General features: G+C 61.0%; 52 protein-coding genes. 27 read left to right on the top strand and 25 right to left on the bottom strand.

Going from position 1 to position 56,097, the window contains the following annotated elements; genetic code table 11:
- Positions 1 to 17 precede the first annotated feature (17 nt).
- Entirely contained in the window at positions 18 to 1,484 is a 1,467-nt protein-coding gene (gene rhlB / locus AC1RAC_RS26165; RefSeq protein ID WP_034128699.1) for an ATP-dependent RNA helicase RhlB, read from the bottom strand.
- Between the two features lie 95 nt (positions 1,485 to 1,579).
- Complete coding sequence (locus AC1RAC_RS26160; RefSeq protein ID WP_054898977.1) at positions 1,580 to 2,236, bottom strand: alpha/beta hydrolase; 657 nt, start codon at positions 2,234 to 2,236, stop codon at positions 1,580 to 1,582.
- 346 nt (positions 2,237 to 2,582) lie between these two features.
- On the opposite strand from AC1RAC_RS26160, the gene AC1RAC_RS26155 reads away from it, so the two are divergent.
- From AC1RAC_RS26155 to AC1RAC_RS26140, 4 genes are all read left to right on the top strand, one after another.
- On the top strand, positions 2,583 to 3,614 hold the full coding sequence (locus tag AC1RAC_RS26155; protein ID WP_034128697.1) for an amino acid ABC transporter substrate-binding protein: 1,032 nt from the start codon (positions 2,583 to 2,585) through the stop codon (positions 3,612 to 3,614).
- Positions 3,615 to 3,686: 72 nt separating this feature from the next.
- A complete protein-coding gene (locus tag AC1RAC_RS26150) occupies positions 3,687 to 4,868 on the top strand; it encodes an amino acid ABC transporter permease (protein ID WP_259038609.1) in 1,182 nt (393 codons plus the stop codon).
- A 10-nt stretch (positions 4,869 to 4,878) separates the two neighbouring features.
- Positions 4,879 to 5,976 (top strand): amino acid ABC transporter permease, encoded by a 1,098-nt coding sequence (locus AC1RAC_RS26145; protein WP_014717022.1) that lies wholly within the window; start codon positions 4,879 to 4,881, stop codon positions 5,974 to 5,976.
- Positions 5,977 to 5,986: 10 nt separating this feature from the next.
- Positions 5,987 to 6,751 (top strand): amino acid ABC transporter ATP-binding protein, encoded by a 765-nt coding sequence (locus AC1RAC_RS26140; protein ID WP_010444394.1) that lies wholly within the window; start codon positions 5,987 to 5,989, stop codon positions 6,749 to 6,751.
- 236 nt (positions 6,752 to 6,987) lie between these two features.
- Here AC1RAC_RS26140 and AC1RAC_RS26135 read toward each other — a convergent pair whose 3' ends face one another.
- Positions 6,988 to 7,476 (bottom strand): type II toxin-antitoxin system MqsA family antitoxin, encoded by a 489-nt coding sequence (locus AC1RAC_RS26135; RefSeq protein WP_034128695.1) that lies wholly within the window; start codon positions 7,474 to 7,476, stop codon positions 6,988 to 6,990.
- A gap of 257 nt (positions 7,477 to 7,733) precedes the next feature.
- Here AC1RAC_RS26135 and AC1RAC_RS26130 point away from each other — a divergent pair, with 257 nt between their 5' ends.
- Both AC1RAC_RS26130 and AC1RAC_RS26125 read left to right on the top strand, forming a co-directional pair.
- On the top strand, positions 7,734 to 8,393 hold the full coding sequence (locus AC1RAC_RS26130; protein WP_127880846.1) for a FadR/GntR family transcriptional regulator: 660 nt from the start codon (positions 7,734 to 7,736) through the stop codon (positions 8,391 to 8,393).
- The gene (locus tag AC1RAC_RS26125) at positions 8,383 to 9,648 is read left to right on the top strand and encodes a CynX/NimT family MFS transporter (protein ID WP_492617110.1); all 1,266 of its coding nucleotides are present in this window, start codon (positions 8,383 to 8,385) and stop codon (positions 9,646 to 9,648) included. Before AC1RAC_RS26130 ends, AC1RAC_RS26125 begins: the two co-directional genes overlap by 11 nt.
- Here AC1RAC_RS26125 and AC1RAC_RS26120 read toward each other — a convergent pair.
- The 8 genes from AC1RAC_RS26120 to AC1RAC_RS26085 form a co-directional block, all read right to left on the bottom strand.
- Positions 9,645 to 10,289, bottom strand: a complete 645-nt coding sequence (locus tag AC1RAC_RS26120; RefSeq protein WP_034128692.1) for a DUF1120 domain-containing protein — start codon at positions 10,287 to 10,289, stop codon at positions 9,645 to 9,647. The two genes, AC1RAC_RS26125 and AC1RAC_RS26120, sit on opposite strands and share 4 nt — an antisense overlap.
- A gap of 11 nt (positions 10,290 to 10,300) precedes the next feature.
- Positions 10,301 to 11,440 (bottom strand): DUF1120 domain-containing protein, encoded by a 1,140-nt coding sequence (locus AC1RAC_RS26115; protein WP_172415462.1) that lies wholly within the window; start codon positions 11,438 to 11,440, stop codon positions 10,301 to 10,303.
- Positions 11,441 to 11,451: 11 nt separating this feature from the next.
- Positions 11,452 to 13,866: a fimbria/pilus outer membrane usher protein gene (locus AC1RAC_RS26110; RefSeq protein WP_089041424.1), complete on the bottom strand. Its 2,415-nt coding sequence runs from the start codon at positions 13,864 to 13,866 to the stop codon at positions 11,452 to 11,454.
- A gap of 138 nt (positions 13,867 to 14,004) precedes the next feature.
- Entirely contained in the window at positions 14,005 to 14,709 is a 705-nt protein-coding gene (locus AC1RAC_RS26105) for a fimbria/pilus chaperone family protein (protein ID WP_034128691.1), read from the bottom strand.
- A gap of 31 nt (positions 14,710 to 14,740) precedes the next feature.
- The gene (locus AC1RAC_RS26100) at positions 14,741 to 15,370 is read right to left on the bottom strand and encodes a DUF1120 domain-containing protein (protein WP_054921061.1); all 630 of its coding nucleotides are present in this window, start codon (positions 15,368 to 15,370) and stop codon (positions 14,741 to 14,743) included.
- A gap of 80 nt (positions 15,371 to 15,450) precedes the next feature.
- Positions 15,451 to 16,074: a DUF1120 domain-containing protein gene (locus AC1RAC_RS26095; protein ID WP_054921063.1), complete on the bottom strand. Its 624-nt coding sequence runs from the start codon at positions 16,072 to 16,074 to the stop codon at positions 15,451 to 15,453.
- Positions 16,075 to 16,086: 12 nt separating this feature from the next.
- On the bottom strand, positions 16,087 to 16,701 hold the full coding sequence (locus AC1RAC_RS26090) for a DUF1120 domain-containing protein (RefSeq protein WP_186527863.1): 615 nt from the start codon (positions 16,699 to 16,701) through the stop codon (positions 16,087 to 16,089).
- 34 nt (positions 16,702 to 16,735) lie between these two features.
- A complete protein-coding gene (locus AC1RAC_RS26085; RefSeq protein ID WP_492617109.1) occupies positions 16,736 to 17,491 on the bottom strand; it encodes a DUF1120 domain-containing protein in 756 nt (251 codons plus the stop codon).
- A gap of 270 nt (positions 17,492 to 17,761) precedes the next feature.
- Here AC1RAC_RS26085 and AC1RAC_RS26080 point away from each other — a divergent pair, with 270 nt between their 5' ends.
- The 6 genes from AC1RAC_RS26080 (at position 17,762) to dacB (ending at position 24,761) form a co-directional block, all read left to right on the top strand.
- On the top strand, positions 17,762 to 18,580 hold the full coding sequence (locus tag AC1RAC_RS26080) for a response regulator (protein ID WP_492617108.1): 819 nt from the start codon (positions 17,762 to 17,764) through the stop codon (positions 18,578 to 18,580).
- A gap of 196 nt (positions 18,581 to 18,776) precedes the next feature.
- Positions 18,777 to 19,412 (top strand): response regulator, encoded by a 636-nt coding sequence (locus AC1RAC_RS26075; protein WP_034128686.1) that lies wholly within the window; start codon positions 18,777 to 18,779, stop codon positions 19,410 to 19,412.
- Between the two features lie 422 nt (positions 19,413 to 19,834).
- Positions 19,835 to 20,305: a nuclear transport factor 2 family protein gene (locus tag AC1RAC_RS26070; protein WP_054897730.1), complete on the top strand. Its 471-nt coding sequence runs from the start codon at positions 19,835 to 19,837 to the stop codon at positions 20,303 to 20,305.
- 37 nt (positions 20,306 to 20,342) lie between these two features.
- A complete protein-coding gene (locus AC1RAC_RS26065) occupies positions 20,343 to 20,648 on the top strand; it encodes a GIY-YIG nuclease family protein (RefSeq protein ID WP_060763558.1) in 306 nt (101 codons plus the stop codon).
- 83 nt (positions 20,649 to 20,731) lie between these two features.
- Positions 20,732 to 23,146, top strand: a complete 2,415-nt coding sequence (locus AC1RAC_RS26060; protein WP_492617107.1) for a TonB-dependent siderophore receptor — start codon at positions 20,732 to 20,734, stop codon at positions 23,144 to 23,146.
- Between the two features lie 157 nt (positions 23,147 to 23,303).
- Entirely contained in the window at positions 23,304 to 24,761 is a 1,458-nt protein-coding gene (gene dacB / locus AC1RAC_RS26055; protein ID WP_492617106.1) for a D-alanyl-D-alanine carboxypeptidase/D-alanyl-D-alanine endopeptidase, read from the top strand.
- Position 24,762: 1 nt separating this feature from the next.
- Here the strand turns inward: dacB and AC1RAC_RS26050 are convergent, their stop codons facing one another.
- Positions 24,763 to 25,542: an IclR family transcriptional regulator gene (locus AC1RAC_RS26050; protein WP_054897733.1), complete on the bottom strand. Its 780-nt coding sequence runs from the start codon at positions 25,540 to 25,542 to the stop codon at positions 24,763 to 24,765.
- A 120-nt stretch (positions 25,543 to 25,662) separates the two neighbouring features.
- Between AC1RAC_RS26050 and hmgA the strand changes: the two genes are divergently transcribed.
- The 4 genes from hmgA to AC1RAC_RS26030 all read left to right on the top strand — a co-directional run bounded on the left by hmgA (position 25,663) and on the right by AC1RAC_RS26030 (position 30,390).
- On the top strand, positions 25,663 to 26,946 hold the full coding sequence (gene hmgA / locus AC1RAC_RS26045; protein WP_054897734.1) for a homogentisate 1,2-dioxygenase: 1,284 nt from the start codon (positions 25,663 to 25,665) through the stop codon (positions 26,944 to 26,946).
- 3 nt (positions 26,947 to 26,949) lie between these two features.
- The gene (gene fahA / locus AC1RAC_RS26040) at positions 26,950 to 28,236 is read left to right on the top strand and encodes a fumarylacetoacetase (RefSeq protein ID WP_492617105.1); all 1,287 of its coding nucleotides are present in this window, start codon (positions 26,950 to 26,952) and stop codon (positions 28,234 to 28,236) included.
- A gap of 12 nt (positions 28,237 to 28,248) precedes the next feature.
- A complete protein-coding gene (gene maiA / locus AC1RAC_RS26035) occupies positions 28,249 to 28,884 on the top strand; it encodes a maleylacetoacetate isomerase (protein WP_259038602.1) in 636 nt (211 codons plus the stop codon).
- Positions 28,885 to 29,031: 147 nt separating this feature from the next.
- Positions 29,032 to 30,390: an MFS transporter gene (locus tag AC1RAC_RS26030; protein ID WP_034128677.1), complete on the top strand. Its 1,359-nt coding sequence runs from the start codon at positions 29,032 to 29,034 to the stop codon at positions 30,388 to 30,390.
- 114 nt (positions 30,391 to 30,504) lie between these two features.
- Here AC1RAC_RS26030 and AC1RAC_RS26025 read toward each other — a convergent pair whose 3' ends face one another.
- Complete coding sequence (locus AC1RAC_RS26025; protein ID WP_492617104.1) at positions 30,505 to 31,308, bottom strand: SirB1 family protein; 804 nt, start codon at positions 31,306 to 31,308, stop codon at positions 30,505 to 30,507.
- Between the two features lie 187 nt (positions 31,309 to 31,495).
- On the opposite strand from AC1RAC_RS26025, the gene AC1RAC_RS26020 reads away from it, so the two are divergent.
- Positions 31,496 to 32,515: a Glu/Leu/Phe/Val dehydrogenase family protein gene (locus AC1RAC_RS26020; protein ID WP_034128675.1), complete on the top strand. Its 1,020-nt coding sequence runs from the start codon at positions 31,496 to 31,498 to the stop codon at positions 32,513 to 32,515.
- Positions 32,516 to 32,570: 55 nt separating this feature from the next.
- Here the strand turns inward: AC1RAC_RS26020 and AC1RAC_RS26015 are convergent, their stop codons facing one another.
- Positions 32,571 to 32,831 carry a YebG family protein gene (locus AC1RAC_RS26015; protein WP_003188807.1) on the bottom strand — a complete coding sequence of 87 codons (261 nt, stop codon included), beginning with the start codon at positions 32,829 to 32,831 and terminating at the stop codon, positions 32,571 to 32,573.
- Between the two features lie 428 nt (positions 32,832 to 33,259).
- Here AC1RAC_RS26015 and AC1RAC_RS26010 point away from each other — a divergent pair, with 428 nt between their 5' ends.
- Positions 33,260 to 33,748 (top strand): phosphate-starvation-inducible protein PsiE, encoded by a 489-nt coding sequence (locus AC1RAC_RS26010; RefSeq protein ID WP_014717052.1) that lies wholly within the window; start codon positions 33,260 to 33,262, stop codon positions 33,746 to 33,748.
- Here the strand turns inward: AC1RAC_RS26010 and AC1RAC_RS26005 are convergent.
- From AC1RAC_RS26005 to AC1RAC_RS25995, 3 genes are all read right to left on the bottom strand, one after another.
- A complete protein-coding gene (locus AC1RAC_RS26005; RefSeq protein ID WP_034128674.1) occupies positions 33,745 to 34,062 on the bottom strand; it encodes a DUF3509 domain-containing protein in 318 nt (105 codons plus the stop codon). The two genes, AC1RAC_RS26010 and AC1RAC_RS26005, sit on opposite strands and share 4 nt — an antisense overlap.
- Before the next feature lie 277 nt (positions 34,063 to 34,339).
- Positions 34,340 to 35,629 (bottom strand): serine/threonine transporter, encoded by a 1,290-nt coding sequence (locus tag AC1RAC_RS26000; protein ID WP_492617103.1) that lies wholly within the window; start codon positions 35,627 to 35,629, stop codon positions 34,340 to 34,342.
- A 61-nt stretch (positions 35,630 to 35,690) separates the two neighbouring features.
- Positions 35,691 to 37,067 (bottom strand): L-serine ammonia-lyase, encoded by a 1,377-nt coding sequence (locus tag AC1RAC_RS25995; RefSeq protein WP_054897739.1) that lies wholly within the window; start codon positions 37,065 to 37,067, stop codon positions 35,691 to 35,693.
- A gap of 137 nt (positions 37,068 to 37,204) precedes the next feature.
- On the opposite strand from AC1RAC_RS25995, the gene AC1RAC_RS25990 reads away from it, so the two are divergent.
- Entirely contained in the window at positions 37,205 to 38,152 is a 948-nt protein-coding gene (locus AC1RAC_RS25990; RefSeq protein ID WP_054897740.1) for a LysR substrate-binding domain-containing protein, read from the top strand.
- Positions 38,153 to 38,365: 213 nt separating this feature from the next.
- The gene (locus AC1RAC_RS25985; RefSeq protein ID WP_198791268.1) at positions 38,366 to 38,776 is read left to right on the top strand and encodes an HPF/RaiA family ribosome-associated protein; all 411 of its coding nucleotides are present in this window, start codon (positions 38,366 to 38,368) and stop codon (positions 38,774 to 38,776) included.
- Positions 38,777 to 38,831: 55 nt separating this feature from the next.
- Here the strand turns inward: AC1RAC_RS25985 and AC1RAC_RS25980 are convergent, their stop codons facing one another.
- Complete coding sequence (locus AC1RAC_RS25980) at positions 38,832 to 40,343, bottom strand: MFS transporter (RefSeq protein WP_259038597.1); 1,512 nt, start codon at positions 40,341 to 40,343, stop codon at positions 38,832 to 38,834.
- A 104-nt stretch (positions 40,344 to 40,447) separates the two neighbouring features.
- Between AC1RAC_RS25980 and AC1RAC_RS25975 the strand changes: the two genes are divergently transcribed.
- Positions 40,448 to 41,320, top strand: coding sequence for a LysR family transcriptional regulator (locus tag AC1RAC_RS25975; protein WP_054897742.1), 873 nt, complete (start codon positions 40,448 to 40,450; stop codon positions 41,318 to 41,320).
- Positions 41,321 to 41,452: 132 nt separating this feature from the next.
- Here AC1RAC_RS25975 and fecA read toward each other — a convergent pair whose 3' ends face one another.
- The 3 genes from fecA to AC1RAC_RS25960 form a co-directional block, all read right to left on the bottom strand.
- On the bottom strand, positions 41,453 to 43,789 hold the full coding sequence (gene fecA / locus AC1RAC_RS25970; protein WP_054897743.1) for a TonB-dependent Fe(3+) dicitrate receptor FecA: 2,337 nt from the start codon (positions 43,787 to 43,789) through the stop codon (positions 41,453 to 41,455).
- Between the two features lie 221 nt (positions 43,790 to 44,010).
- Positions 44,011 to 44,952 carry a FecR domain-containing protein gene (locus AC1RAC_RS25965; protein WP_089041333.1) on the bottom strand — a complete coding sequence of 314 codons (942 nt, stop codon included), beginning with the start codon at positions 44,950 to 44,952 and terminating at the stop codon, positions 44,011 to 44,013.
- Positions 44,949 to 45,437, bottom strand: a complete 489-nt coding sequence (locus AC1RAC_RS25960; protein WP_014717061.1) for a sigma-70 family RNA polymerase sigma factor — start codon at positions 45,435 to 45,437, stop codon at positions 44,949 to 44,951. Before AC1RAC_RS25960 ends, AC1RAC_RS25965 begins: the two co-directional genes overlap by 4 nt.
- Before the next feature lie 171 nt (positions 45,438 to 45,608).
- Here AC1RAC_RS25960 and AC1RAC_RS25955 point away from each other — a divergent pair, with 171 nt between their 5' ends.
- The 5 genes from AC1RAC_RS25955 to AC1RAC_RS25935 are packed head-to-tail and all read left to right on the top strand — an operon-like array spanning position 45,609 to position 49,368.
- Positions 45,609 to 45,911 (top strand): DUF3649 domain-containing protein, encoded by a 303-nt coding sequence (locus AC1RAC_RS25955; RefSeq protein ID WP_014717062.1) that lies wholly within the window; start codon positions 45,609 to 45,611, stop codon positions 45,909 to 45,911.
- Positions 45,908 to 47,482: a PepSY-associated TM helix domain-containing protein gene (locus AC1RAC_RS25950; RefSeq protein ID WP_072447559.1), complete on the top strand. Its 1,575-nt coding sequence runs from the start codon at positions 45,908 to 45,910 to the stop codon at positions 47,480 to 47,482. Before AC1RAC_RS25955 ends, AC1RAC_RS25950 begins: the two co-directional genes overlap by 4 nt.
- The gene (locus tag AC1RAC_RS25945) at positions 47,482 to 47,808 is read left to right on the top strand and encodes a DUF3325 domain-containing protein (RefSeq protein WP_034128665.1); all 327 of its coding nucleotides are present in this window, start codon (positions 47,482 to 47,484) and stop codon (positions 47,806 to 47,808) included. Before AC1RAC_RS25950 ends, AC1RAC_RS25945 begins: the two co-directional genes overlap by 1 nt.
- Positions 47,809 to 47,815: 7 nt before the next feature.
- A complete protein-coding gene (locus AC1RAC_RS25940) occupies positions 47,816 to 48,394 on the top strand; it encodes an RNA polymerase sigma factor (RefSeq protein WP_089041331.1) in 579 nt (192 codons plus the stop codon).
- Positions 48,391 to 49,368 carry a FecR family protein gene (locus tag AC1RAC_RS25935; protein ID WP_054897747.1) on the top strand — a complete coding sequence of 326 codons (978 nt, stop codon included), beginning with the start codon at positions 48,391 to 48,393 and terminating at the stop codon, positions 49,366 to 49,368. The genes AC1RAC_RS25940 and AC1RAC_RS25935 overlap by 4 nt, the downstream gene beginning before the upstream one ends.
- Positions 49,369 to 49,598: 230 nt before the next feature.
- Here the strand turns inward: AC1RAC_RS25935 and AC1RAC_RS25930 are convergent, their stop codons facing one another.
- The gene (locus AC1RAC_RS25930) at positions 49,599 to 49,949 is read right to left on the bottom strand and encodes a glutaredoxin family protein (RefSeq protein WP_127880866.1); all 351 of its coding nucleotides are present in this window, start codon (positions 49,947 to 49,949) and stop codon (positions 49,599 to 49,601) included.
- Positions 49,949 to 50,953 carry a nucleoid-associated protein YejK gene (gene yejK, locus AC1RAC_RS25925; RefSeq protein WP_065885922.1) on the bottom strand — a complete coding sequence of 335 codons (1,005 nt, stop codon included), beginning with the start codon at positions 50,951 to 50,953 and terminating at the stop codon, positions 49,949 to 49,951. The genes AC1RAC_RS25930 and yejK overlap by 1 nt, the downstream gene beginning before the upstream one ends.
- Positions 50,954 to 51,349: 396 nt before the next feature.
- On the opposite strand from yejK, the gene AC1RAC_RS25920 reads away from it, so the two are divergent.
- On the top strand, positions 51,350 to 51,631 hold the full coding sequence (locus tag AC1RAC_RS25920; protein ID WP_003188840.1) for an HU family DNA-binding protein: 282 nt from the start codon (positions 51,350 to 51,352) through the stop codon (positions 51,629 to 51,631).
- Positions 51,632 to 51,813: 182 nt separating this feature from the next.
- Here the strand turns inward: AC1RAC_RS25920 and rlmF are convergent, their stop codons facing one another.
- On the bottom strand, positions 51,814 to 52,830 hold the full coding sequence (rlmF, locus tag AC1RAC_RS25915) for a 23S rRNA (adenine(1618)-N(6))-methyltransferase RlmF (protein ID WP_034128662.1): 1,017 nt from the start codon (positions 52,828 to 52,830) through the stop codon (positions 51,814 to 51,816).
- 239 nt (positions 52,831 to 53,069) lie between these two features.
- Complete coding sequence (locus AC1RAC_RS25910) at positions 53,070 to 55,916, bottom strand: valine--tRNA ligase (RefSeq protein WP_054897749.1); 2,847 nt, start codon at positions 55,914 to 55,916, stop codon at positions 53,070 to 53,072.
- Positions 55,917 to 56,097: the final 181 nt, after the last annotated feature.

Here is a 56,097-nt window from a genome sequence, read left to right as displayed (position 1 = left end):
TTTTACCGCATTTCAGCTCAAGGGCGTTTGCGTTCTACAGCGCGCAACAAATGCGTCGGCGGCGTTTCACAGCTGATCTTGCGCCCCAGCAACGCCTCGATGGACGGCAACTGGTACGAGTCATCCTCGCCCGCAAAGCTGATGGACACACCCGCAGCCCCAGCACGCCCGGTACGGCCGATGCGGTGCACGTAGTCGTCCGGTACTTCCGGCAGGGTGAAGTTGATCACGTGGCTGATGCCGTCGATATGAATACCGCGACCGGCTACATCGGTAGCCACCAGCACGCGGATCTTGCCTTCACGGAAGCCTTCCAGGGTCTTGATGCGCTTGTGCTGCGGCACATCACCCGACAGTTGCGCGGCGTTGACGCCGTCGCGCACCAGGCGTTCTTCGATGCGGCGCACTTCGTCCTTGCGGTTGGCGAATACCATCACGCGCTCCCAACCGTTGTCGTTGACCAGGTTGTAGAGCAGCTTGTACTTGTCGGCACCGGCGACGGCGTAGATATGCTGCTCGACGTTTTCGCTGGCAACGTTGAGTGCTTCGATCTCGACGATGGATGGGTCGGTGGTCCACTGCTTGGCGAGGTTCATCACGTCTTCGGTGAAAGTCGCGGAGAACAGCAGGGTCTGGCGCTCGGTTTTCGGCGGCGTCTGACGAATGATCTGGCGTACTTGCGGGATAAAGCCCATGTCGAGCATGCGGTCGGCTTCGTCCAGCACCATCACTTCGACCATGTCCAGGTGCACGTCGCCACGCTGATTGAAGTCGAGCAGGCGGCCCGGGGTGGCGACGAGGATGTCGCAATGACGGGCTTCGAGGTGCTTGAGTTGCTTGTCGAAGTCCATGCCGCCCACAAACGTCATGACGTTGAGGCCGGTGTACTTGGTCAGGTCGGCGGCGTCCTTGGCGATCTGCACCACCAGCTCCCGGGTCGGGGCGATGATCAGCGCGCGCGGTTCACCCATGTAGCGTTCCTTGGGCGGCGGCGTTTGCAACAACTGGGTGATGATCGAGATCAGGAACGCGGCGGTCTTGCCGGTGCCGGTCTGGGCACGGCCGATGGCGTCTTTGCCCGCGAGGGTGAAGCCCAGCACTTGTGCCTGGATGGGCGTGCAGTACGGGAAACCCAGGTCCTGGATGGCGTGCATCAGTTCCGGGGCCAGTTTGAAATCGTGGAAGCGGGTTTTGCCTTCCTGGGGTTCGACGACGAAGTCTTCGAGTTTCCAGGGGGTCACGGGCGGTTTGGGCGCACGTTCGCGACGGGGCTTGGCCACAGGCGCCGGGGCGGGTGCGGCAGGCTTTACCTGTTCAGGCGGCGTCACCGTGGTTTTGTTCGGTGAGGCGGCGGGCGCGTTCCGGCCGGGCTGTTGACCGTCATTGCGGTTGCCGGGCTTGGGGGCAGGAGCACTGGGAACAGGCGCGAGCGGCTCAGCCTCGCTTTTGCCGAACATCTTCTTGAGTGCTTTGAGCACGGTCATCTCATTAATTGATTAAGGAATGTACGCCGGCCAGTGTAATGCAAGAATCGGGCGCGGCGTAGTGCGTCTGTCATACGGCTACATAAACACGGGATTCAGCGCAGGCGTTCAGTCAGCCAGGTGCCTATATCGTGTATCTCTTGGGGTAACACTTCGTGGCCCATTGGGTATTCCTGCCATGTCACGGTGACACCACGGTCCTTCAAATGCTCGTAGGCGCTGCGGCCCATGGCGTTCTGCACCACATCGTCGTACTGGCCATGCAGGCAGAGCGTGGGAATGCGTTGCTGGCTGGCGGATAATTCCAGGACATTATCGAAGGTTGGCGCATAGGTGGAGAGGGCGATCACACCGCCCAAAGGCCCCTCCCATTTCTTGAACGCGGTGTGGAAAACCACCGCGCCACCTTGAGAAAAACCGGCGAGGAAAATTCGCGAGGTGTCTATTCCGGTTCTCTGTTGCGCCTCAATCAGGTCTGTGACCATTTTTGCCGACGCTTCCAGTTCTTCCAGGCTGATCGAACGGGCCGGGCTCATGGCCTTGATGTCGTACCAGCTCGGCATCTCGTAGCCACCGTTAATCGTCACCGGACGCGTGGGCGCCTGGGGCAAAACGAAGCGGGTGGTCAGCAGGGTTTCCTGCAGGGCTTCGGCCACCGGCAGGAAGTCGTAGCGATCGGCGCCCAGGCCATGCAACCAGATAACGCAGGCGTCTGCGGGCTTGGCGGGCTGAAGAATCAAGGGTTCGGTCATGTCTGCTCCATAGATGTGCGGGCGCTCCGATGAGGTGCGTCGGAACGGTGCGCGACAGGTTGATCTGTTAAGAGAATGTCGCAAGGTTGAATCTTTTGCCATCGAAGCGCAGTTACAGCCACTCGGCCAAGACTCTGGTACGCGCCTTGCTATGTGTAGCTCGATGTCAGAACTCTCCCAGGGCGGTAACACTATCAGTGACTGCCGCTCGTGGGAAAGCAACTGGAATTACCGCAAAAACCTCATGCTGCTTGGCCCCAAAAAAAACCAACACGGGTCGATATCGCCTCATAAGGGTGCGCTGAGGTTGGAGCTCCGACACAACAAGAGCAATTGGAGGTTTGTAATGAAGGTATTGAAATCCACCCTGGCCATCGTCTCTGCGGCGGCTGTACTGGGTGTCAGTGGTTTTGCCCAGGCGGGCGCCACCCTGGACGCCGTGCAGAAGAAAGGCTTTGTGCAGTGCGGTGTGAGTGACGGCCTGCCGGGTTTCTCGGTGCCGGATGCCAGCGGCAAGATCCTCGGGATCGACGCTGACTATTGCCGCGCTGTGGCGGCTGCCGTATTTGGCGATGCCACCAAGGTCAAGTTCAGCCAGTTGAACGCCAAGGAGCGTTTCACCGCGCTTCAGTCAGGCGAAGTCGACATCCTGTCGCGCAACACCACCATGACCAGCTCCCGCGATGCGGGCATGGGCCTGAAATTCCCGGGCTTCATTACCTACTACGACGGCATCGGCTTTCTGGTGAACAACAAGCTGGGCGTCAAGAGCGCCAAGGAACTGGACGGTGCGACCATCTGCATCCAGGCCGGTACCACCACCGAGCTGAACGTTTCCGACTATTTCCGCGCCAACAACCTCAAATACACCCCGATCACCTTCGACACCTCCGATGAAAGCGCCAAGTCGCTGGAGTCCGGGCGTTGCGACGTGCTGACGTCCGACAAATCCCAGCTGTTCGCCCAGCGCAGCAAGCTGGCTTCGCCGAAAGACTACGTGGTGCTGCCGGAAACCATTTCCAAGGAGCCCCTGGGCCCGGTCGTGCGTAACGGTGATGATGAGTGGCTGGCCATCGTGCGCTGGGTGGGCTACGCCATGCTCAACGCTGAAGAGGCCGGTGTGACCTCCAAGAACGTCGAAGCTGAAGCCAAGGCCACCAAGAACCCGGACGTTGCGCGTCTGCTCGGTGCCGACGGCGAATACGGTAAAGACCTGAAAGTGAAGAAGGACTGGGTGGTACAGATCGTCAAGCAAGTGGGTAACTACGGCGAGATGTTCGAGCGCAACCTGGGCAAGAGCACGCCGCTGGAAATCGACCGTGGCCTGAACGCCCTGTGGAACAACGGCGGCATTCAATACGCACCCCCTGTGCGCTGATCGCTGATGGTTCTGTCACCCGGTAGGCCAACTGCCGGGTGATGTTCTGTTCCATTATTTTCGGGGCACTTCATGCAAAATCAAATCGGCGCACCCAAGCAGAAGCTCAGCTTCAGCGACCCCAAAGTGCGTGCGTGGCTGTTCCAGATCATCACGATCGTGGCGGTGGTCTCGCTGGGCTGGTACCTGTTCCATAACACCCAGACCAACCTGCAACACCGGGGCATCACCTCGGGTTTCGACTTTCTTGAGCGCAGTGCCGGTTTCGGCATCGCGCAGCACTTGATCGACTACACCGAATCGGACAGCTATGCCCGGGTGTTTGTCATCGGCCTGCTCAACACTTTGCTGGTGACCGTCATCGGTGTGGTGCTGGCAACCCTGCTCGGCTTCATCATCGGCGTGGCACGCTTGTCGCCCAACTGGATGATCAACAAGCTGGCGACCGTGTACGTGGAGGTATTCCGCAACATTCCGCCGCTGTTGCAAATCCTGTTCTGGTACTTCGCGGTGTTCCTGACCATGCCAGGGCCGCGCAACAGCCATAACTTCGGTGACACCTTCTTTGTCAGCAGCCGTGGCTTGAACATGCCGGCAGCGCTGGCGTCCGACGGGTTCTGGCCGTTTGTCACCAGCCTGGTGGTCGCTATCGTTGCCATCGTGCTGATGACCCGCTGGGCCAACAAGCGCTTTGATGCGACGGGGGTTCCTTTCCATAAATTCTGGGCGGGCCTGGCGCTGCTGGTGGTGATCCCAGCGTTATGCGTGTTGATCTTCGGTACGCCATTGCATTGGGAAATGCCCAAGCTTGCGGGCTTCAACTTTGTCGGTGGCTGGGTACTGATCCCAGAGCTGTTGGCGTTGACCTTGGCGCTGACGGTGTACACGGCGGCATTTATTGCCGAGATCGTGCGCTCGGGCATCAAGTCCGTCAGCCATGGCCAGACCGAAGCGGCACGTTCACTGGGCCTGCGCCCGGGGCCGACGCTGCGCAAGGTCATCATCCCGCAAGCGTTGCGCGTGATCATTCCGCCGCTGACCAGCCAATACCTGAACCTGGCGAAAAACTCGTCGTTGGCCGCCGGTATCGGTTATCCGGAAATGGTTTCGCTGTTTGCCGGCACGGTGCTCAACCAGACCGGCCAAGCCATTGAAGTCATTGCCATCACCATGAGCGTGTACCTGGCGATCAGCATCAGCATTTCTCTGCTGATGAACTGGTACAACAAGCGCATTGCGCTGATCGAGCGGTGAGGACACACCCATGACTACGCATACGTTCAAACCTGATATGCCGCCGCCGAGCAAAGTCTTCGGGCCGGTGGCCTGGATGCGCGCCAACTTGTTCTCGAGCTGGCTCAATACACTGCTGACCCTGCTGGCGATCTACCTGGTGTACCTGGTGGTGCCACCGATCCTGCACTGGGCCATCCTCGATGCCAACTGGGTGGGCACCACCCGCGCCGACTGCACCAAGGAGGGCGCCTGTTGGGTATTTATCCAACAGCGCTTCGGGCAGTTCATGTATGGCTATTACCCCGTCGACCTGCGCTGGCGCGTGGACATGACGGTGTGGCTGGCCATCGTGGGCGTGGCGCCGTTGTTCATCTCGCGTTTCCCACGCAAGGCGATCTATGGCCTGGGCTTTTTGGTGCTGTACCCGATCATTGCCTACTGCTTGCTGCATGGCGGCGTGTTCGGGCTGAGCAACGTGGCGACCAGCCAATGGGGCGGCTTGATGCTGACCCTGGTGATCGCCACGGTGGGCATCGCCGGCGCCTTGCCGCTGGGCATTGTGCTGGCGCTGGGGCGGCGTTCGAACATGCCGGCCATTCGGGTGGTCTGCGTGACCTTCATCGAGTTCTGGCGCGGCGTGCCGTTGATCACCGTGCTGTTCATGTCTTCGGTGATGCTGCCGCTGTTCCTGCCTGAAGGCATGAACTTCGACAAGCTGCTGCGGGCGCTGATCGGTGTGATCCTGTTCCAGTCGGCCTATGTGGCCGAAGTGGTGCGCGGTGGTTTGCAGGCGATTCCCAAGGGCCAATACGAAGCCGCTGCGGCGATGGGTCTGGGCTACTGGCGCAGCATGGGCCTGGTGATCCTGCCGCAAGCCTTGAAGATGGTGATCCCTGGGATCGTCAACACCTTCATTGCCCTGTTCAAGGACACCAGCCTTGTGATCATCATCGGCCTGTTCGACCTGCTCAACAGCGTCAAGCAAGCCGCCGCCGACCCAAAATGGCTGGGCATGGCTACCGAAGGCTATGTGTTCGCCGCCCTGGTGTTCTGGATTTTCTGTTTTGGTATGTCGCGCTATTCCATGCATCTGGAACGCAAGCTCGACACTGGCCACAAGCGTTAGGAGTTTTTTGATGAGCGAAGCAATCAAACAGCCTGTGAGCCCTGAAGGCATTATCCAGATGCAGGGCGTCAACAAGTGGTACGGCCAGTTCCACGTGTTGAAAGACATCAACCTCAACGTCAAGCAGGGCGAGCGTATCGTGCTGTGCGGCCCGTCGGGCTCGGGCAAGTCCACCACCATCCGCTGCCTCAACCGCCTGGAAGAGCACCAGCAAGGCCGCATTGTGGTCGATGGTGTGGAACTGACCAATGACCTCAAGCAGATCGAAGCGATCCGCCGCGAAGTCGGTATGGTGTTCCAGCACTTCAATCTGTTCCCGCATTTGACCATCCTGCAAAACTGCACGCTGGCGCCGATGTGGGTGCGCAAGATGCCCAAGCGCAAGGCCGAGGAAATTGCCATGCACTACCTGGAGCGTGTGCGCATTCCGGAGCAGGCCCACAAGTTTCCCGGGCAGCTTTCAGGTGGTCAGCAACAGCGTGTGGCGATTGCCCGCGCGCTGTGCATGAAGCCCAAAATCATGTTGTTCGATGAGCCGACATCGGCGCTGGACCCGGAGATGGTCAAAGAGGTACTGGACACCATGATCGGCCTGGCCGAAGACGGCATGACCATGTTGTGCGTGACCCACGAAATGGGCTTTGCCCGCACAGTGGCCAATCGCGTGATCTTCATGGACAAGGGCGAGATCGTCGAGCAGGCGGCGCCGAATGACTTCTTTGATAACCCGCAGAATGAGCGGACCAAGTTGTTCTTGAGCCAGATATTGCATTGATCGACGTTTGAAAAAATAAACCCGGCCTGGTGCCTAATGCCAGTCAGTTAAGAGCTAGAGCAGACAACCAGTGACTTGTGGCGAGGGAGCTTGCTCCCGCTGGACTGCGTAGCAGTCCCATTTTGGGGGCCGCTTCGCGCCCCAGCGGGAGCAAGCTCCCTCGCCACAGTTACCGATTCTGTCTTAACTGACTGGCATTAGCCTGGTGCCGGGTTTATTTTTGCCTGTTGGTCTGTTCAGGATGCTTGTGCCGCACGTTGTTGCTCATCTTTTGCTATGAGCAGGCGATTGAGGTCTTCTCCGACATTGAGCGCCTCGATCTCGGCCAGCAGATGCGGATGCTTATCCAGTAGGCGCATGAGTGTAAACAATGGTTCAGGAGGGAAAACCTCAGCCCTTTCGTAGCGAGAAAATGAGTTTTGCCCGCGCACAGTCAACAGCTTCACTGCCTCCTTCTGAGTGAGGTGCAGTTTGCGACGGATTCGCTTCATTTCAGCCGCGATGACTTTTCTGCCATCAATCAATAATTGGTCACTGGCATCGGAATAACGCTCTGCGCTGTCATCGTCATGATCGAATTCGATTTCCTTACAAACCTGGCATTCCCAGCCCGCGATGTTTGGAATGTCGCGCATCATGCCGCGTGTGTTGATGGTGAAGGTGCGACCTGCGAAATACTGCATTCCATCATGGGTTCCGCAATTTACGCATTGTTGGGTTTTCATAAGGTTTTCTCCTTGAAGGAGATTACGGGAGCTTCGCCGCCTGGGCGGTGAGTCACCTTGATGTAGGCCAGATCGTAATGAGGTGTGTACTTTTCCATAAGACACCTGAGTCCAATAATTACCCTCTGAGGGTAATTTTACCAATCGAAAATACTGCTCCTTTCCCTGCCTAAAAACCCTAGTGCGTTGCCTTTGTAGGCGACTCCTAATAGGCTGTAGGAAAATTCATCCTATGATTGGACGAAAGCGTAAAGCCCATGACAGACATCGCCCCGCTGATCAAACGCTCTCTGGTTGACCAGGCGCTGGAACAACTGCGTCTGCGCATTGCCCAGGGTGCGTGGGCCGTTGGCGAACGCCTGCCCACCGAGCCCGAACTGTGCGCCGAACTGGGGATCAGCCGTAATACCGTGCGTGAAGCCATGCGTGTATTGGCATTCTCCGGGTTGATCGAAATTCGTCAGGGCGACGGCAGTTATCTGCGCTCGATGACCGACCCGTTGGGCACGATGCGTGCGTTGTCTCATTGCACCCTGGGGCAGGCGCAGGAGACGCGGCAGATTCTGGAAGTGGAAGCCATCGGCCTTGCTGCGCAACGCCGTACTGCAAGTGACCTGCGAGCGTTGCGCACAGCGCTGGATACCAGCGCCGCGCTGTATCAGGGCGACCTCGAGGCCTATATCAGCGCCGACCTGGCGTTTCACCAACGCTTGGTGGACGCCGCACACAACCCGGCCTTGAGCGAGCTGTATCAGTATTTCTCCGCTATCGTCGGCGCGCAGTTGCGCCAGACCCTGAACCTTTCACCGCGTCGCCAGGCCGTGTTCGACTTGCACGTTGCCCTGCTTGACGCCGTGGAACAGCAAGACCCCGAACGTGCCAAATCCCTCTGCCGGCAGTTGATCAATGAACCCTGAAACCCAACACACACCCGAACTTGAAGAGTTGTTGATTGACGCCGAGGCCGATGACGACGTGGTGCAACACAACCACCCGCTGGTGAGCCGGCCCTGGTTGCTGTTGCTGGGCCTGATCCTGGTGGCGCTCAACTTGCGCCCGGCCTTGTCGAGCCTGTCGCCGCTGTTGGCCGACGTCTCCACCAGCCTGGGCCTGTCGGCGGCCCAAGCCGGTTTACTGACCACCCTGCCGGTGTTGTGCCTGGGCCTGTTCGCGCCCATGGCGCCGATCCTGGCCCGACGCTTTGGGGCTGAGCGGGTGGTGTTCGGCATCTTGCTGACCCTGGCTGGCGGGATCATCCTGCGCAGTTCATTCGGGGAAGTGGGCCTGTTTGTCGGCAGCCTGATCGCCGGCGCCAGCATTGGCATCATCGGCGTATTGCTGCCGGGTATCGTCAAGCGCGACTTCGCCGCACGTGCGGGCGCCATGACCGGCGTCTACACCATGGCCCTGTGCCTGGGCGCCGCACTGGCGGCAGGGGCCACGGTACCGTTGAGTCATTACTTCGGCGACAGTTGGCCCCTTGGCCTGGGGTTCTGGATTCTGCCAGCGCTATTGGCGGCGTTGTTCTGGTTGCCGCAAGTCGGGCAGAAGCACGGCGCCCATCGCGTCGCCTACCGCGTGAAGGGGCTACTGCGTGACCCGTTGGCCTGGCAAGTGACCTTGTACATGGGCCTGCAATCGTCCCTGGCCTACATCGTGTTCGGCTGGTTGCCGTCGATCCTGATCGGCCGTGGCCTGAGTGCCACAGAGGCGGGATTGGCGTTGTCCGGCTCGATCATTGTGCAGTTGTTCAGTTCCCTGGCCGCGCCATGGCTGGCTACCCGTGGCAAGGACCAGCGCCTGGCGATCGTGGTGGTGATGCTGCTGACCCTCGGCGGCCTGTTCGGCTGCCTGTATGCGCCGCTGGACGGTTTGTGGGGTTGGGCGATTCTGCTCGGTCTGGGGCAGGGCGGTACCTTCAGCCTGGCGCTGACCTTGATTGTGCTGCGCTCGCGTGACGCTCACGTAGCCGCCAACCTGTCGAGCATGGCCCAGGGGATCGGTTATACCCTGGCGTCCCTTGGCCCTTTCGCTGTGGGCGTGGTGCATGACTGGACCGGCGGCTGGACGGCCATCGGCTGGATCTTCGCAGTGATCGGCCTCGGCGCCATCGTGGCGGGCCTGGGCGCCGGACGTGCGCGCTACGTGCACGTCACCTGTGAGAAGGTCTAGAGATAAACCACTTCCAGCGTGGCCGAACCGTCAATCGGGGTTTGCGTGCTCAAGTCCAGATTCTTGCGAGCATTGATCACGGTCTGCACCGTGACGTGGCTGCCTATTATGCCAATGGCGGTGGGGCCGCTGACGCTGCCCTCGATCGACGTAAAGCCCAGGTAGCTGCGGGAACCGATGTCGATGGGGTTGAGGTTGGACGTGCGCCATGCCAGGCCCCCGGTGGTGGATTCGGTGCCGTAGAGTTGCCCGTTGTTGCTGGCCTGGGTCTGCCGAGGATCGAAGGTCATGGAGTAGACGCCCAGGGGCGTGCCGTTGCTGTCGAACCCCAGCCCGTAGTAAATCTCGCTTTCGACCAGGGTCGAGTCGCTGCGGTTGTCTTGCATGCGCAGGGCATAACGTACCGGGCCGGTACACGCCATGCCGAAGAACAGGGTCTTGGCGGGTAGACGGGTGCGAGTTTCCAGGTTCAAGTCTTGTTGAGATATTTTGCCGTAGTCAATCAGGCCGCCGTTTGACAGTTGCGGCAGGCACGCGGCGGGCGTGACCAGCCCCTGGACGCTGAGGTCCACCGTCGAGGCCGCCAGCGCCGCCTGAGTGCTGGTCAATAATAGAAGGCTGCAAAGGGCAGGAATTTTCATGGTACGCACTCCTACAAGTAAATGATTTCGAGGGTGCCGGACCCATTGATACGCACGACATCGCGCAGATCCAGCGATTGGATGGGGGCCAGGTACGTCTTGATGCGCATCGTGCCGGTCAGGACCTGTATGGCGAGCGGGCCCGTAGTCACGCCGGTCTTGTCGGTAAAGCCCATGAGGCTGTTGGCAGCCATGGGGATCTGCCGCGCAGTGGAACTGCTCCAGGCTGCGCCATTGCTGGTGGAGTCGGTGCGGTACAGCGTGGATAAGCTGTCGGCGCTGAATTCCGCTGGGTCGACCGTCAGGTAGAAACGTCCGATTTTGTTGTTGCTGGCGTCCAGGTCCAGGCCATAGGCCGTTTCATCGGTGCCGCCGGTGGCTGAGCCATCGCGATTGTCTTTCATACGCAGGCCGAAGCGGGCCGGAGCATCGCAGGTCACGCTCAGGCGCACGGTGCGCGTCGGTAGCGGTGTTTCGTGGGTGGCACTCAGATCCTTGGCGTACAGCGTGCCGTAGTCCACGACGCCCTGGTCCGACAGTGTCGGTTGGCAGGCGGTCGGCGCGAAGTGGGCGCGCAACGTGAGGTCGCGGTAACGCCCGCTTGCGCTGTGGTACATCATCCCGCTGACTTCCCAGGTGGTGGCGTCGCGTACCTGGGTGGCGGCCGGGTCGGCCCAGGCGCGCAGAGTCAACTGCAACGCCAGGGTTTTCCCCTGCAATATCGTGCCTTGGTGCAGCGGCGCGATGCCATGGTCGGGCCGCCATTCCAGCACGCTGGCGCTGCTCACCGGCGCCTGGCCTGCGCCGGGTAACAAGCCCAGTTCCACCGCCCGGCCGTCGAGCACGGCGTTGCCGACTTCTATGGCATAGCTGCCGTTGGGAGTGAATTGCAGACGTTGCGCGGAGGCGGCGGTGCCGCGATAAAACAGGCTCAGGTCCTGGGCCTGGGGGCAGGTGAACGTCAGGCTCAAACGGCGCTCGCCGAGCAGGCGTTGCGGCGCGCTGTCGCTTTGCGCCAGGCGACTCATCAAGCCCAAATCCACCAGCGGTTCGCTGAGGTTGAATTGGCATTCCTCAAAGGCTTGAGCAGTGCCGGCAAACGCGAGCAATAACCCCAGGCTCACGTAGCGCAAACAGGTTGCAGGGTGCATGGCAGTAGTCCTCATGGTGTGTGGCAACGAGCAGGTGCGGTTTCGAAATACACCGTGGGGTCGGCTTTTGCCGGCAGTTGGTAGCGCAATTCACAGCGTTTGCCTTGCGAGGTGGTGATCCACAGCGCTCCTTGGTCCAGCACATTGGGCAGGAACACCTGGCTGGCGTCCTGCACCAAGGTGATGAACTCACCTGTGGTCGTCGTAACGGAGGCTCCCACCGGCATGGGGTTTCCATGATCGTCGCTGACGGTGAGCAGCATGCGGCGGGTCAGGCCCACACCGAACTCGACCCGATCGACAGCGCCACGCCCGGCCGAGATCACGGCCAGGCCATTGTTGATATCGGCGTTGCGCGGTAGTGAGCGGGTCTGCACTTCCACTGGGCTGCGCCCGTAGGCGGCCACCTGCGGCACCACGGCCTGGCCTTGCCAGTCGGTCCACACCGGCCCACTGGGGGTGCTGAGCTTGATGCCGCTCATGTCGCCGACGGATACCAGAGCGAAGGTGTCGCGCACCGGGTAGGGGGTAAATGTCATGCCGTCGCCATGCACGACTACACCGCCGCGGGCGCCGCCCTGGTAGCTCGAACGCTCGGCATCGGAGCGGCTGTAGCTCAAGTCGAGTTGGGTATAGCGCGGCAATGCCGAAACGCCCACGCTGGTTTCCACCTGATGGTCACTGCTGTCGTGTTCGGCGCTGACGCGGTAGCTCAGTTGGTCGTCGATCTGTTCGGTCAGGCCCAGGCCGGTACGGTTTTGGCCGCCGGAGTTGCGCACCCAACTGCGCAGCCGGCGGCTTTCGCCCAACGGCACGCTGACAGTGAGGTAGACCGCGTTGTCCTGTTGCTGGCGTCCGCCCATCTGCCACTCGGCACTGGCCGATAACGAGACTGCGCCAATGCTCGTGCCCCACGCTGCCAGCGCGCGGCTGCTGCTGTTGCCCTCGAAGGTACTCGAACGTGAAACGCCGGCGCTGAATGCGCCCAACTGCGGATGTGACCACCCCAGGTTGATGCTTTGTTGGTCGCGATAGCGTGAGTTGCGCTGACTGCCGTCGCGCTCGTAGGTGCTTTCCTCCAGTTCGCGGTAGCCGCTGCTGCGCCAGGAGTTGGCGGCGCTGAACGACCATCGCTCGCTCAGGCGCTGTGACCAGGAAAGATCGGTCTGCACGCCCGAGACTTTTTCCCACGACTGGGTGTTGGACAATTGGGTAGACACCTGGATCTGACTGTCCAGCCACGGCAGCCAGCCCAGGCTGGCGCCCGCCGAGCGATACTCGCCGGTCGCCAGCACGCCACTGCCCAGGGTCAGTTGCGGATGCAAGTTCCCGGTCCAACCGGCGCTGACCACCCACGGCGCCTCTGCCTCGGCCCCGCCGACGTTACGTACGCGCCCCGCTGCGACCGAATAGCCGGGTGCAGGCAGGCCGAGACCGAGCATGGCGGCGGGTACGGTGAAACGTCGTTCCCCGCCGACACTTTCCTTGACCGTGACTTCGACGTCCGAGCGCGTATTCAGGCGACGTACATCGTTCAGCACAAACGGCCCGGCAGGCACCACGGTGGAGTGAATCAGCGCGCCGTTCTGGCGCACCTCTACCTGTGCCGGGCTGTTGGCGATCCCCTGAATTTGCGCGCTCTGGCCTTGCTCCTGAAGGGCGTGTTCGGTCAGCACCTGCACGCCGGTGATCTGTGCGCCAGACAACACCGGGTTATAGAGGTTGATCTGCCCGGCCTGCAGCACTGCCTGATGGCTGGCGAAGGTCCGTTGCGCGTAGGCCTCCAAGTGGGTGCTGCGCGATAAGCCATCCTGCCAGGTCTGTACTTGGCGGCTGCGCACGATCCAGTCGCCGGCGTTGAAGCCGACTTCGGTGTTGGCTGAACCAAACCGGCTGGCGTCTTCGCCAAAGCGGTTGTAGAACCCGCTCAGGTCGTAGTTGAGCATCCCGGCAAACCCGCCGGTCTGGTAGCCCGAGATGTCCTGTTGCACGGGGCGCAGTGCTTCGGTGGGCACGACCAGTGCCAACGTCAGTGTCGACGGGTCCGGTTCCACCAGGCTTTGCGGATACCGCAGAAGAAAATCCTGACAACCCACGGGGTCAGCGGGTATCACCAGGTTGGCGGCGTCCAGCAACGCACGGTCCAGGCAGGGGTTGCCCTGTTGATCGAAACTGACCTCCAGGCGTCCCCGGCGCAGGCCATTGACCCGCAGGTTGACGTTATGACGGCCGGCGGCAAAGCGCGGGGTTGCCAGCAGCAGGCTGGCCAACTGTGGATCGATGCCGCGCTGATGCAAGGTCTGGGCGTCGAAGCCTGCGGGGCTGGTGTCGTCGGCCCACGCCTTGTCCGGCATAAGCGCATACAGCAGCAACACCAGCGGCAAGGCTGGGCGAATGGGCACGGCTTCGCCGTCACGGTAACTCAATACTGTTTTCACGCAAGGTACTCGCTTAGTGAACGCACAGCCCTCATTGGGTTCGGGGCTTTGGGCGTTCTGGTGACGGTCGATAAGCCGTCACTTCGTTATCCAGGCGGCGGTCTTGGCGACGCCTGTGGTTTTCTGTCAGAGGGTGATGGGGGCGTCGTAGGCCTTGACCGCAAACCCGTACACAGTGGCCGGTTGTAGCCTCACCGTCTTGGCTTGGCCACCGCTGGCAGGCACGCTCAAGGCTTCACCTGGCAGCACGTAGGTGCGCGGCAGCATCGCCTTGCCGTCGCCGGGCAACAGCCGCAGCTCCTGGGCCAGGCGCACCACATAGGGCGTGTCATTACGCACCTGCAATTGGCCGTCGCGCAGGGTCCATGTCAGGCCGGTCCAGGGGCTGCGATTGGGTGCCAGGCCCTTGGGATGCACAATCACCGGCAGGTTCTGGCGCACGGTCACGCCCACGCGGGCATGACCGGCGGCAGTGGCTGCGCGGCCCTGGGGCATGCCTTCGAACACGGCGCGTTTGAGCCGCTGGGTGAGCAACGGTTTTTGGTTTTGCAGAATAAAGCGCACCAACTGGGATTTGGACGCTTCGACTCGGGACAGCGGCGGCGTCACCACCAGCAGGGGTTCGGTGTCTTCCGGAATATCCTGCAAGGTCACATGCAACAACGAGAGCTGGCTGTCGGAGTTGGTCACCGAAACGGAAGCTTCACCATCGGCCTCGTGGACGATCACCACGGATGTGTCCGGGACCATGCCGTCAGCCTTTGCTTGGTTGCCGAATATCAGCAGCAGGGCAATAAGGCCGAACGCGGTGTTTGAGCATGTCATCGTCATGATGGGTTTTCCATTAGGCGAAATGAGTGGGTCAGAGGTAACGCAAATCCAGAACGATGGAGCCGTCGAGGGGCACTTCCTGATTCAGGGTCAGGTACTGCGAAAAGTTGATGGCGGTGTCCACTTGAAGCTGGACCCTCAACTGGCTGATGAAGTCGGGCTGACGGTCGCCCGTCGGAGCAAATGCCATATAGGATCGTGGATAGCCATTGGGCTCGGGCGTCCAGCTTTCGCCGCTGTTGGTGGAGGCCAGGACTTGCATGGCCTGGGAGTCCCCCACTGGGTTGCGGTACGACAACGCCACGGAGCCGAGGCGTTCGTCCGGTGCATGGATGTTTCTGCCCAGCCCATAGAAAAAATCCGGTGCCAGGGAAGACTCCGCACGATTGTCGATACCCACCAGCGCAAACAGCATGGGCCTGGCGCATTGCACCTGCAGTTCGAGTTGTCGGCTGGGCAGCACGGTGAATTCGTCGACAAGGAGGGTGTGTGCGGGGATCTTTCCGTGGTCGACAAAGCCTTCATCCGACAGCTCGATATAGCAGGCATCCGGTGTCACACGACCGGTTACCGTAAGCTCGGCAGCGCTGCCCGCACTGGCCTTGGCCGCAGCGCACAGGGATAACAACAGCACGGTAAAGAAACGGGTGAACATAGTCATCGATTCATCACTGGCACGGGTGAGCACAGCCCACGGCGAAGCCCATGCCCTTCAAGGGTAAGGGCATGGGGCGCCATGGGTCAGAGGTACTTCACTTCAAGGGTGGCGGAGCCGTCGATGGTCACTTCGTTGCTCAGGTCCAGGCCGTCGGCGCGGTGAATTGCAGTGCTTACACCCACATCAACGCTCAAGTCCTTGACCGCCAGGGGCAGGGTAAGGTCCTCCATTGAGGCAACTGACATGTACAGGCCTGGGTCCAGGAACTTCTCTTTGAACCAGGTCTGGCCCTGGTCAGTGGAACCGATCGTCTGCACTACAACGCCATCATCGGCGACCGGGTTGCTCAAGGTGAGGAAGTAGTAACCCAGTTTCTGGGTATCGTTGATAAAACCCAGGCCAAAGTACGAGCTGCTCATGCTGGAACTTGCCCGATTATCAATCGGGTGCAGGGCAAACTGAATCGGAGCGTCACAGTTGACCGTCATCGTCAGGGTGCGTTTATCCAGATATGTTGCGTCGTCCAGATTCAGATCCTTGGCGGAAATCTTGCCGTGGTCGACCACGCCACCACCGGACAAGCTGGGTGTGCAAGCGCTGGGCACGATCAGCCCCTTGACGGTCAGGTCAACGGACGATGCAGCGAAGGTTGTCGCCGAGCCGAGCAGCAATACGCCGGCGGCCAGGGTGGTCAATCGGGTTTTCATCGTAGGGACTCCTTAAAGGTAATTGACTTGTACGGTGGCGTGACCGTCGATAGGGACTTCGTCGGTCAACGTCAGGTTGTTGGCAGGTGCGATGTGGGTGATCAGGCGGATCTCGGCGTCCAGTTCCTGGACTGCAATCGGTATCACGTCGTCGCTGTGGGCGATCGCCGTCAGCAAGGTATGGCTGAGCATCACCGAAGGCATCCAGGTCACGCCGCCATCCCTTGAGGTGATGGTGCGCACGGAGACGCCGTCGGCCACGGGCAAATAGAGACCCAGCCCGGCATCGCCGACTTTTTCATCGCTGGGTGTGGTGCCCAGCCCATGCCAGCTGAAGTGGCTGGCGGCGGTGCCTGAACGGTTGTCGATGGTGTTGAGGGTGAAGTACGTCGGCCCGTCGCAGCGCACACTCAACAGCATGGTTTCCCTGGGCAGATCGGTGTAGGTGTCGGTGTTGAGGTCCTTGACCGACACCTTGCCGAAGTCCACAGTCCCGCCGCCGGAGATGACTGGTGAGCAAGCGCTGGGGGTGATGCTGCCGCGCACGAGCAAGTCTGTGTTGCTGGCGGCGAATGCTGTCGGGCTGAGGAGCAAGGCGCCTATCAGGCCGGATGCAAAAACATTCATGTCAGTGAATCTCCTTGGGCATGGGGCAGAGGCGTTATAGGTATTTGACTTCAAGCGTGGCGGACCCGTTGATTGGAACCTCTGTGGTCAGATCCATTCCTGCTGTCGGCGCGATGATGGTTGCCACCATGAGGTCTGCCAACACCTGCTGGACCGGGGTGGGTGCCCACCTGCCGGTGGTGTTGTCGCCAAACGAAGCGAGGTAGGAGGCTGGCCACATGTCACCCGGGAAACTTGCCCGCCAGGTGAGGCCGTTATCCGAGGACTCAATCATGGAGATCGCTGCGCCATCGGCGATTGGATTGCTTAAGGTCAGGGAGAAACTGCCTAATTTTTTTCCGCTGACCAAGCCCAGGCCATAGCTGTTCCTCGGATCGTGGGCGTCACCAACGTTATCAATGCCCTTCAGGGCTAGCAGGGTTGGCGCATCGCACGTGATGCCCAGTTGCAGGTTGTGACTTTTAAGCACGGTCCATCCATCCAGCCTCAAATCCTTGGCCGAAATTTTTCCGTGGTCGACAATCCCGCCGCTTGAAAGGCTAGGTGCACAGGCGCTGGGTGTGATCAGCCCTTTGACGGCCAGTTCCACGCTGCTGGCTGCGAATACCGATGAACTCATGGCGAGCAGCAGGACACTGCTCAATAGGGCTACAGGGCTCTTCATTTTTCTGTTTTTTCCATTGCAGGCTGGCAGATAGAGGTGCGTGCAACGCAACGCCCGCGCTGGTGTCGGCGGGTGGTTGTCGGTGCGACGGTCTCGATATTTTTTGCGGCTGCCGGGGAGTGGCAAGCCGTCCCTCTTTTGGGGTGGGGCACAATTTAGCGAGGAGCGTGCGCGGGGGAAATACAACTAATACGACATTGGCAGGGTGGATCGAATAGGGTGAGTTCGCGTTTTTTCGTAGTTGTTGTATCGGCTTTAAGCCATTCAAAAGGTTATTGGTTTTTCGTCGATAGCATTCAAAGGAATGTGGCGATCGTTGCTGCCTAAGTAGGCCTCTATGGCTATTGCGCCAGTGCCGAAGGTTGCTGCCGTATCAATAGCTACGAAGAGGTACTGATGGGTTCGCTGTCAGGTTCAACCGCAGGCGCGAGCCGCAAATCGAGATCGCCTGTTACTCCCCCGCCTCACTGGCGGCAGTTGCATGTCCTGGTGGCGGAGGATCATTCAGCCCACCGTCTATTGCTGGGTTGCTTGCTGCGAAAACTCGGGTTGGACCATGAGCTGGTCACCGACGGGTATCTCGGGCGAGTGGCTTATGCTCGTCGGCCCTTTGACCTGGTGATCACTGATTGCCAGATGCCCGTCATGGACGGTTACAGCATGGCCCGCGCCATTCGCCAATATGAGCACCACGTCGGCTTGAGGCGAGTGCCGATCATCGCGTTGACCGCCGACCTGCAAAACGACAGCCCCCAGCGCTGCCGCGACGCGGGCATGGATGCCTGGCTGCTCAAGCCTCTGACCCTGGAACAATTACGTGCCGTTCTGGCGCGATGGCTCCCGGATGCCGATCACGTGCCCATCGGTGAGGAGCCTGTTGCGCGGGTTATGGGGTGGCCCGCCCGCGCGAGCCTGGTCGCGACGTTTGGCAGTGAACAGGTGGTCAATCAACTGTTGGAAAATCTGCTGGTCGAGGCTTGGCAAGATCACGACCTGTTGGGCCGTGCCTGTGCCGCATTGAACGCATCATTGACCGCCGAACGCCTCCATCGATTGACGGGTAGCCTGGTATTTATAGGAGGAACAGGGCTTGAGTCCTGTGCCGTGAGGTTGATCGAGCAGGTTCAGCGCGATGGCGTGTCTGCGCACCAGGCGGAGTTGACATCGTTCCAGGCACGCTTGCGCACCTATCTGGATTATCTGTCCACTCTGTGAAAGGTGTTTACAGAGGGTTTAAGTTATTTGGAAGTCTAGTTTTTGCTGTAGGTGGTTTCCTATTATGTTGTAGTCCAAAAAATAGCCGCTACTAAACATTGGCTTCGGCTGCAAGTGGGTCTTTGTTAGTAGTTGTTGATGAGCGCTGACAGAGGTATTTTGCGCGGATTCAAGTTGCCACCATTCGTAGGTATCTATGCTTCGTGTAATTATTGCTGACGATCACCCTATTGTTCGAGTCGGGCAGAGAGTCGTGATTGAGGCGAATGGCAAGTGCAAGGTGGTCGGCGAAGCCGACGGCCCCGATCAATTACTCGGGGTGTTGAGTACTACGGCATGTGATGTGCTGGTCACCGATTTTGCCATGCCGGGCGGTCAGCAAGCTGATGGCTACAGCCTGTTGAGCCTGTTGCGTCGTCAGTACCCGAACGTGCCAGTGATCCTGGTGACGATGTTCGCCAACGTTGCCACCCTGCGTGCCTCCTTCGCCCATGGTGCCAAGGCAGTGGTCGCCAAAAGTGCCTCTGCCAAGGAGTTGCCCCTGGCGATCAAAGCCGTGTGCGCGGGCCAGACCTTCGCCAGTGAATGTCTGCGGGTGCAACTGGTGGAGGCGGGGACAGGCAATCAGTCCCATGAGCCGCAGTTGTCCGGCAAGGAGAGCGAGGTGGTGCGTATGTTGGCCAGCGGCATGACGGTCAGCCAGATCGCGGCCAAGGTCCACCGGAGTATTTCCACTATCAGCAAACAGAAAAGTACAGCGATGCAGCGGCTGAGTATCTCTACCGATGTTGAACTGTTCGCCTATGCGCGTGCATCGGGAATGGTGCCTTAGAAAGTTGCAGTTTTATGACAGTGGTTTAACTAAAGGCCAAGTGCAGGATTCGTATTAGTTGTATGGGGCTGGTGCGCTAAGTGCTCTAACTTGTTGTTAGCGCCTGCTGGCATTAGTTGAGGGTTGTTTGAATTTCCGGTCAAATTAGTTGAGACGAAATACCCATTGTGCGATGTACTTGCTTGTGCCCGCGTAACCGCTGGTTGATCGACCGTAAGTGATGCAACCCTGACGGAGGTCAGTTGCAACGCGCCTGCATTGATAGCCGTCAAGGCCGCGCGGCTAGTGTTCAAGTCCGCACTGCCGACCGCTGAAGAGATCCAGATCGACGGCAGCGCTATTTTTGTCATGAATGCCCATGGTCTTCGCGGCCTGTGCGGATTATCGTGCAGGCCTGACAATAATTGCTGCGGAACCTGCCCATGAGTGCTGCCCACGATGCTCTGATCCATCGCTTCTATGAGGCCTTTCAGCGCCTTGACGCCGAGGCCATGGCCGCTTGCTACACCGACGATGTGGTCTTCAGCGACCCGGCTTTCGGCGAACTGCGCGGGCGGGATGCCGGTGATATGTGGCGCATGCTTACCACGCGGGCCAAGGATTTTTCCCTGACGTTCGACCATGTGCGCAGCGATGACAGCACCGGCAGTGCCCATTGGGTGGCGACGTATTTGTTCAGCGCCACCGGCAATACCGTGGTCAACGATATCGGTGCGCGGTTCGTGTTCCGTGACGGCAAGATCTGTGAACACCACGACCACTTCGACCTGTGGCGTTGGTCGCGCCAGGCGTTGGGCCTCAAGGGCCTGTTGCTGGGTTGGTCGCCCGCGCTGAAAAACGCGGTACGTGCCCAGGCGCTCAAAGGCTTGAAGGCATTTCAGGCCGGGCGTTGATAAGCTTGGCGCTCTTCTGGTTTGCCGACATCGACTTGTGACTGATCCCTCTGAACCCAAACCCTGGTTCGTCTACCTGGTGCGTGCCGCCAATGGCTCGCTGTACTGCGGTATCAGCAATGACCCCGTGCGCCGGTTTGCCTCGCACCAAAGCGGCAAGGGCGCACGGTTTTTTCTGTCCAGCCCTGCCGTGGCCTTGGTCTATACCGAGCAATGTGCGAGCAAGGGCGAGGCGCTGCGTCAGGAGCGCTTGATCAAGAAATTGAAGAAGAGTGCCAAGGAGTGCCTGGCCGCGAGTGGCCTCGAGGGCGGCATACACAAAAATAGTTGCGAACCCATGTGAGGTAAACCTGCGCCCCATCCGTGTAGTGCTTGAAACTGCGATCTATTCGCATTAACAGCGTTTTCAACACGGGTTCTCAGAGCATGAAGTCGACGGCGGGCGGTTGGGTAAAACAGTGGCTGGGAGCTTCGGTCTTGGCAGTGTCGGGGCTGGCGTTGCTGCCCTTGAGCGTTGCGCGTGCGCAGGAGCAGCACAGCGCCCAGTTCAATTTTGCCCTGGCAGCCAAACCACTGCCCCAGGCCCTGAGCGAGTTCAGCCGGGTCACCGGCATCAGCGTGATCTATACCGATGAAGCGCCCTACGGTCTAAATGCCCCGGCGGTCAGTGGGCCGATGACGGCGAGCCAGGCGCTGCAACGCCTGCTGAGCCGATCCGGCTTCACGTTCCGCCAGATCGATGCCCGCACCCTGGCGCTGGAGCCGGTGCCAACCGACGGCGCCGTCAACCTCGGCGCTACCACCATCAGCGGCGCCAACCTCGCCCAGGACAGCACCAGCTACCAACCGCCGCCGACCAGCTCGGTAATGCGCTCCCATGGGTTGCTGTTGGAAACCCCACAAACCGTCAACGTAGTGCCTGCTCAAGTGCTGCGCGACCAGCAACCGCGCAACCTGGATGACGCGCTGGGCAATATCAGCGGTATCACCCAGACAAACACCCTCGGCAGCACCCAGGACGCGGTGATGTTGCGCGGCTTTGGCGACAACCGTAACGGCTCGATCATGAAGGACGGTATGCCAATGGTGCAGGGCCGTGCCTTGAACGCGACAGCCGAGCGCGTCGAAGTGCTCAAGGGCCCGTCGTCGCTGTTGTATGGCATCCAGGACCCAGGCGGTGTAGTCAATATCGTCAGCAAAAAGCCTGAGCTGGTGCAGTCCACCTCCCTGACCGCACGCGGTTCGACCTTCGGCAGCGGCAAGAACGGCAGCGGCGGCAACCTCGACACCACCGGGCCCCTGGGTGACAGCGGCCTGGCTTATCGCCTGATCCTCGACCATGAAGACGAAGATTACTGGCGCAACTACGGCACCCACCGCGAAACCCTGGTGGCGCCGTCCCTGGCCTGGTATGGCGACACCACCCAAGTGCTGCTGGCCTATGAGCACCGCGAATTTCTCGCGCCGTTCGACCGTGGCACCGCCATCGACCCCAAGACCAACCATCCGTTGAACATCCCCGCCACCCGCCGTCTGGATGAACCGTTCAACAATATGGAAGGGCGCTCCGATCTGTACCGCCTGACTGTCGATCATGATCTCAACGACGACTGGAAAGCCCACTTCGGTTACAGCTGGAACCGCGAGACCTACGACGCCAGCCAGGTGCGCGTGGTCAAGGTCAACACCAACGGTACCCTGACCCGCAGCATGGACGGCACCCAGGGCGCGCTGACCACCGACCGCTTCGCCACCGCCAGCCTCGAAGGCAAGGTAGATGTCGCGGGTATGCAGCACGACCTGGTGTTCGGCCTGGACGATGAGTACCGCAAGATCTACCGCGCCGACCTGATCCGCCAGGCACCGCGGGGCAGCTTTGATTACACCAATCCGGTATACGGCAACGAAGTCGCCGGTTCCAAAGTCAGCGCGCCGGACAGCAACCAGACCGATCTTTTGCGCAGCGATTCGCTGTTCTTCCAGGATGCCATCCACCTCAACGATCAATGGATTCTGGTCGGCGGTGCGCGCTACCAGATGTACGACCAATACGCCGGCAAAGGCGTGCCGTTCACCGCCAACACCGACGGCAATGGCCAGAAGTGGGTGCCTCGGGCCGGGTTGGTGTATCGCTACAGTGACGAATTGTCGTTCTACGGCAGCTACACCGAGTCGTTCAAACCCAACTCCACCATCGCGCCACTGGCCAATAAAACCGTGTTGAATGGCAGTTTGCAGCCGGAGGAATCCAAAGCCTGGGAGCTGGGTACCAAGTTCGACCTGCCGGGGCGTATCACCGCCAGCGCAGCGTTGTTCACCATCGATAAACGCAACGTGTTGGTGCAGGTAGGCGAGGGCCTGACCTCGGAGTACAGCGTGGCCGGCAAAGTGCGCTCCCGTGGTCTGGAGTTGGATGCCAGCGGCCAGCTGACGGATAAGTGGAGCCTGATCGGCAGCTATGCCTACACCGATGCCGAGGTCACCGAAGACCCCAAGCTCAAAGGCAACCGCCTGCAGAACGTGGCAAAAAGCACCGGCTCGCTGTCAGCGGTGTACGACTTCGGCAGCATCCTGGGCGGTGATCAACTGCGCGTCGGCGCCGGGGCGCGTTATGTCGGCGAGCGGGCAGGGGACGCGGCCAACAGTTTCGAACTGCCCAGCTACACCGTGGCCGATGTGTTCGCCAGCTATGACACCAGGCTTGAGGGGCAGAAGGTCAAGTTCCAGCTCAACGTGAAAAACCTGTTCGACCGTACCTACTACACGTCCTCGGTGAATACGCAGTTTGTGTCCATGGGCGATGCGCGGCAGGTGTCGGTGTCCAGCACGCTTACCTTCTAACGCCATCCCTTTGTAGGAGCGAGCTTGCTCGCGAAAAACGTCAACGCTCACGCGGGCTGCCTGGTTCAGCGCGGTGACTGCGCGTTCTTCGCGAGCAAGCTCGCTCCTACAGTGTTAGCGTTGCCGTTATTGTTGATTTTGCGGGAACGGCACACTGATGCACTTTGGAAAATGGATACACACCGGCACTCTGCTGGTCGGCTTAAGCTTCTTGTTGGGCGGCTGCGCCAGCGTTTCACCGACTTCCACCCCGGCAACCCTGGATAAGTTGTTAAGCGACCCGGCGCTGCACGGCGCTACCGTCTCGCTGATGGTGCGCGATGCCCGCAGTGGCGCCACGCTCTATCAGCACAACCCTCGTACCCGGCTGGTGCCAGCGTCCAATCTCAAATTGCTGACCACTGCCGCAGCGATGGATGTACTGGGACCGCAATACCGCTTTGCCACCCAACTGCTGAGCAATGGCATACGCCAGGGCGACCGCCTGACCGGCAATCTTTACCTGCGTGGCCTGGGCGACCCGAGCATTCAGTTTGCCGACTACCAGGCGCTGGCCGCGCAATTGGCCAGCCAAGGCGTGCGCCAGGTGCAGGGTGATCTGGTGTTCGATGACACCTGGTTCGATGCCGAGCGATTGGGGGTGGATTGGTCCCATGACGATGAAACCACCTACTACGGCGCGCAGATTTCGGCGCTGACCGTGGCGCCCAATGCGGATTTTGATGCGGGCAGCGTACTGGTTACGGCCAAGGCGCCATTGCGGAACGGCTCGCCGGTGAGTGTCGATATTTTCCCGCCTACTGATTACCTGCAACTGAGCAACCATGCCATGAGCGGACCGGGCAACAGCTATGGAATCAATCGCCGTCACGGCACTAACCTGTTGCAACTCAGCGGCGCAGTAGCGCCGGGAAAGCAGAGCCAGCAATTGGTCAGCGTCTGGGAGCCAACGCAACTGGTCGCGAATCTGTTTGAACAAGCCTTGGCGCAACAGGGCATCACCGTACTGGGGCGTCGGGTGATGGGCGGGGCAAGCCCGACGGCGGTAACGGTGCTGGCCGAGCACCAATCGGCGCCGTTACAGGCGTTGATCACACCGCTGCTCAAGCTTTCGAACAACAATATGTCTGAAGCCTTGCTCAAGGCCATGGGGCGCAAGACGGCCAATAGCGGCACGGCAGCGGCGGGCGCTGTGGCGGTGGCCGGGTTCCTCAAGCGCCAGGGGCTGGAAACCGTCACATTCAGTCAGGTCGACGGCTCAGGCCTGTCGCGGCGCAACCTGGTGTCGTCGCAAACCCTCACCGACCTGCTGCTGGCCGCCAGCAAACAGCCGTGGTTTGACGCCTGGTACAACGCGCTGCCGATTGCCGGCAACACCGACCGCATGACCGGCGGCAGCCTGCGCTATCGCTTGCGCGACACACAGGCGCAAAACAACCTGCACGCCAAGACCGGCTCCATGGGCGGCGTGTCGTCATTGAGTGGGTACATCACCGATGCCGGCGGGCGCAAGCTGGTGTTCTCGATGCTGACCAACAACTACGTGGTGGCCGGCGCGCAGGTCAAGGCGTTGGAGGATCGCGTGGCCGTGGCGCTGGCGCGCAGCGACGATTGATTCAGGGCTGATAGCCCATCCGCCAACTCACGGCCCGGGTCGCCGCCAGCAGATGCTGCGCCGCCGGGCCATCTTCATCGGCATGGAACAGCGAGGTTGGGCCGACCACGGTCATCACCGCCGCGACTTGCCCGACCGCATTGAACACCGGCGCCGACAACGCATCCACGCCGGGCATCAGCAGGCCATGTACAAAATGCAGGCCGCGGCTGCGGATTTGCTCGCACACGCTGGCATAGGCTTGATCGTCCGCCAAGGTGTGAGCGGTGCCGGCTTGAACCTCGCGTTCGCGCAACTCCACGGTTTCCCGCGACGGCAAGTAGGCGCTGAACACCAGTCCGGTGGACGAGCTGAGCAGCGGCAGCACTGAGCCCAACTGCGTCACCACGGTGACGGCGCGCACGGCTGGCTCAATCTGCACCACGGTCGCGCCCTGGTTGCCCCACACCGCCAGAAAGCAGGTTTCATTCAACTCATCGCGCAGTTCGGCCAAGGGCATGGCGCCGACTTTCAACACATCCATGCTGCCCAGCGCCGCCAGCCCCACGCGCAACGCTTCGCGGCCCAGGCCGTAATGGTTGGTGGCGCTGTTCTGTTCGGCAAAACCCGAGGCGATCAGCGCCTGCAAATAGCGGTGGACCTTGCTCGCTGGCATCTGCACATGCTCTGCCAGGCGTGACAGCGAGGTGGCCGGGGACAGTTCGGCCAGGGCCTTGAGAATATCGGTGCCGACTTCCGCCGAGCGGACTTTCTGTTTACCGGTGTCGCGGGGCTTTTCCATGGAAGGGCGAGAATCCGAGAGATGAATGGGCGTCTTTATAGCTTGACGGTCGACAGTGATCAAATTACGTTATGCGTAACTGGATTACGATAAAAACAACTTCTGTACAGAGGAAGATCCATGGACCTCGAATACCTTTCGGGTTTCGGCAACGAATTCGCCAGCGAAGCCTTGCCTGGCGCGCTGCCGGTCGGCCAGAACTCGCCGCAAAAAGCCCCCTACGGGCTCTACACCGAACTGTTTTCCGGCACTGCCTTCACCATGGCGCGTAGCGAAGCCCGGCGCACCTGGCTGTACCGCATCCAGCCGTCCGCCAATCACCCGGCGTTCGTCAAACTTGCGCGGCAATTGGCCGGTGGCCCGCTGGGGGCGGTGACGCCCAACCGCCTGCGCTGGAACCCGCTGGATATTCCGAGTGAACCCACGGACTTTATCGATGGACTGGTCGGCATGGTTGCCAACTCGGGGTCGGAAAAACCTTCGGGCATCAGCATTTATAACTACCGCGCCAATCGTTCCATGGAGCGCGTGTTCTTCAACGCCGACGGCGAGTTGCTGATCGTACCGGAGCAGGGCCGCTTGCGCATCGCCACCGAACTGGGCGTGCTGGATGTCGAGCCGCTGGAAATCGTGGTGCTGCCCCGTGGCCTCAAGTTCCGTGTCGAACTGCTGGACGCGCAAGCCCGCGGCTACGTCGCTGAAAACCATGGCGCCCCGCTGCGCCTGCCTGACCTGGGGCCGATTGGCAGCAACGGCCTGGCTAACCCGCGCGATTTCCTCACGCCCGTCGCCCGTTACGAAGACCTCAAGCAACCGACCACGCTGGTACAGAAATTCCTCGGCGAACTGTGGGCCTGCGAGCTGGATCACTCACCGCTCAACGTGGTCGCCTGGCACGGTAATAACGTGCCGTACAAATACGACCTGCGTCGCTTCAACACCATTGGCACGGTGAGTTTTGACCATCCGGATCCGTCGATCTTCACCGTGCTGACCTCGCCCACCAGCGTGCACGGCCTGGCCAACCTCGACTTCGTGATCTTCCCGCCGCGCTGGATGGTGGCCGAGAACACCTTCCGGCCGCCGTGGTTCCATCGCAACCTCATGAACGAATACATGGGCCTGATCCAGGGCGCCTACGATGCCAAGGCCGAAGGCTTCCTGCCGGGCGGCGCGTCGCTGCACAGTTGTATGAGCGCCCACGGCCCGGATGGCGAAACTTGCACCAAGGCCATCAACGTGGACCTGGCGCCGCACAAGATCGATAACACCATGGCCTTCATGTTCGAGACCAGCCAAGTGCTGCGTCCGACCCAGTTCGCCCTGGAGTGCCCCCAACTGCAACCTGCTTACGACGCGTGCTGGGCCTCGCTGCCCGCCACCTTCAACCCGAACCGGAGATAACCCATGACTCAACCAACGCAGACCCGCAGCTGGGTGGCCTCGGCCAATGGTCACGCGGATTTCCCCCTGCAAAACCTGCCCCTGGGCGTGTTCAGTATCAACGGCTCGGCCCCGCGCAGTGGCGTGGCGATTGGCGACATGATCCTCGACCTGCACGCCGCGCTGGATGAGTTTGACGGTGACGCCCGGCGCGCCGTCGAAGCCACTGCGGGCGGGCAGTTGAACGCGTTTTTCGAACTGGGCCGTGGGCCTCGCGTTGCCCTGCGCCAGCGCCTGCTGGAACTGCTGGCCGAAGGCAGCAAGCTGCAAACCCGCGAGGCGCAAGTGCTGCACCGTGCCGCCGATTGCCAGATGCACCTGCCGGCCAAGATCAATGACTACACCGACTTCTACGTCGGCATCGAGCACGCGCAAAACGTCGGCAAATTGTTCCGCCCCGATAACCCGCTGTTGCCGAACTACAAGTACGTGCCGATTGGTTACCACGGCCGTGCCTCGACCATTCGTCCCTCGGGTACAGAGGTGCGACGCCCTAAGGGCCAGGCCTTGCCAGCCGGTCAGTCCGCGCCGACCTTTGGCCCATGCGCGCGCCTGGACTATGAGTTGGAGCTGGGCATCTGGATCGGCCAGGGCAATGCCATGGGCGATGCGATTGCCATTGGTGATGCCGCCGAGCATATCGCCGGTTTCTGCCTGCTCAACGACTGGTCGGCGCGGGATATCCAGGCCTGGGAGTACCAGCCGCTGGGGCCGTTCTTGTCGAAAAGCTTTATCACCAGCGTCTCGCCGTGGGTGGTGACTGCCGAAGCCTTGGAGCCTTTCCGCAAAGCCCAGCCACCGCGCCCTGAAGGTGATCCGCAACCGCTGCCATACCTGCTGGATAAGCGCGATCAGAACGCGGGCGCCTTTGATATCGAACTGGAAGTGCTGCTCACCACGGCCTCGATGCGTGAGCAAAACCTGCCCGCCCATCGCCTGACCCTGAGCAACACCGAGCACATGTACTGGACCGTGGCGCAAATGGTGGCGCACCACAGCGTCAATGGCTGCCAGTTGCAGGCGGGTGACCTGTTTGGTTCGGGCACGTTGTCTGGCCCGCAGCCGGGGCAGTTCGGCAGCCTGTTGGAAATTACCGAAGGCGGCAAGAAGCCGATTGAATTGGCCTCCGGCGAGGTACGTAAATTCCTTGAAGACGGCGACGAAATCATTCTGCGTGCCCGTTGCAGCCGCGAGGGCTTTGCCTCCATCGGCTTCGGCGAATGCCGCGGTACCGTGGTCGCGGCGCGCTGAGAGGGCAGGGCCATGGAACTCTATACTTACTACCGTTCTACCGCGTCGTATCGAGTACGTATTGCCCTGGCCCTCAAAGGCCTGGATTTCACCGCGCTGCCGGTCAACCTGCTGGTGCCGGCAGGCGGCGCCAACCGCCGGCCTGAATACCTGGCGATCAACCCCCAAGGGCGCGTGCCGGCGTTGCGTACCGATGAAGGGGCGTTGTTGATTCAGTCACAGGCGATCATCGAGTACCTGGAAGAGCGTTATCCACAGGTGCCGATGTTCTCCAGGGATTTGCTCGCCAGGGCTCATGAGCGGGCGGTGGCGTCGATCATCGCCTGTGATATCCACCCGTTGCATAACTCCAGCACCCAGAACTTGCTGCGCAAGTGGGGGCACGATGAGGCGCAATTGCTGGAGTGGATCGGGCACTGGATCAGCCAGGGCCTGGGCGCTGTGGAGCAGTTGATTGGCGACACCGGGTTTTGCTTTGGTGAGCAGCCGGGCTTGGCCGATGCGTTTCTTATCCCGCAGTTGTATGCGGCCGAGCGCTTCAAGGTGCCCTTGGCGGCATACCCACGCATTGGGCGGGTGGCGGCGTTGGCGGCCCAACATCCAGCCTTCATGCAGGCCCACCCCGCCAATCAACCTGACACCCCCTGAACCCCCTGTAATGATCGTTCCTACGCTCAGCGTGGGAACGCCTCATGTGGCGCTCTGCGTCACGGCTCTAAAAACGGACGCGGAGCGTCCAGGGCTGTATTCCCACGCAGAGCGTGGGAACAATCATAAAAAAACAGGTACCTTGCGATGCACAATCAGATTGCCAGCTTTCGTGCGGCACTCGACGCCCGTCCGGTGTCGCGCTACCAATGGTTGATTCTCCTGCTGCTGGCACTGCTACTGGTCACCGATGGCTATGACGCTCAGGTGCTGGGCTATGTAGTGCCGGCGCTGGCCCAGGATTGGGGCCTGGAAAAGTCCGCGTTTGGCCCCGTGTTCAGCGCCAACTTGCTGGGCCTCACCCTGGGCTCGCTGCTGGTGACACCGCTGGCGGATCGGTTTGGCGTGCGACGTATTCTGCTGGCGTGCGTGCTGATCTACGCCAGCCTCACGGTATTGATGGTGTTCGCCAATTCCCTGACCACGTTGATGGCGGCGCGGTTTATCTGCGGCATTGGCATGGGCGGCGCGATGCCCAGTGCCATGGCATTGATGTCTGAATACTCGCCGCCGCGGATGCGCACCTTGATGGTGACCCTGGCGGCCTGCGGCTTCTCGTTCGGCGGCGCAGCAGGCGGCTTTGTGGCGGCCGGGTTTATCGATGGTTTTGGTTGGCAGGCTGTGTTCCTGGCGGGTGGTGTGACGCCGCTGCTGCTGTTCCCGTTCCTGGTGTGGCTGTTGCCCGAATCCTTGCCACGCCTGTTGCGCGATGCACCGCCGTATCTGCGTTTGCGCAAAGTCACGGCGCGGATGCTGCCCGATTGGCAACCGCCACCGGCGACCGAAGCTGAAAACTTGCAGGAGCAGGGCAGCAAACTGACGGTGGTGGAGCTGTTTCGCAACGGCTACGCGCGCCCGACGCTGCTGATCTGGGCGACTTTCTTTGTCAGCCTGATCCTGCTGTATTTCATGATCAGTTGGTTGCCGTCGCTATTGCTCGAAAGCGGCCTGGCATTGAACGAAGCCAACCTGGTCACCTCCATGTTCCTGTTCGCTGGCACCTTGGGCGCCATCCTCATGGCCTGGTTTGCCGACCGTCTGAAAAGCAAAGTGCGGTTACTGTCCGGCGTGCTGGCGGCGGCAGCGCTGTGCACCATTCTGCTGGGCTTGAACCACGACAACCCACGCTACCTGGTGGCCTGCGTGTTTGCAGCAGGGTTCTGCATCATCGGCGGGCAACTGACCCTCAATGCCTTCGCGAGCAACTTCTACCCGGCGCACGTGCGCGCCACCGGCACGGGTTGGGCGTTGGGTGTGGGGCGGTTCGGGTCAATTCTGGGGCCGCTGTTTGGCAGCCTGTTGTTGGCGATGCATATACCGGTCGAGCAGATTTTCTTCTTCTGCGCGATTCCGGCGGTGATTGCAGCGTTGTTGATTATTCAGGTGCGCTCGCCGGGACCCACTACACCGAACACGCCATTGCCTGGCGATATTCTCAATCGCTAACTGTAGGAGCGAGCTTGCTCGCGAAAAACGTTAACGATAACGCGGGCATCCTGGTTAAACGGGGTGTCCTGGGTTTTTTCGCGAGCAAGCTCGCTCCTACAGTTGGGAGTTGGGTCAATGCACCACTGAGTTGGGCGGCAGATGCCCCAGCCGCTCGGTCAGGCGCAGGCGCTGGATCGGGTCGTCGCTGAGCAGCAGGGCGTGTTCCAGGTCGAAGCGTTCGGCGCTGGGGCAGTCCAGGCGTTGATACAGGCTGGCCCGCGCCAGGTAGTCGGAGGCGCTGGCGTTGCCCAGTTCCAGTACGCGCTCGGCGTCCACCAGGGCGGCCAGTGGCTCGTCGTTGGCAAGGTAGAGTTGGCGCAGGTTGCGCGACAGCCGTTGCAGGATGGCCCGTGGCCCGGCGGTCAGCAGGTGATCGGCCTGCAATTTCAGCTTCGCCCCGTACTGGCGCGCCAGCAACTCGCGACAGTCGTTGGGGTACAGGCGCCGGCCGCCGCAAGGGTCCAACAGGTGGTCGGCTCCCGGTACCCGCAGCAGGAAGTGCCCAGGGAAGTTCACGCCGACCAGGGGGATATCCAGGCGCCGTGCCATCTCCAGTGCGATCAGGCCCATGGCCAAGGGTTGCCCGCGTTTGCGTTGCAGCACTTTGTCCAGCAGCGCGGCGGCGGGGCGCAACGGCGTGTGGTCATCCTGGGCAAACCCCAGGTCATTCATGCGCCGCAGCAGCGGCTGGCCGAGTTCATCCGCCGGTAGCAGGGGCATGCCCAGGCTGACCTGTTGTTGTAGCGCGCCAAGGTCGTGCAGGATCAACGCCGGCTGCACGCTGGCGTCATGCTCGGCAGCAATCCACAGCGCGGCCTCAAACAGCGCGGGGGGTGAACGGTCCAGGCAGGCGAAAAAGGCGGTGCGGGGATTCATTGAGTTCTCCGGCATATGCCCCCGTTTTAGCCTTGCTGCGAATTTTCGTCCAGCATCTTGAGAGATATCCCACGCTCTTATGTCGTAGATCCCACGAAAACGCGCGGCTTATTCCAGCGCAATCCAGCAGTTTTCTGCCGCAAGCCTATACTTGGCCCACTACCAGAAGTGATTCGGGAGCCCATTGATGTTTGCGCTCATGCACAGCACCCGCCTTGAATCGCTGCACCTGAGCGTTGATCCGGTGACCGGCTTGAAGGCGATCATCGCCATCCACAACAGTCGCCTGGGCCCAGCGTTGGGTGGCTGTCGCTACCTGGCTTACCCTAATGATGAAACCGCCGTGGCCGATGCTGCGCGGCTGGCCCAAGGTATGAGCTACAAAGCCGCGCTGGCCGGACTGCCGGTGGGCGGCGGCACGGCGGTGATCATCCGCCCCGTGCACGTGGAAAGCCGTGCGGCGCTGTTCGAGGCGTTTGGCCGTTGTGTGGAAAAACTCGACGGCCGCTTCATCACCTCGATCGACAGCGGTACCTCGGTCGCCGACATGGACTGCATTGCCCAGAACACTCGCTTTGTCACCAGCACCACCGCCGCCGGAGACCCTGCACCTCATGCTGCCATGGGGGTGTTTGCCGGTATCCGCACTACCGCCATGGCGCGCCTGGGCAGCGACAACCTCGAGGGCCTGCGCGTCGCGGTGCAAGGCCTGGGGAATGTCGGTTATGCCCTGGCCGAACAATTGCACGCCGCCGGTGCCGAGCTGCTGGTCAGCGACATCGACCACGGCAAGGTGCAACTGGCCATGGAGCAACTGGGTGCCCACCCGATTGCCAACGACGCCTTGCTCAGCACGCCCTGCGACATCCTCGCACCGTGCGGCGTGGGCGCCGTATTCAACCGTAACAGCGTCGGCCAGTTGCGTTGCGCCGCCGTGGCGGGTTCGGCCAGCGCTCAACTGACCAACCTGGACATCGCCGACCAATTGGAAGGCCGCGGCATCCTCTACGCACCGGACTATGTGATCAACTCTGGCGGGCTGATCTACGTCGCCCTCAAACACGCCGGTACCGACCTGCCAGGCATCACCGCGCACCTGTCGAACATCGGCAGCCGCCTGACCGAAATCTTTGCCCACGCCCAAGCCGAAAAACGCTCCCCCGCACGGGTGGCCGATGAGCTGGCCGAACGCCTGCTGTACAAATAGGGCAGGCATTAAAAAGGCCCTGAATCCATGATTCAGGGCCTGTTCAATTCGGGCTTTACTCCGCCGCCGGGTTCAGCAACTCGGACAATGCGTCCGGTTGGCTCTTGAACGCCTTGGCAAAGACATCGCGGTTCTTCGCCATGTAGATCCCGGCTTCTTCCACCTGCTGCTCGCTCAACGACGGCACGGCTTTTTGCAACACCTCTGCCAGCAACTCAGCGAGTTCAAGCATCTTGTCATGACGGTCAGCTTCGGCTTTATCCATGAACAAACGCTCCAGATCTCGGCTGCTGCGGTATACCACTTCGACGGCCATTCACCACCTCACATGCCTTCACGATAGTTGTCTTTTGCGACTACTGTATTTATATACAGCGAAAAGGATAAGCCAAACGTCGGGGTTTGGGTAGTAGGTTTTTAATGTAGTTGGGAAATAGGGGGGCTGAACCGGAAATTTCGCACGGCACGCTGAGGTTGATGGTCGATCGTTCCCACGCTCCGCGTGAGGATGCATCCCGTGACGCTCCGCGTCACCCACGAGCAGGTCTGAGGGACGCGGAGCGTCCCAGGCGGCGTTCCCACGCGGAGCGTGGGAACGATCGGGCTGTGGCGAGGGCTCGGATTTCTGTGCCTCATGCCACCGAGCCATCATCTCATGGCAGTGCTGGCCTTTTTTCTGCATGCAGAACAACCGTCACGTCCACCCCGCATTATCCGGTCGAGCCGACCTAAGGAAGCATCATCGTGAAAATCAATTGGGCCGAAAGGCTGCGTCAGCAAGTACACGGGCTGGCCGAGTCGCTGGGTAATCTGTTTGTCGAGTCGTTCCATTACCTGGCGCTGTTCGCCATTGGTGCGGTGACCGCCTGGGCGGCGGTGATGGAATTTCTGGGGATGCTGGAGAACGGGCACATCAAGATCGATGACATCTTGCTGTTGTTCATCTACCTGGAATTGGGCGCGATGGTCGGGATTTACTTCAAGACCAACCACATGCCGGTGCGCTTTCTGATCTACGTGGCAATCACCGCGCTCACGCGTTTGCTGATCTCCAACGTGTCCCACCACAACCCGCCGGACCTGGGCATCATCTACCTGTGCGGCGGTATTTTGCTGTTGGCGTTTGCGATCCTGGTGGTGCGCTATGCGTCGTCGGCCTTCCCTTCGGTGAAGGTCGAAAGCCCGCGTCGCAAGGGCGAAGCGAGCCTTGAGACCGAGAAAGGCGAGCTTTAAAGCCCGACGCTGAAGGGCAGGGTACGGGCGGGCGGTCGCTGCAGGAGTTTGTGGCTGTCGCCGTCCGTCATCAGCTCCAGGATTTCCACGGCGCTGTGGCCCTGTTCGATGGCGATGCCGAACTGGATGCTTTGCACCAGGCGCCTGAGGCGCTGCGGGTCGTTGCGTTGTTCGGCGCTGATCATGCGCTTGGCCACCACGCCAGTCTCGTCAGACAGGGTGAGCATGATGCTGCCGTCCAGCCGTTGGATGCTCAGGTTGACGCGGTATTGGGGGCTGAACGTGTCGGTGATGATCTGAAAAGGATTGTCCATGGTGCGTTACCGCCTGATAAGAACATGCAGTCATTGACGGCCGGTGTCGGGATTAGTTCGCATTGCCTGACCACTGGCCAAATTCCGTTTTCCTCAAAAGTTCTACAGCAAAGGACGTGCCGTACAGCGATTTACCCGACATAGATATTCAAATGTGGGAGCGGGCTTGCCCGCGATTGCGGTCCTTCAGCCAACAAGTACTTGGCTGAAGGACCGCAATCGCGAGCAAGCCCGCTCCCACATTTTTTGTGCTGTTTTTGGAGATCAGTGAGCTAATTCAGGGCATCACGGAAAAAACGATCGCAGACAGCGCAATCAGCCCGATCACCACCACAAATACATTCGATGCCTGGCCTGAATACTGGCGCAAAGATGGCACTCGGCGGATGGCGTACATCGGCATCAGGAACAGCAGGCACGCGATGATCGGCCCGCCCATGGTTTCGATCATGCCCAGGATGCTCGGGTTGAAGGTGGCCACGGCCCAGCAGGTCAGCACCATGAACAACGCGGTGCAGCGTTCCAGCCATTTGGACGACATCGAACGGTTGCGCCCACGCAGGGATTTGACGATCAGCCCCTGGAAGCCTTCGCTGGCACCAATGTAGTGACCCAGGAAGGACTTGGTAATCGCCACCAGCGCGATCAACGGTGCGGCGTAGGCAATCACCGGCGTCTGGAAGTGGTTGGCCAGGTACGACAGGATCGAAATGTTCTGCGCCTTGGCAGCGGCCAGGTCAGCCGGTGACAGCGCCAGCACGCAGCTGAAGCAGAAGAACATCACGGTCAGCACCATCATGCCGTGGGCGGTGGCCAGGATGCCGCTGCTTTTGCGCTCGGCCTGGGCGCCGTAGACGCGCTTCTGGTCCACGGCAAAGGCGGAGATGATCGGCGAATGGTTGAACGAGAACACCATCACCGGGATCGCCAGCCACAGCGTTTTGAAGAACAGCGGCAGCGGCATGCCTGCGCTGGCCGAGGCGAAGAACGCGCCGTTCCAGTTGGGAATCAGGCTGAATGCCAGCAGCAGCAAGGCGGCAACGAAGGGGTACACCAGCACGCTCATGGCCTTGACGATCACGCCCTGGCCACACCGCACGATGGCCATCAGGGCGAGGATCAGCACCAGCGACAGAATCGCCCGTGGCGGCGGCGCCATGTGCAATTGGTGCTCCATGAAACTGCCCAGGGTGTTGGTCAGCGCCACGCTGTACACCAGCAGGATCGGGAAGATCGCAAAGAAATACAGCAGGGTGATCAGCTTGCCGGCGCCGACACCAAAGTGTTCCTCGACCACTTCGGTGATGTCGCCGGATTTGCCCGACACCACAAAGCGCGTCAGTCCACGGTGGGCGAAGAAGGTCATCGGAAAGGCCAGCAGCGCCAGCACGATCAGCGGCCAGAAACCACCGACGCCGGCATTGATCGGCAGGAACAGGGTGCCCGCGCCGATGGCGGTGCCGTAGAGGCCGAGCATCCAGGTGGTGTCGTGTTTGGTCCAACCGGTGGTTACTGTGTTTTCTCTGACATCGGGATTTTCGGCAGCAGGTGTACGTACATCAGTCATCGGTATTGCCTCGTTATTATTTTTGCGCGGGCTCACGTTGGGGCGGGTAGCAGTGCTCCGATCAGCACTCCACCCAGCTGACCGCCAGGCCGCCCCGTGAAGTTTCTTTGTATTTGTCATGCATGTCGGCGCCGGTATCGCGCATGGTGCGGATGACCCGGTCGAGGGAGATGAAGTGTTTGCCGTCGCCGCGCAGGGCCATCTGCGTGGCGTTGATCGCCTTGACCGCCGCAATGGCATTGCGCTCGATGCACGGCACCTGCACCAGGCCACCGACCGGGTCGCAGGTCAGGCCGAGGTTGTGTTCCAGGCCGATTTCGGCAGCGTTTTCCAGTTGCTCCGGGGTGGCACCGAGGATATCGGCCAGGCCTGCGGCGGCCATGGCACAGGCCGAGCCCACTTCGCCCTGGCAGCCAACTTCGGCGCCGGAGATGGAGGCGTTTTTCTTGCAGAGGATGCCGACGGCAGCGGCGGCCAGGAAGAAATTGACCACGTCGTCGTCAGACGCGTCGGCGTTGAATTTCATGTAGTAATGCAGCACTGCCGGGATAATTCCGGCCGCGCCATTGGTCGGGGCGGTGACCATGCGCCCGCCAGCGGCGTTTTCTTCGTTGACGGCGAGGGCGAACAGGTTGACCCATTCCATCGCCGACAAGGTCGAGGTGATCACGTTGGGCTTACCGATTTCCAACAGGTTGCGATGCAACTTCGCGGCGCGACGGGGCACATCCAGGCCACCGGGCAGGATGCCTTCATCGCGCAGGCCCTGTTCCACGCACTCGCGCATCACCGACCAGATATGCAGCAGGCCGCTGCGGATATCTTCATCGCTGCGCCACGCCCGTTCGTTGGCCATCATCAGCTCGGATACCCGCAGGCCGTGCTTGTTGCACAAGGCCAGCAGTTCTACGGCGCTGGAAAAGTCGTATGGCAATTGCACGTCGCTGGTCGGCGCAATGCCTGATGCAGCTTCGGCGGCTTCGATGATGAAACCACCGCCCACCGAGTAATAGGTTTGTTCGCTCAGCAGGCCGCTGTCGCCATAGGCGTGCAAGGACATGGCGTTGGGGTGGTACGGCAGGCTTTCGTCCAGCAGCAGCAAGTCGGTGTGCCAGTTGAAAGCAATTGCCTGAGAGCCCGCCAGCAGCAATTGGCCGGACTCGCGCAGTTGCTGGATACGCGCATTGATCGAGGTGGGGTCGACGCGATCTGGCCATTCACCCATCAAGCCCATGACACAGGCGCGGTCGGTGGCATGGCCGACACCGGTAGCGGACAGCGAGCCATACAGGCGCACTTCGACGCGACGGGTTTGGCTGAGCAAATGCAGGTCGGTCAGGGCTTGGGCGAATGTCGCGGCAGCGCGCATCGGGCCAACGGTGTGGGAGCTGGAAGGGCCGATGCCCACCTTGAATAGATCGAAAACACTGATAGCCATGCTAAAGCCTTACAAGCAATGGAGTAGAAATCGCTGCCATGTTTTGTAGAGCAGGCGGAATTGGCGCGATACTGAGCCTCTGGATCGGTACTGACCAACGAATTATCCTAAGACACCCTTTAGCAGGACTAAACGCTATGACTCGCCCCCTCCATGGCCAGACCTATGTCTGGCTGCATGTGTTTTCCTGCGCTGCGCGGCATCTATCGTTCACCCGCTGCGCCGAGGAACTGCACATCACGCCGGGAGCGGTGAGCCAACAAATTCGCCAGCTAGAAGAGCGCCTGGGCTTTCGACTGTTTCATCGGCGTGCGCGAGGCGTTGAACTCAGCGCCGAGGGGCAGCGCCTGGCGGCCGTGGTGGGTGAGGCTTATGGCAGCATTGATGCCGAACTGCAGCGCCTGGACGCCGGGATGATCAGCGGCACCTTGCGCCTGCGTTCTATCCCCTCATTTCTGGGCAAGTGGCTGACCCCGCGTCTGCCACGTTTTCAGCAGCGCTTTCCGGACATTCAACTGCGCATGGTCGCCGAAGACAGCAGCATCGCCCTGCATGAAGGCGACTTCGACCTGGCCATCGACCTCAACGACGGCAGCTACCCTGGCTTGTTATCCACAGCCCTGTTGGACGAACAGATATTCCCGGTGTGCGCCCCCAGCCTGTTGCGTGGCCGCCCACCCTTGCATGGCCCGGCGGATCTGGCCCATTTCCCGCTGCTGCACGACATCACGGCCTGGCGTGGGAGTTATGAATATGCCGAATGGGAGTTTTACCTCAATGCCATCGGCTACCACGGTGCCGACGTACGGCGCGGGCACACCTTCAACCGCAATCACCTGACTATCGAAGCCGCCATCGCCGGCATGGGCGTGGCGATTGCGCGGCGCACCTTGCTGAACGATGAGCTGGAGCGCGGCACCTTGATCGTGCCGTTCGGCCTGGCCGTGCCCAACCATAAACGCTACGTGCTGCTGTATGCGCCGGGCGCGTTGAACCATCCGGGCGTGCGTGCGGTGCATGACTGGCTGGTGGAGGAAGCGGGGATTTTTCGCAGCTTGCACCCGTTGGGAGAGGGGCAATTGTGAGGAAAACAGAACGTAAGAAGTTGTAACTAACTCCCCACCCTACCAGCGTTTTTGCTCGTCGTCAGGGTTAATTTGTAATGTAGGATTTATCTTTGCAAAGGGGTTGAAATGTTTCAGCAGGTGCTCAATTGTGTAATCAAGAGGTCATGGTTTCACCACCCCGGTGTTGCAGTTTGTGACCTCTGGCGAGCTAGCTGAAATAAGGGAAGAACTATGCAAATCCAAGTCAATAGCGATAACCATATTGAAAGCAGCATCCGACTGGAGGAGTGGGTACGTACTACCATTGAGAGCACGCTCGAACGCTACGAAGAAGACCTGACCCGTGTAGAGGTCTACCTGCGGGACGAGAACGGCGACAAGCCCGGCCCCCACGATTTGAGTTGCCGTCTGGAAGCACGGCCAAAGGGCCATCAACCAGTTTCCGTGTGCCATAAAGCCGATACGCTGGAGCAAGCGATCGATGGCGCCGCAGTCAAGCTCGACCACGCACTGGAACATCTGTTTGGCAAACTGCAAGGCAAGCCGCGCGCTGTCGGTAAAAACCAGCCAATCAACAAAGTGAACGAAGACGCTTTGGAAGAGGAATTCCTGGAAAACGAAAACGCTGCCATTAACGGCTGATTGTTTTTTCATTCCCCAATGAAAACGGGCCTGCACATGCAGGCCCGTTTTTCGTTCAGCGCTCACGCCGGAAGAAATGCCGACTCAGCATCGCCAGCCCGCAGGCGCCCAACCCCGCAAACAGCATGGCCCAGCCGGCGCCGCTGCGCAGTGCTGTTTGCGCATCCAGAATGGTCAGCCCCGGCGCATCCAACTTGCCGGCGGCAATATGCTGGCTGAGGCTTGCCCACTCCATTGCCGTGCTGTCAGGCAGCACATGGGCCAGGTTGTGGCTGATCCCTAACAACAACACAAGGCCCATCAGCGCGATATTGATCGCCAGGGTGATCAGCCGTGCGCTGAAGTCGATGCCCGAGGCCATGCCTGCGCGGTCATTCGAGACGGAGCCGGTGGTGGTGTTGGTGGTCGGCGAATTGGTCAACGCCAGTCCGATACCGGCGATCACGCAACTGAGCAGCACCAGCGCCACGCTGGGTTGTTCGGCGTAATTAACGGCGGCCATTCCCATGAACCCTGCGCCCATTACCCCCAGGCCCAGGGGAATGATGCGTTCGGCGCCAAAGCGTAGGGCCAGGCGTTCGGCCAGCGGCGGTACCAGCAAAGTCGGCAAGGTGTAGGCGAGCAAGGCGGCGCCTGTGGTCAGCGTGTCGTAACCCAGGCCCGCCTGGAAGTACAACGGCAGGTAAATCATGAACGGCCAGAAGCTGAAGTTCATGCCGATCGAGCCCATCAACGCGCCATTGAAACGTTGGATGCGGAACACCGAGAAGTCGAACATCGGATGGGCGCTGCGCCGCTCAATCAAGATAAACAGCAGCAGCCCGAAGACCGACAAACCAGCCCAGCCGAGCATCGCCGGCGCGCCAAAGCCGATTTCGCTGCCCTGGGTGATGAAATAAACCAGCGCAAACACCGTGAGTGTCATGGTCAGCATGCCGGCGATGTCGAGGCGATGGTTGGCCGGGTCGCAGGACTCCTGCACGCTGATATGCAACAACGCCAAGGTGAACAGGGTCAGCGGTACATGCACCAGGAACACCCAGCGCCAGTCCGCCACGGCCAGGATCATGGCTCCCACCATCGGTCCGAAACCCAGGCCCACGCCAGCGATCACGCCCCATATCGCAAAGGCCCGCGCACGCGCCGCCGGTTCGCGGAACTGATGGGACAAGATCGCAAATTGGCAAATCATCATGGCCCCGGCGCCAATGCCCTGGACGAAACGCGCCGCGATCAGTGTCGGCGCATCGTTGGCCAAGCCACAGGCCAGCGAGGCCAGGGCGAATACCCACAGACACACCACCAGCACACGCCGACGACCGAAGCGATCCGCCAAGGTCCCCGCCGCCATCAGCACGCTGGTGCAGGCCAGGGTGTAGGCATTCATGATCCATTGGGCGTCTTGAAAGCCCGTGCCCAGTTCCTGTTCCAGCGTCGGCAGGATGACCGGCACGCTGGAGATTTCCAGGCCGAACATCAGGGCCACCAGGCAGACGGCGGTGAGGGCCAGGCCGTTCCTGGCGGTGCGCGGGGGAGTGAGGGCCGATAGTGCGGCGGCGCGGGACATACGACATTCCTTTCGAAAGCGGGAGGGGCTATTCTCTCGGGAATCAGGTTCTTTATTGGCGATAACTTTTCCGTAGACAAGGGAATACAAGGCGACAATTAAGCATGGCTACCCCACGTTTTGATGGTGTCGAACTCTTTCTGCAGATTGTTGAAAGCGGCAACCTCACCGAAGCCGCCGAGCGCCTGAACCTCACGCGTTCAGCGGTGGGCAAGGGCCTGGCGCGTCTGGAAGCGCGTTTGGGCACTTGCCTGTTACAGCGTTCCACCCGGCGCCAGCGGTTGACTGAGGATGGCCAGGCGTACTACGAGCATTGCCTGCGCGCATTGGCAGAGCTGGAGGCCGCCGAGTCCGTGTTGGAAAGCGGCCGCCAGCAACCTCGCGGGCGTTTGCGAGTGAGTGTGCCCCTGGCGTTTGGGCATCACTATGCCGCGCCAGCGTTGTGGGCCTTGCTGGATCGTTATCCGGAACTGGAAATCGACCTTTGTTTTTCCGACCGCATGATCGACTTGGTGCAGGAGGGCTTCGATATGGCCGTGCGCATCGGCCCGTTGCCCGACACCGACCGCCTGAGCGCACGGCGCCTGGGTCAGCAGGTCATGGGGCTGGCAGCGTCGCCGGCGTATTTGCAGCGCAAGGGTGCTATTGGCAGTATCGAAGACCTGGCCGCTCATCGTGGCATTGCCTACCGCAGCAACACCGCGCAGCGCTCGCGCCTGGCTTCGCCCTTGATCGTGGACGACCTCCAGGCGGTAGCCGATGCCGCCATCGCGGGCGTAGGCCTGGCCTGGTTGCCGAGTTGGTTGATTGCCCACTATGCGCTGCGCGGGCAGTTGCAGGCCGTGCTGCCCAGCTACCGTGAGCAACCTGCGCCGATCCATGTGATCTGGCCGACGGCGGCGCATATGCCGGCCAAGACGCGGTGTGCCATTGACGCGTTGGTGGCGGCCACCCCGAGTTGCCTGGCGGGCAGTTAGATCCTGAACATACTGAAAACCATCTGTAGGAGCGAGCTTGCTCGCGAAAAACGTCAACGATAACGCGTGTTTGCTGAATGAACGCGGCGCCTGTGAGTTTTTCGCGAGCAAGCTCGCTCCTACAAAATACAGTTAGAACGCGATAGAGGTTTGTACATACACCGTACGCGGCTCACCCACGTACTTGCCCTTGTTGTTGTCATCGAACGAGCGGGTGTAGTACTGCTTGTTGAAGATGTTCTTCACCCCCACCGCCACATTCAAGTCCGACAACTGCGGGCCGAAATCGTAGGCTGCGCGGCTGCTGAACAGCATGTAGCCGGGGATGCGCCCATTGGCACCGTCGGCGCTTTCGGCCTGGGTGTTGGCGTTGTCGGCGAACTGGCTGCTCTGGTAACTGCTGTCCACATTCAGCTTCCAAGGGCCTTCGGTGTAACCCACGCCGAGGGTGCCTTTGTGCTTGGAGGAGAAGGGCACGCGGTTGCCTTTGTTGGGGCCGTCTTCGCGGATGGTCGCATCCACATAGGCGTAGGTGGCGTACACATCGAAGCCGGCCAGTGCGGGGCTCAGGCCGTCGAGGGCGTAGTTGATGCTCGACTCGATGCCTTGGTGGCGAGTTTCACCGCGGGCGATCACGGTGTCGTTGGTCTGGTTGCTGTCGTACTGGTTGTCGAAGTTGATCAGGAATGCGCCGATTTCTGCGCGCAAGCTGCCGTTGTCGTAGCGCGTGCCGAGTTCCCAGGTGCGGGCTTTTTCCGGTTTCACTTCGCCACTGTTCACACGGTTGGGCATCTGGCTGTACTGCACGCTGCCGAACGAGCCTTCGGTGTTGGCGTAGAGGTTCCAATCATCGGTGAGGTGATAGAGCACGTTCAGCGCTGGCAGTGCGGTGTTGTAGTCGCCCTTGTATTTGACGTTGCTCAGGTTGTTAGTCTGCTGGGACTCGATCATCTCGTAGCGAATGCCTGGGGTGATGGTCCACTTGCCGATGTCGATGCGGTCGTCGATGAAGAACGCATTGGCTTCGGTGCCGCCGCGCGTGTCGCGGTCGTTGCGGCTGTTGGTGGTGGGGATTTGCTGGTTGACGGCAATCGGCGTGCGGTAGCGCAGCTCGTGGCCGGCTTCATTGATGTAGCGGTAGCCAACACCCACTTCGTGGCTGGTGGGGCCGAGGTCGAAGCCCTGGGCGAAGCGCGTTTCCAGGCCACGTACCCAATATTCCCGTGGCGACAGCGACAGGAAGCTGCCTTGGTCCAGGTAGCCGCTGCGCAGGGTCTTGGTGAAGAAACTGTTGACCGTGAATTCGCGGCGGTCCTGCTCGTAGCGGTAGCCGACGTTGAACATCGTGCGGCGGCCCCAGAACTTGTCATACGGGCGGGTGGACTGGTACGGATCAGCCTTGTAGTCCTTGACGTTCAAACCGCCCGGCATGTCGGCCTGGCCTTCGTAGTACTGCGCCATGGCGTTGAAGCTATTGGCGTCGTCCAACTGGTATTTGCCCTTGAGGATCAGGTCGTCGATGCGCGTGTTGCTGTTTTCGCGCCAGTCGCCGCCGCGGGTGCCGGAGTACAGCAGCGCGCCACCCAACCCATTGTCGGCGGTGCCGCCAGCCAGCAAGTTGCCGGTGGTCTTGAAGCCGTCGTGGCTGGAGGAGGGGCTGGTCTCGGTCTGCAAACCACCCTTGACCGTCGGCGCATCCGGGATGGCACGGGTGACGAAGTTGACGATGCCACCGACGTTTTGCGGGCCATAGCGCACCGCACCGCCGCCACGTACTACATCCACCGCGTCCATATTGCCCATGCTGATCGGCGCGAAGGAGAGTTGCGGCTGGCCGTAAGGCGCGAAGGGCACCGGGATGCCATCCATCAGCACGGTGGAGCGCGACGCCAGGCGCGGGTTGAGCCCGCGAATGCCGAAGTTCAGCGCCATGTCGTGGCTACCGGTGCCGTTGTTGTCCGGGGCGTTGACGCCAGGGATGCGGTTGAGCACATCGCGGGCCTGGGTGGCGCCCTGGCGTTCGAATTCTTCGCGGCGGATCACATCTCGGGCGCCGGGGTGTTCGAACACGTTGGTTTGCGCCGCGTCACCGAGCCAGTCGCCGACCACGTTGGAGGTCTGCAACTCCAGGGTGGCGGGGGCGCCGGCTGGTTGCAGGCTGTAGGCGTTATCACCCTCGGCGCGGGCTTGCAGGCCGGTGCCTTCCAGTAGTTTTTGCAAGCCACCGGCAGCGCTGTAATTGCCCGACAGCCCTGGGCTTTGCATACCGACTGTCACTGCGGAGCCGAAGGACACCAGTACGCCGGCTTCACGACCGAATTGATTCAGGGCCGCTTCCAGGGTGGTCGGTGCAATGTGGTACGCCTTGGCGTCGGCTGCCATCACCGCCGGCAGTGCGGTCAGGCTGAGGCTTGCGCCGAGCAGGAGTTGGCGCAGTGTACGGGCGAGAAGCGTCGGGTGCTGGGGCATGAAGGGCGGTCCTGAGAAGGAAGGATCAAGGTGGCTTTCCTTCTCTGTCACGCCAGGTGCGGAAAACGGCTCACAGCTGCAAAAAATATTTCGAGCTCACCGCCCACTGTAGGAGCGAGCTTGCTCGCGAAGGTCGTCAACGATCACGCGGGTTGTCTGGTTTAACGCGGTGGGTTGAGGTTTTTCGCGAGCAAGCTCGCTCCTACAAAAAGCGCTATGCATCACGCACGTGCCTGCACGGTCACCCAATAACGGGTAAAGCGCCGTACTTTCACCGGCAGGCTGATCTCCAGCAGGTCGAGGATGCGTTCGCTGTCATCCAGTGGGTAACTGCCGGACAGCAGCAGGTTGGCGACTTGTGGATCGCAATGGAGCTGGCCGCGACGGTAGCGTCCCAATTCATTGAGGAAGTCTTCCAGGCGCATGTGTGCGGCCACCAGCATGCCGTCGGCCCAGGCGCCGCTGTTGGCGTCGGTGGGGCGCGGGGTGTCCCAGCCTTTGCGGGTGAAATTGACTTGGTGCGCGGCGTCGACACTAAGCGGCAGGCCGTTGTAGCGGTTGGGCATCACCTCGACCTGACCGGCCAGTACCGCCAGTTGGGTGTGGTCGTTGAACTGGCGCACAGTCAAGCGCGCCGCCTGGCTGCTGAGCAGGCCCTGGCCGGTCAGCACGTGCAACGGCGCCTGGCCTGCACGGGCGGTGAGCAGGATTTCACCTTCAAGCAGGCGCACCAGGCGCTGTTGGCCGTCGAAATGCACATCCACCGCGCTGCCGGTGTTGAGCTGCAACTGGCTGCCGTCGGCCAGCTGTACTGTGCGGCGCTGGCCCACCGGGCTGCGATAGTCAGCCGTCAGCGGCGGCAGAATATGTTGCTGGCGCAGGCTCCAGGCGGCGGCCGAACCGGCACCCAGAATCAACAGCAATTTAAGCGCCTGACGCCGGCTGGTGGAGGTGGGCGCGTTCAACGCCGCGTGGGCCAGGGGCGAGGGCACGCCGCGCAGGCGTTGGTTGACGCGCTGGATCTGCTCCCACGCGCGTTGGTGTTCGCTGTGGGCATTCAACCATTGCTGCCAGGCCGCCTGCTGGCGTGGGTTGAGCGTGCCTTGCTGCATTTCCAGCAACCAGTGCACGGCTTGTTCGGCGACTTGGCTGGAGACATTCATAGGGCGAAGTAGCAGCGCATGGCCGCTTTGGTCAGGTGGCGTTTGACCGTGGCGATGGAGATGCCCAGTTGCGCGCCGATTTGCGCGTAGGTCAGGCCGTCGAGTTGGGCCAGCAGGAAGGCGCGTTTGACCTGCTTGGGCAAGCCGTCGAGCAGTTGGTCCAGTTCCAGCAGGGTCTGCAGGATGATTGCGCGGTCTTCTTCCGACGGCGCCACGTGTTCGGGCATCTGCGCCAAGGCCTCGAGGTAGGCGCGCTCCAGGTCCTGGCGGCGGTAGAAGTTGAACAGCACACGCTTGGCCACGGTGGTGAGGAAGGCGCGCGGCTCGATCAGCGTTGGCGCTTCCCGGGCACTGAGCACGCGGATAAAGGTGTCCTGAGCCAGGTCGGCGGCGTTTTCCGGGCAGCCGAGCTTGCGTCGCAACCAGCCGGTGAGCCAGTGGTGATGGTCGTTGTACAACACTTCGACGGGGTTGGACGGCTGCAACGCGATCACTCCACAAGCATTCGACATGCTTTAGAGAACAAGAATTGTTCGCATTGTAGGGCGCATGACAAGGTTCGGCAATCGGCCAAGGCAGGTGATTCATCCGTTCTCTTTTGCTTATGAGAATATTTATCATTAATATTGCGCGCTGATGAACCAGGCGCCTGCCGCATGAAAAGCAAAACCTCATTGCCCGTGTCCTACCGCCTCGCCGTCACCTCGCGCGTGCTGGCGGCGGTGATTGGCGGTTACCTGATGGCTTCCCTGGCCGCCATTTGCCTGGCGCTCTGGCTGCCCACCTCCCGTGCCGATGCGGTGGTCACCGGCATGATGAGTTCCTTTGTGTTCTACCTGCTGGCGGTGCTCTGGTGTTTTGCCTGCCGCACGGCATGGCGCGCCTGGGCAGGGGTGATGGTGCCGAGCGCACTCTTGGCCACCCTGGCCGGCATCGGTTTTTGGATGGCTCGCACATGAAAGAGGGCTTTCGCCAGGCCATGGCCTGGCTGCACACCTGGGCAGGCTTGATCTTCGGCTGGCTGCTGTTCGCGATTTTCCTGACCGGCACCCTGGCCTATTTCAAAGATGAAATAACCCACTGGATGCAGCCCGAAGTGCAGGCCCATCCCCTGGACGATGAGCGCAGCCTCGCCGTCGCGCAAAACTATCTGCAACAGCAGGCGCCTACCGCCGCACGCTGGTTCATTACCTTGCCGAACCGCCGCGACCCCGGCTTGTCGGTGATGTGGCAAGACAAGGTCGAGCCCGGCAAGCGCGGCACTTTCATCCAGAAAGTCCTCGACCCCGTCACCGGCCAACCGGTGCAGGCCCGGGAAAGCAAGGGCGGTGAGTTCTTCTATCGCTTCCACTTCCAACTGCAAATGCCTTACCCGTGGGGCCGCTGGCTGTCGACCATCGCTGCCATGGTGATGTTCGTCGCGCTGATCACGGGCATCATCACCCACAAGAAAATCTTCAAGGACTTCTTCACCTTCCGCCCGCGCAAAGGCCAGCGCTCCTGGCTGGACGGGCATAACGCGGTGGGTGTGCTGGTGCTGCCGTTTCACCTGATGATCACCTACAGCAGCCTGGTGATTTTCATGAGCATGGTCATGCCCGCGCCCATCGTGGCGTCCTACGGTGACGACAGCCGGGCGTTTTTCAGTGAGCTGTTCCCCGCTACTGACAATGCGCCGGCCCTCGGCCAGCCGGGCAAACTGCTGCCGTTGATGCCGATGTACCAGCAGGCGCGGGAGCAGTGGGCAGGTGGTCATGTAGGGCGTGTGGCGGTCAACAACCCTGGCGATGTCAACGCCTCGGTCAATGTGTTCCGCGCCGGCTCCGACAGCGTAGTGCATGCGTCGGGCAGTACGTTGTCGTTTAGCGGCACCACTGGCGAGCTGTTGCGGGCCAGTGCCGAGCCATCGTTGCCAGCGGTCGTTGGTGGCAGTTTCTACGGTTTGCACATGGGCCATTTCGCCGGCCCGGTGCTGCGCTGGCTGTACTTTATCTGCGGCCTGGCGGGCACGGCGATGATCGGCACAGGCTTGGTGATCTGGCTGGGCAAACGCCAGCTCAAACACGCCAAGGCCTCGGTGATGCCCTTTGAACTGCGTTTGGTGGAGGTACTGAATATCGCCAGCATGCCCGGATTGATGATCGCCATTGCAGCGTTTTTCTGGACCAACCGCCTGTTGCCGGTGAGCTTCACCGAGCGTTCGGACTGGGAAGTGCAGGCGTTCTTTATCGCCTGGGGCCTGAGCCTGTTGCACGCCTTGCTGCGGCGCGGTCGCCAGGGCTGGGTCGAGCAACTGAGCCTCGGCGCGCTATTGTTTGCCGCCATTCCATTGCTTAACGCCATCACCACCTCGCACCACTTGGGCGTCTCCGTGCCAAGTGGCGACTGGGCCATGGCCGGCTTCGACCTCACCTGCCTGGCGAGTGGCGTGTTCCTCGCCTGGGCAGCCTGGACGATGCACCACCGCAGCGCGCCGCTACCCAAGGCCGAGCGTGCCCGCGGGTTAACACTCAAGCAGCAGGCCAACTGATGCTTCTGGCGCTATTGATGTGCTACGCCGGGTTCATGGCACTGTGCTTGTCCACCGACCGTCACCACGGCGAACTGCTGCACAGCAAACCCACGCCCATTCGGCGCTTGGGGTTGCGGGTGGGCGGTTGGTTGCTGCTGGGCGTGTCGATCTGGCCATCGGTGCTGGGCGCCGGTTGGAGTCAGGGCCTGGTGGAGTGGTGCGCGGTGTTGATGCTCAGCGCCTTGCTACTGGTGTTGCTGTTGCCGTATCGGCCGAGGCTGGCCTTGATCCTCGCGGGGCTCGCTCTTCTGGCCAGCCCTGTTGCGGCGTTCGCCCTCTCTTGAGCCGGCCATGAGGACCCAACCACCGCAATCTTCTCAGGACACTCCGCACCCGGATGCAGCGGGTGGACGCGCGCATTTCCTGCAGGTGTTTTTGTCCCAGCGCTCGCAAATGGAGGCGTTGGTCAGCCGCCGTGTGGGTTGCCGCGCCACGGCAGCCGACCTGGTGCAGGATCTGTTCCTGCGCTTCTGGCGTCGCCCGCTGGTGCAGGTCGAAGAGCTGAGCACCTACCTGCTGCGCTGCGCCGGCAACATCGCCATCGACCACCTGCGCAGCGAAAGCGCACGGGCGCGCAGCAGCGAAGGCTGGCTACCGGAACAATCCGACCACCAAGGCTGCGAACCCCAGGCGGCGCTGGAGGCGGGCAATGATCTGCGTCATGTGGAAGCCGCCTTGCGCAGCTTGCCCGAACGCACTCGCCAGATTTTTCTGCTTAACCGCATCCATGGCCGCAAGTACGCCGAAATTGCCAAGGCCATGGGCCTGTCCCAAAGCGCCGTGGAAAAACATATGATGCGCGCCCTCGAAGCCTGCAAGGCCAGCCTTCGCGAACCATCGCCTCCACGCACGCCAGGGAACGCCCCGTGAACGTCACGCCCACGCCCGCCCAGGAACAGGCCGCGCTCGATTGGTTGTGCCTGCTGCATGACCAGCCCAGCAGCGGCGACCAGGCCACGTTCAGCCGCTGGTTACGCGCAGATCCCGCACACGTCGAGGCATACTCCCAAGCCCAGGTGCTCTGGGAATTAAGCGAAGTACCGGCGCGCCAGCTGGCCGACGAGGACGCGCTCGCGTTGCAGGGCTACCTCAACACGATCAACGCCTCCAAACGCTCCCGGGTAGCGCGTTGGTCTGGTGCCTTGGCCGTCGCCGCCTGCTTGCTGCTGATGGTGTCGATGGGCGTCGGTTGGCAGCCGTCACGCTGGGTCGATGAGTGGGGCGCCGATTATGTGACGGCGCCGGGGGAGGTGAAGACCTTCACCCTGGCCGATCAATCCAAGGTCACCCTCGACGCCGACAGCGCCATCGCCGTGGATTTCAGCCAGGGCGAACGGCACATCCAATTGCGCCGTGGTGCAGGTTTTTTCAGCGTGACCCACACCGGCCAACCCTTCGTGGTGGAGGCGAGCGGCGGTGAAACGCGAGTACTGGGAACTCAGTTTGAAGTGCGCCTGCAACCTGACGGCGCCGAGGTCACTGTGCTGTCCGGCCGTGTGGGCGTGACGCCCTCCAAACAGGGCCAGCAACAGGTGCTGACAGCAGGCCAGCAAGTGGCCTACGCCGATGGTATTGCCGACCCTTTGCATGGGGTCGACAGCGCCTCACGCCTGGCCTGGCGCGAGGGTTGGCTCAACTACTACAAGGCCCCCCTGGCCGATGTGGTCGAGGACCTGAGGCGTTATTACCCCGGTCGAATTCTTCTGCTTAACGAGGACATGGCCGCCAAACGCGTCAGCGGCAGCTTTCCGAGCCAGGACCCTGTAGCGGTCTTGAACGCCTTGCAAGCGGTGCTGGGTTTTGAACAGCACAGCCTGTTGGGCCGCATGATTGTGCTGCGCTAGGGCTGCGTTGGGGTTTTCGCTGCTGAATCTGTCAGGCAAGAAATACCTCAGCTCGACACGCTCGGCGATGGTGTCGCTGGAGGCCAATTTTAAATCACACCCCAGAGCTCGATGCGCAGAGCAGACTTGTGTGGGAGCTGGCTTGCCTGCGATAGCGGTGTGTCAGTCACAGGTATTGAACCTGTTACACCGCCATCGCAGGCAAGCCAGCTCCTACATTTGATTGGGTGTTACTTCAGGGCGGCCATGATTGCTTCGGGGTTGTAGTCGCGAATCAAGGTGCCGTTCACGTCCACAAACGGAATCCCGCCACCGCCCAGCGCCTCATACGCCTTGCGCGCCTTGGCATCCTTTTCGATATCGACGGCTTGGTACGGGATACCCTTCTGGTCCAGAAAACGCCGGATCTGCTTGCAGTACCCACACCACTCGGTGGCATAGAGCACCACCCGCGCAGAGGCACGTACGTGCTCGGGCGCCACCTGGGACGGCTTGAACAGCCGCTCCACCTTGCCCCAGTTCTGGATCGCAACCACCACCAGCAACACCAGCAGGACTTTCTTGAGCACCCCGCCCAGCATCAGTTACGGCGCTTGAGCTGGTCGGTCAGTTGGGTCGGCAGGCCCTTGATGATCAAGGTGCCGGCGGCTTCGTCGTACTCGATCTTGTCGCCCAGCAGGTGCGCTTCAAAGCTGATGGACAGGCCCTCGGCGCGCCCGGTGAAGCGGCGGAACTGGTTGAGGGTGCGTTTGTCGGCCGGAATCTCCGGCGACAGGCCGTAATCCTTGTTGCGGATATGGTCGTAGAAGGCTTTTGGCCGCTCCTCATCGATCAGCCCGGAGAGCTCTTCCAGGCCCATGGGTTCGCCGAGCTTGGCCTGGCTGCTGGCGTAGTCCACCAGGGTCTTGGTTTTCTCGCGGGCGGACTCGTCGGGCAGGTCTTCGCTTTCAACGAAGTCACTGAACGCCTTGAGCAGGGTGCGGGTTTCGCCCGGGCCATCCACGCCTTCCTGGCAGCCGATGAAGTCGCGGAAGTACTCCGAGACCTTCTTGCCGTTCTTGCCTTTGATGAAGGAGATGTACTGCTTGGACTGCTTGTTGTTCTGCCACTCGGAGACGTTGATACGCGCCGCCAGGTGCAGTTGGCCCAGGTCCAGGTGACGCGAGGGCGTCACGTCCAGCTCGTCGGTCACCGCCACGCCTTCGCTGTGGTGCAGCAGGGCGATAGCCAGGTAGTCGGTCATGCCTTGCTGGTAATGGGCAAACAGCACATGGCCGCCGGTGGAGAGGTTGGATTCCTCCATCAGCTTTTGCAGGTGCTCTACCGCCGTGCGGCTGAAGGTGGTGAAGTCCTGGCCACCGTCAAAGTATTCTTTCAACCAACCGCTGAACGGGTGCGCGCCGGACTCGGCATGGAAGAAACCCCAGGCCTTGCCTTGTTTGGCGTTGTAGCTCTCGTTGAGGTCGGCAAGCATGTTCTCGATGGCGGCGGACTCGGACAGCTCCGAGTCGCGGGCGTGAAGAACTGCGGGTGTGCCGTCGGGTTTTTTGTCGATCAGGTGGACGATGCAATGACGGATCGGCATAGGCTTCTCGGCTGGTTGAAGGGGAGCGGTCGGCCTCCCCGAAAAGTCGCCCAGTGTACCGCACCCATTGGTCAAGACGTGCCCCGAACGGCATTTTGCACGCCCTCCCACTGGCCATATGCCTTTTTTTCACGGTTTAGAGCGATAAAGCTGACCAAATGGGTATGTTGAGGCGGATATTTCCCCGTCTCTGTGCTAGTTTTGCCCCGTCTTACGCCAAGTCTCGGCGTTAAGCGTGCATTCAGCATTTGTCAGGTCGAACCAATCCCCGTTTCAAGCATCTATAACCCCGATCTCCGTGGTTATGGCCGGGGATGCCAGGCCATGACGGTCGGGCTCGACGGCTGACACTGCACTCTGCAATCCATATGAATTTGATAGGGAAGGAACACCACAATGGCTATTACTAAAGACCAACTGATCGCTGACCTGGCTGAAGCAGTAGACGCACCGAAAACTACCGTGCGCGCTCTGCTGGACCAACTGAGCCAAGTTGTTGCTGATCAGCTGGAAAATGGCGGCGAAATCACTCTGCCAGGCGTTGGCAAACTGAAAGTGACCGAGCGTCCTGCCCGTACTGGCCGTAACCCTTCGACTGGCGCTGCCATCGAAATCGCTGCCAAGAAAGTTATCAAGCTGGTTGTGGCTAAAGGCCTGACCGACGCTGTTAACAAGTAAGACGCAGCAAAAAAACCGTGCTTCGGAGTGATCCGGGCACGGTTTTTTATTGCCTGCGATTTTATTGTAGAGCGCGGTTATTGTGGCGAGGGAGCTTGCTCCCGCTGGGCAGCGCAGCGGCCCCAAAATCCTGGGAGCGCTGCGCACTCCAGCGGGAGCAAGCTCCCTCGCCACAATGATTCTTATCGAACCCAGCGCTGGCGCCAGATCTGCTGCTCGTTCTTGGTCTGGAATGTCCAGGCCACAAAGCGGCTCTGCTTCTGCCCCTGGGACATCTCCACCACCTGGCTTTCCAGCACGCCGGCTTTTTTCAGCGCGGTTTCGATCGCCGGCAGGTTGGACGCTTTGGACACCAGGGTGCTGAACCACAGCACTTTATGCGCAAAATGCGCGCTCTCGGCGATCAGTTGCGTCACAAATCGCGCTTCGCCACCTTCACACCACAGTTCGGCCGATTGACCACCGAAGTTGAGCACCGGCAACTTGCGTTTCGGGTCGGCCTTGCCCAAGGCGCGCCATTTACGCTCGCTGCCTTTGGTGGCTTCGTCCATGGATGCATGGAACGGCGGGTTGCACATCGTAAGGTCAAAGCGCTCACCCGGCTCCAGCAGGCCCAACAGGATCTGCTTGGGGTTGGGTTGCTGGCGCAGCTGGATGACCTTGCTCAGGTCGTTGGACTGCACGATGGCCTTGGCGGCGGACACGGCGATCGGGTCGACCTCCGAGCCCAGGAAGTTCCAGCGGTACTCCATATAGCCAATCAGCGGGTACACGCAGTTGGCGCCCATACCGATGTCCAGCACCTTGACGATCGAGCCCCGCGGGATCTTGCCGTCGTTGACGCTGGCCAGCAGGTCGGCGAGGAAGTGCACGTAGTCGGCACGCCCCGGCACCGGCGGGCACAGGTAGTCGGCAGGGATGTCCCAATGCTGGATGCCATAGAACGACTTGAGCAGTGCCCGGTTGAACACCCGCACCGCATCCGGGCTGGCGAAGTCGATGCTCTCTTTGCCGTAGGGGTTGATGATCACGAACTGCGCCAGTTCCGGCGTGGTTTTGATCAGCGCCGGGAAGTCGTAACGGCCCGTGTGGCGGTTGCGCGGGTGCAGGGTGGCCTCTTTGCGCGGCGCGACGGGTTTGGCCGTGGCGGCGGTTTTAGGCTTCTTGCGCGGTGGTTTGGGCGTAGTGGGGGCGGTCATGATGATTCTGGTGTTGGCTCAATGTGGTGGGCATTGTCACACATTCCTGAACACAACTCGGTCAAATGTGGGAGCTGGCTTGCCTGCGATAGCATCACCTCGGTCTGCCTGATACACCGAGTCGTCAGTATCGCAGGCAAGCCAGCTCCCACAGGGATAGGGTTTTGATTGGGAAATGGTGTCGTTTTCCTGGACAAAAAAAAGAGGCCCGAAGGCCTCTTTCTCTACACGGTTTCCCCTTACAGGCTGGAAATCCGCGCATGTTGCTCCGCCAGCTTGCCCAAGGCCTGTTCAGCCTCGGCCAACTTGGCGCGTTCTTTCTCGATCACTTCAGCCGGCGCCTTGTCAACGAACGCCGCGTTGGACAGCTTGCCGCCCACTCGCTGCACTTCGCCTTGCAGACGCGCAATTTCCTTGTCGAGGCGGGCCAGTTCCGCGCCCTTGTCGATCAGGCCGGCCATCGGCACCAGCACTTCCATATCACCCACCAACGCGGTGGCAGACAACGGTGCTTCGGCATCGGCAGCCAATACGGTGATCGACTCCAGCTTGGCCAGCTTCTTGAGCAGCGCATCGTTCTCGCTGAGGCGACGCTGGTCTTCGGCACTGGCGTTCTTGACGAACACGGCCAGCGGCTTGCCCGGACCGATGTTCATCTCGGCGCGGATGTTACGTGTGCCGAGCATCAGAGTCTTGAGCCATTCGATATCGCTTTCGGCGGCCTCATCGATGCGCGCTTCGTTGGCCACCGGCCAAGGTTGCAGCATGATGGTCTTGCCTTCGATACCGGCCAGCGGCGCCAGGCGCTGCCAGATTTCTTCGGTGATGAACGGCATGAACGGGTGCGCCAGGCGCAACGCCACTTCCAGCACGCGCACCAGGGTGCGACGGGTGCCGCGCTGGCGTTCGACCGGCGCGTTTTCGTCCCACAGTACCGGCTTGGACAGTTCCAGGTACCAGTCGCAATACTGGTTCCAGATGAACTCGTACAGGGCCTGTGCGGCCAGGTCGAAACGGAACTGGTCGAGCTGGCGGGTCACTTCGGCTTCGGTGCGCTGCAACTGTGAGATGATCCAGCGATCCGCCAGGCTCAGCTCATAGGCTTCGCCGTTCTGGCCGCAGTCTTCGCCTTTGTCCAGCACGTAGCGCGCCGCGTTCCAGATCTTGTTGCAGAAGTTGCGATAGCCTTCGACGCGGCCCATGTCGAACTTGATGTCGCGACCGGTGGAGGCCAGCGAGCAGAAGGTGAAGCGCAGGGCGTCGGTGCCGTAGCTGGCGATGCCGTCGGCGAATTCGTCGCGGGTCTGCTTCTCGATCTTTTTCGCCAGTTTCGGCTGCATCAGGCCCGAGGTGCGTTTCTGCACCAGGGTTTCCAGGTCGATGCCGTCGATGATGTCCAGCGGGTCCAGGACGTTGCCCTTGGACTTGGACATCTTCTGGCCCTGGCCGTCGCGTACCAGGCCGTGTACGTACACGGTCTTGAACGGTACCTGCGGGGTACCGTCTTCGTTCTTCACCAGGTGCATGGTGAGCATGATCATCCGGGCAACCCAGAAGAAAATGATGTCGAAGCCGGTGACCAGCACGTCGGTGGAGTGGAATTTCTTCAGGAACTCGGTCTGCTGCGGCCAGCCCAGGGTGGAGAAGGTCCACAGGCCCGAACTGAACCAGGTGTCCAGTACGTCGTTGTCCTGTTGTAGCGCGATGTCCGCGCCGAGGTTGTGCTTGGCACGCACTTCGGCTTCGTCGCGGCCTACATAGACCTTGCCCGATTCGTCGTACCAGGCCGGAATACGGTGGCCCCACCACAGCTGACGGCTGATGCACCAGTCCTGGATGTCGCGCATCCACGAGAAGTACATGTTTTCGTACTGTTTAGGCACGAACTGGATGCGGCCATCTTCCACGGCGGCAATCGCAGGTTCTGCCAGCGGCTTGGTGGACACGTACCACTGGTCGGTCAGCCACGGTTCGATCACGGTGCCGGAGCGGTCGCCCTTCGGCACTTTCAGGCCGTGGTCGTCAACGCTGACCAGCAACCCGGCAGCGTCGAAGGCGGCAACGATCTGTTTGCGCGCTTCAAAACGGTCCAGGCCTGCATATTCGGCCGGGATCTTGCCGTCAATGCTGTCGTTGAGCGTGCCGTCCAGGTTGAACACCTGGCAGGCCGGCAATACGGCGGCATTCTTGTCGAAGATGTTCAGAAGCGGCAGGTTATGGCGCTTGCCGACTTCGTAGTCGTTGAAATCGTGGGCCGGGGTGATTTTCACGCAGCCGGTGCCGAACTCAGGGTCGCAGTAGTCATCCGCGATGATCGGGATACGGCGGCCAACCAGTGGCAGTTCGACGAATTTGCCGATCAGCGCCTGGTAGCGCTCGTCGTTCGGGTTAACGGCGACGGCGGCATCGCCGAGCATGGTTTCCGGTCGGGTGGTGGCGACGATCAGGTAATCATTACCTTCAGCGGTCTTGGCGCCGTCGGCCAGCGGGTACTTGAGGTTCCACAGGAAGCCTTTTTCGTCGTGGTTTTCCACTTCAAGGTCGGAAATGGCCGTGTGCAACTTGGTGTCCCAGTTGACCAGGCGCTTGCCGCGGTAGATCAGGCCGTCTTCATGCAGGCGCACGAAAGCTTCCTTAACGGCTTCGGACAGGCCGTCGTCCATGGTGAAGCGCTCGCGGCTCCAGTCTACGGACGAACCCAGGCGACGGATCTGACGGCTGATATTGCCGCCGGACTGGTCTTTCCATTCCCAGACTTTCTCCAGGAATTTCTCGCGACCCAGGTCGTGACGGTTCTGGCCGGTGGCTTCCAGTTGGCGTTCCACCAGCATCTGGGTGGCGATACCGGCGTGGTCGGTGCCCGGTTGCCACAGGGTGTCACGACCCTGCATGCGGCGGAAGCGGATCAACGCATCCATGATCGCATTGTTGAAGCCATGGCCCATGTGCAGGCTGCCAGTGACGTTCGGTGGCGGAATCATGATGGTGTACGAGTCGCCCGCACCTTGTGGGGCGAAATAGTTCTCGGACTCCCAGGTGTTGTACCAGGAAGTTTCGATAGCGTGGGGCTGGTAGGTCTTATCCATGCGCGGCGGGACCCTAGTTGGCATTTATTCAGGAAAGCCGGCAAGTATAACGGGGGATAGGGGCGAGGGCGAGGCGAAGACGGTTAAGACCGATGCAGAATTAATGTGGGAGCTGGGGGGGGGGGGGGGGGGGGGGGGGGGGGGGGGGGGGGGGGGGGGGGGGGGGGGGGGGGGGGGGGAG

The sequence above is a fragment of the Pseudomonas sp. GW823-FHT02F05 genome, assembly GCF_058797315.1.
Note: the sequence above shows the minus strand (reverse complement) of the source record. Positions and strands in the feature narration are given on the sequence as shown.

Excerpts from the sequence above, each read along its gene's own strand:
- AC1RAC_RS26145 (WP_014717022.1), top strand. The coding sequence starts at position 4,879 with ATGACTACGCATACGTTCAAACCTGATATGCCGCCGCCGAGCAAAGTC.
- AC1RAC_RS26105 (WP_034128691.1), bottom strand. The coding sequence starts at position 14,709 with ATGACGATGACATGCTCAAACACCGCGTTCGGCCTTATTGCCCTGCTG.
- AC1RAC_RS26070 (WP_054897730.1), top strand. The coding sequence starts at position 19,835 with ATGAGTGCTGCCCACGATGCTCTGATCCATCGCTTCTATGAGGCCTTT.
- AC1RAC_RS26015 (WP_003188807.1), bottom strand. The coding sequence starts at position 32,831 with ATGGCCGTCGAAGTGGTATACCGCAGCAGCCGAGATCTGGAGCGTTTG.
- AC1RAC_RS25955 (WP_014717062.1), top strand. The coding sequence starts at position 45,609 with ATGAAAAGCAAAACCTCATTGCCCGTGTCCTACCGCCTCGCCGTCACC.
- AC1RAC_RS25945 (WP_034128665.1), top strand. The coding sequence starts at position 47,482 with ATGCTTCTGGCGCTATTGATGTGCTACGCCGGGTTCATGGCACTGTGC.
- AC1RAC_RS26020 (WP_034128675.1), top strand. The coding sequence starts at position 31,496 with ATGTTTGCGCTCATGCACAGCACCCGCCTTGAATCGCTGCACCTGAGC.
- rhlB (WP_034128699.1), bottom strand. The coding sequence starts at position 1,484 with ATGACCGTGCTCAAAGCACTCAAGAAGATGTTCGGCAAAAGCGAGGCT.
- AC1RAC_RS26115 (WP_172415462.1), bottom strand. The coding sequence starts at position 11,440 with ATGCACCCTGCAACCTGTTTGCGCTACGTGAGCCTGGGGTTATTGCTC.
- hmgA (WP_054897734.1), top strand. The coding sequence starts at position 25,663 with ATGGACCTCGAATACCTTTCGGGTTTCGGCAACGAATTCGCCAGCGAA.
- AC1RAC_RS25990 (WP_054897740.1), top strand. The coding sequence starts at position 37,205 with ATGACTCGCCCCCTCCATGGCCAGACCTATGTCTGGCTGCATGTGTTT.
- AC1RAC_RS26030 (WP_034128677.1), top strand. The coding sequence starts at position 29,032 with ATGCACAATCAGATTGCCAGCTTTCGTGCGGCACTCGACGCCCGTCCG.
- AC1RAC_RS26120 (WP_034128692.1), bottom strand. The coding sequence starts at position 10,289 with ATGAAAATTCCTGCCCTTTGCAGCCTTCTATTATTGACCAGCACTCAG.
- AC1RAC_RS26155 (WP_034128697.1), top strand. The coding sequence starts at position 2,583 with ATGAAGGTATTGAAATCCACCCTGGCCATCGTCTCTGCGGCGGCTGTA.
- yejK (WP_065885922.1), bottom strand. The coding sequence starts at position 50,953 with ATGCCGATCCGTCATTGCATCGTCCACCTGATCGACAAAAAACCCGAC.
- AC1RAC_RS25920 (WP_003188840.1), top strand. The coding sequence starts at position 51,350 with ATGGCTATTACTAAAGACCAACTGATCGCTGACCTGGCTGAAGCAGTA.
- AC1RAC_RS26160 (WP_054898977.1), bottom strand. The coding sequence starts at position 2,236 with ATGACCGAACCCTTGATTCTTCAGCCCGCCAAGCCCGCAGACGCCTGC.
- AC1RAC_RS26000 (WP_492617103.1), bottom strand. The coding sequence starts at position 35,629 with ATGACTGATGTACGTACACCTGCTGCCGAAAATCCCGATGTCAGAGAA.
- AC1RAC_RS25975 (WP_054897742.1), top strand. The coding sequence starts at position 40,448 with ATGGCTACCCCACGTTTTGATGGTGTCGAACTCTTTCTGCAGATTGTT.
- AC1RAC_RS25985 (WP_198791268.1), top strand. The coding sequence starts at position 38,366 with ATGCAAATCCAAGTCAATAGCGATAACCATATTGAAAGCAGCATCCGA.
- AC1RAC_RS25980 (WP_259038597.1), bottom strand. The coding sequence starts at position 40,343 with ATGTCCCGCGCCGCCGCACTATCGGCCCTCACTCCCCCGCGCACCGCC.
- AC1RAC_RS26135 (WP_034128695.1), bottom strand. The coding sequence starts at position 7,476 with ATGAAAACCCAACAATGCGTAAATTGCGGAACCCATGATGGAATGCAG.
- AC1RAC_RS25930 (WP_127880866.1), bottom strand. The coding sequence starts at position 49,949 with ATGCTGGGCGGGGTGCTCAAGAAAGTCCTGCTGGTGTTGCTGGTGGTG.
- AC1RAC_RS26005 (WP_034128674.1), bottom strand. The coding sequence starts at position 34,062 with ATGGACAATCCTTTTCAGATCATCACCGACACGTTCAGCCCCCAATAC.
- AC1RAC_RS25910 (WP_054897749.1), bottom strand. The coding sequence starts at position 55,916 with ATGGATAAGACCTACCAGCCCCACGCTATCGAAACTTCCTGGTACAAC.
- AC1RAC_RS26140 (WP_010444394.1), top strand. The coding sequence starts at position 5,987 with ATGAGCGAAGCAATCAAACAGCCTGTGAGCCCTGAAGGCATTATCCAG.
- AC1RAC_RS25995 (WP_054897739.1), bottom strand. The coding sequence starts at position 37,067 with ATGGCTATCAGTGTTTTCGATCTATTCAAGGTGGGCATCGGCCCTTCC.
- AC1RAC_RS26130 (WP_127880846.1), top strand. The coding sequence starts at position 7,734 with ATGACAGACATCGCCCCGCTGATCAAACGCTCTCTGGTTGACCAGGCG.
- AC1RAC_RS26025 (WP_492617104.1), bottom strand. The coding sequence starts at position 31,308 with ATGAATCCCCGCACCGCCTTTTTCGCCTGCCTGGACCGTTCACCCCCC.
- AC1RAC_RS26150 (WP_259038609.1), top strand. The coding sequence starts at position 3,687 with ATGCAAAATCAAATCGGCGCACCCAAGCAGAAGCTCAGCTTCAGCGAC.
- AC1RAC_RS26100 (WP_054921061.1), bottom strand. The coding sequence starts at position 15,370 with ATGACTATGTTCACCCGTTTCTTTACCGTGCTGTTGTTATCCCTGTGC.
- AC1RAC_RS25940 (WP_089041331.1), top strand. The coding sequence starts at position 47,816 with ATGAGGACCCAACCACCGCAATCTTCTCAGGACACTCCGCACCCGGAT.
- AC1RAC_RS26095 (WP_054921063.1), bottom strand. The coding sequence starts at position 16,074 with ATGAAAACCCGATTGACCACCCTGGCCGCCGGCGTATTGCTGCTCGGC.
- rlmF (WP_034128662.1), bottom strand. The coding sequence starts at position 52,830 with ATGACCGCCCCCACTACGCCCAAACCACCGCGCAAGAAGCCTAAAACC.
- AC1RAC_RS26060 (WP_492617107.1), top strand. The coding sequence starts at position 20,732 with ATGAAGTCGACGGCGGGCGGTTGGGTAAAACAGTGGCTGGGAGCTTCG.
- AC1RAC_RS26050 (WP_054897733.1), bottom strand. The coding sequence starts at position 25,542 with ATGGAAAAGCCCCGCGACACCGGTAAACAGAAAGTCCGCTCGGCGGAA.
- maiA (WP_259038602.1), top strand. The coding sequence starts at position 28,249 with ATGGAACTCTATACTTACTACCGTTCTACCGCGTCGTATCGAGTACGT.
- AC1RAC_RS26125 (WP_492617110.1), top strand. The coding sequence starts at position 8,383 with ATGAACCCTGAAACCCAACACACACCCGAACTTGAAGAGTTGTTGATT.
- AC1RAC_RS26090 (WP_186527863.1), bottom strand. The coding sequence starts at position 16,701 with ATGAATGTTTTTGCATCCGGCCTGATAGGCGCCTTGCTCCTCAGCCCG.
- fahA (WP_492617105.1), top strand. The coding sequence starts at position 26,950 with ATGACTCAACCAACGCAGACCCGCAGCTGGGTGGCCTCGGCCAATGGT.
- fecA (WP_054897743.1), bottom strand. The coding sequence starts at position 43,789 with ATGCCCCAGCACCCGACGCTTCTCGCCCGTACACTGCGCCAACTCCTG.
- AC1RAC_RS26080 (WP_492617108.1), top strand. The coding sequence starts at position 17,762 with ATGGGTTCGCTGTCAGGTTCAACCGCAGGCGCGAGCCGCAAATCGAGA.
- AC1RAC_RS25965 (WP_089041333.1), bottom strand. The coding sequence starts at position 44,952 with ATGAATGTCTCCAGCCAAGTCGCCGAACAAGCCGTGCACTGGTTGCTG.
- AC1RAC_RS25950 (WP_072447559.1), top strand. The coding sequence starts at position 45,908 with ATGAAAGAGGGCTTTCGCCAGGCCATGGCCTGGCTGCACACCTGGGCA.
- AC1RAC_RS26075 (WP_034128686.1), top strand. The coding sequence starts at position 18,777 with ATGCTTCGTGTAATTATTGCTGACGATCACCCTATTGTTCGAGTCGGG.
- dacB (WP_492617106.1), top strand. The coding sequence starts at position 23,304 with ATGCACTTTGGAAAATGGATACACACCGGCACTCTGCTGGTCGGCTTA.